The organism is Mycobacterium sp. 1245111.1, from assembly GCF_001673405.1.
Lineage (GTDB): Bacteria > Actinomycetota > Actinomycetes > Mycobacteriales > Mycobacteriaceae > Mycobacterium.
In genome coordinates this window covers 1-56,435 of sequence record NZ_LZLV01000143.1, presented here as the reverse complement: position 1 = coordinate 56,435, position 56,435 = coordinate 1, and the positions used below count along the sequence as shown (strand labels likewise).

The 56,435-nt window shown below is 65.6% G+C and carries 56 protein-coding genes and 1 pseudogene (1 of these 57 running past the window's edge); 27 read left to right on the top strand and 30 right to left on the bottom strand.

The features are described from left to right. The 11 genes in view from nuoE to A5658_RS22930 are tightly spaced (at most 20 nt apart) and all read left to right on the top strand, a layout consistent with a single transcriptional unit that may run on beyond the window. Positions 1–109: the final stretch of an NADH-quinone oxidoreductase subunit NuoE gene (gene nuoE / locus A5658_RS22980; protein ID WP_067340598.1), read on the top strand. 662 nt of this gene lie to the left of the window's left edge; only the last 109 of its 771 coding nucleotides appear in the window; its start codon lies beyond the left edge, outside the window; it ends in the stop codon at positions 107–109. Then, positions 109–1,434, top strand: a complete 1,326-nt coding sequence (gene nuoF / locus A5658_RS22975) for an NADH-quinone oxidoreductase subunit NuoF (RefSeq protein WP_067340595.1) — start codon at positions 109–111, stop codon at positions 1,432–1,434. Before nuoE ends, nuoF begins: the two co-directional genes overlap by 1 nt. Beyond that, positions 1,431–3,830 carry an NADH-quinone oxidoreductase subunit G gene (locus tag A5658_RS22970; protein WP_067340591.1) on the top strand — a complete coding sequence of 800 codons (2,400 nt, stop codon included), beginning with the start codon at positions 1,431–1,433 and terminating at the stop codon, positions 3,828–3,830. The genes nuoF and A5658_RS22970 overlap by 4 nt, the downstream gene beginning before the upstream one ends. Beyond that, entirely contained in the window at positions 3,827–5,086 is a 1,260-nt protein-coding gene (gene nuoH, locus A5658_RS22965) for an NADH-quinone oxidoreductase subunit NuoH (protein WP_067340588.1), read from the top strand. The genes A5658_RS22970 and nuoH overlap by 4 nt, the downstream gene beginning before the upstream one ends. Continuing rightward, positions 5,079–5,624 (top strand): NADH-quinone oxidoreductase subunit NuoI, encoded by a 546-nt coding sequence (gene nuoI, locus A5658_RS22960; protein WP_067340584.1) that lies wholly within the window; start codon positions 5,079–5,081, stop codon positions 5,622–5,624. Before nuoH ends, nuoI begins: the two co-directional genes overlap by 8 nt. Then, complete coding sequence (locus tag A5658_RS22955; RefSeq protein WP_067340582.1) at positions 5,621–6,427, top strand: NADH-quinone oxidoreductase subunit J; 807 nt, start codon at positions 5,621–5,623, stop codon at positions 6,425–6,427. Before nuoI ends, A5658_RS22955 begins: the two co-directional genes overlap by 4 nt. Next, positions 6,424–6,723 (top strand): NADH-quinone oxidoreductase subunit NuoK, encoded by a 300-nt coding sequence (gene nuoK / locus A5658_RS22950; RefSeq protein ID WP_067340579.1) that lies wholly within the window; start codon positions 6,424–6,426, stop codon positions 6,721–6,723. The genes A5658_RS22955 and nuoK overlap by 4 nt, the downstream gene beginning before the upstream one ends. Positions 6,724–6,727: 4 nt before the next feature. After that, positions 6,728–8,611: an NADH-quinone oxidoreductase subunit L gene (gene nuoL, locus A5658_RS22945; RefSeq protein WP_067340576.1), complete on the top strand. Its 1,884-nt coding sequence runs from the start codon at positions 6,728–6,730 to the stop codon at positions 8,609–8,611. Beyond that, complete coding sequence (locus A5658_RS22940) at positions 8,608–10,188, top strand: NADH-quinone oxidoreductase subunit M (protein ID WP_067340761.1); 1,581 nt, start codon at positions 8,608–8,610, stop codon at positions 10,186–10,188. Before nuoL ends, A5658_RS22940 begins: the two co-directional genes overlap by 4 nt. Positions 10,189–10,208: 20 nt before the next feature. Continuing rightward, positions 10,209–11,798, top strand: coding sequence for an NADH-quinone oxidoreductase subunit NuoN (gene nuoN, locus A5658_RS22935; RefSeq protein WP_156751617.1), 1,590 nt, complete (start codon positions 10,209–10,211; stop codon positions 11,796–11,798). Next, the gene (locus A5658_RS22930; protein ID WP_067340568.1) at positions 11,795–12,586 is read left to right on the top strand and encodes an enoyl-CoA hydratase; all 792 of its coding nucleotides are present in this window, start codon (positions 11,795–11,797) and stop codon (positions 12,584–12,586) included. Before nuoN ends, A5658_RS22930 begins: the two co-directional genes overlap by 4 nt. On the opposite strand, the gene A5658_RS22925 is transcribed toward A5658_RS22930, so the two are convergent. The 8 genes from A5658_RS22925 to A5658_RS22890 all read right to left on the bottom strand — a co-directional run bounded on the left by A5658_RS22925 (position 12,583) and on the right by A5658_RS22890 (position 18,215). Further along, positions 12,583–12,834 carry a three-helix bundle dimerization domain-containing protein gene (locus A5658_RS22925; protein WP_197503193.1) on the bottom strand — a complete coding sequence of 84 codons (252 nt, stop codon included), beginning with the start codon at positions 12,832–12,834 and terminating at the stop codon, positions 12,583–12,585. The two genes, A5658_RS22930 and A5658_RS22925, sit on opposite strands and share 4 nt — an antisense overlap. Positions 12,835–12,904: 70 nt before the next feature. Next, positions 12,905–13,360, bottom strand: coding sequence for a hypothetical protein (locus A5658_RS22920; RefSeq protein WP_067340562.1), 456 nt, complete (start codon positions 13,358–13,360; stop codon positions 12,905–12,907). Continuing rightward, positions 13,357–14,604 carry a DUF58 domain-containing protein gene (locus A5658_RS22915; RefSeq protein ID WP_067340559.1) on the bottom strand — a complete coding sequence of 416 codons (1,248 nt, stop codon included), beginning with the start codon at positions 14,602–14,604 and terminating at the stop codon, positions 13,357–13,359. The genes A5658_RS22920 and A5658_RS22915 overlap by 4 nt, the downstream gene beginning before the upstream one ends. After that, a complete protein-coding gene (locus tag A5658_RS22910; RefSeq protein WP_067340556.1) occupies positions 14,597–15,559 on the bottom strand; it encodes a MoxR family ATPase in 963 nt (320 codons plus the stop codon). The genes A5658_RS22915 and A5658_RS22910 overlap by 8 nt, the downstream gene beginning before the upstream one ends. 19 nt (positions 15,560–15,578) lie before the next feature. Beyond that, entirely contained in the window at positions 15,579–16,061 is a 483-nt protein-coding gene (locus tag A5658_RS22905; RefSeq protein ID WP_067340552.1) for a hypothetical protein, read from the bottom strand. Beyond that, positions 16,058–17,008, bottom strand: a complete 951-nt coding sequence (locus A5658_RS22900) for a DUF4129 domain-containing protein (RefSeq protein ID WP_231997418.1) — start codon at positions 17,006–17,008, stop codon at positions 16,058–16,060. The genes A5658_RS22905 and A5658_RS22900 overlap by 4 nt, the downstream gene beginning before the upstream one ends. A gap of 66 nt (positions 17,009–17,074) precedes the next feature. Continuing rightward, positions 17,075–17,527 (bottom strand): SRPBCC family protein, encoded by a 453-nt coding sequence (locus A5658_RS22895; RefSeq protein WP_067340548.1) that lies wholly within the window; start codon positions 17,525–17,527, stop codon positions 17,075–17,077. A 16-nt stretch (positions 17,528–17,543) separates the two neighbouring features. Beyond that, entirely contained in the window at positions 17,544–18,215 is a 672-nt protein-coding gene (locus A5658_RS22890; protein WP_067340545.1) for a pyridoxamine 5'-phosphate oxidase family protein, read from the bottom strand. A gap of 38 nt (positions 18,216–18,253) precedes the next feature. Here A5658_RS22890 and A5658_RS22885 point away from each other — a divergent pair, with 38 nt between their 5' ends. The 3 genes from A5658_RS22885 to A5658_RS22875 all read left to right on the top strand — a co-directional run bounded on the left by A5658_RS22885 (position 18,254) and on the right by A5658_RS22875 (position 21,737). After that, positions 18,254–19,555, top strand: a complete 1,302-nt coding sequence (locus A5658_RS22885) for an aminotransferase class I/II-fold pyridoxal phosphate-dependent enzyme (protein ID WP_067340542.1) — start codon at positions 18,254–18,256, stop codon at positions 19,553–19,555. Positions 19,556–19,577: 22 nt separating this feature from the next. After that, positions 19,578–20,288 (top strand): VOC family protein, encoded by a 711-nt coding sequence (locus A5658_RS22880; RefSeq protein ID WP_156751612.1) that lies wholly within the window; start codon positions 19,578–19,580, stop codon positions 20,286–20,288. Positions 20,289–20,387: 99 nt separating this feature from the next. After that, positions 20,388–21,737 (top strand): HNH endonuclease signature motif containing protein, encoded by a 1,350-nt coding sequence (locus A5658_RS22875; protein WP_067340536.1) that lies wholly within the window; start codon positions 20,388–20,390, stop codon positions 21,735–21,737. Here the strand turns inward: A5658_RS22875 and A5658_RS22870 are convergent. Both A5658_RS22870 and A5658_RS22865 read right to left on the bottom strand, forming a co-directional pair. Continuing rightward, positions 21,734–22,603 (bottom strand): SDR family NAD(P)-dependent oxidoreductase, encoded by an 870-nt coding sequence (locus A5658_RS22870; RefSeq protein ID WP_067340533.1) that lies wholly within the window; start codon positions 22,601–22,603, stop codon positions 21,734–21,736. The two genes, A5658_RS22875 and A5658_RS22870, sit on opposite strands and share 4 nt — an antisense overlap. Beyond that, entirely contained in the window at positions 22,600–23,220 is a 621-nt protein-coding gene (locus A5658_RS22865) for a TetR/AcrR family transcriptional regulator (RefSeq protein ID WP_067340530.1), read from the bottom strand. Before A5658_RS22865 ends, A5658_RS22870 begins: the two co-directional genes overlap by 4 nt. 46 nt (positions 23,221–23,266) lie before the next feature. Between A5658_RS22865 and A5658_RS22860 the strand changes: the two genes are divergently transcribed. Beyond that, entirely contained in the window at positions 23,267–24,400 is a 1,134-nt protein-coding gene (locus A5658_RS22860; protein WP_067340525.1) for a phosphotransferase family protein, read from the top strand. A 2-nt stretch (positions 24,401–24,402) separates the two neighbouring features. Then, a complete protein-coding gene (locus A5658_RS22855; protein ID WP_067340521.1) occupies positions 24,403–25,527 on the top strand; it encodes a hypothetical protein in 1,125 nt (374 codons plus the stop codon). On the opposite strand, the gene A5658_RS22850 is transcribed toward A5658_RS22855, so the two are convergent. Then, positions 25,524–26,522 (bottom strand): TIGR03617 family F420-dependent LLM class oxidoreductase, encoded by a 999-nt coding sequence (locus A5658_RS22850; RefSeq protein WP_067340518.1) that lies wholly within the window; start codon positions 26,520–26,522, stop codon positions 25,524–25,526. The two genes, A5658_RS22855 and A5658_RS22850, sit on opposite strands and share 4 nt — an antisense overlap. Positions 26,523–26,621: 99 nt before the next feature. On the opposite strand from A5658_RS22850, the gene A5658_RS22845 reads away from it, so the two are divergent. Next, complete coding sequence (locus A5658_RS22845; protein ID WP_067340514.1) at positions 26,622–27,968, top strand: flavin monoamine oxidase family protein; 1,347 nt, start codon at positions 26,622–26,624, stop codon at positions 27,966–27,968. Here A5658_RS22845 and A5658_RS22840 read toward each other — a convergent pair whose 3' ends face one another. Next, positions 27,969–28,919 (bottom strand): alpha/beta fold hydrolase, encoded by a 951-nt coding sequence (locus A5658_RS22840; RefSeq protein WP_067340511.1) that lies wholly within the window; start codon positions 28,917–28,919, stop codon positions 27,969–27,971. Between the two features lie 282 nt (positions 28,920–29,201). Between A5658_RS22840 and aceA the strand changes: the two genes are divergently transcribed. After that, positions 29,202–31,514, top strand: a complete 2,313-nt coding sequence (gene aceA / locus A5658_RS22835) for an isocitrate lyase ICL2 (protein WP_067340508.1) — start codon at positions 29,202–29,204, stop codon at positions 31,512–31,514. On the opposite strand, the gene A5658_RS22830 is transcribed toward aceA, so the two are convergent. The 3 genes from A5658_RS22830 to A5658_RS22820 form a co-directional block, all read right to left on the bottom strand. Then, positions 31,511–32,914 (bottom strand): acyl-CoA desaturase, encoded by a 1,404-nt coding sequence (locus tag A5658_RS22830; protein WP_067340505.1) that lies wholly within the window; start codon positions 32,912–32,914, stop codon positions 31,511–31,513. The two genes, aceA and A5658_RS22830, sit on opposite strands and share 4 nt — an antisense overlap. A 15-nt stretch (positions 32,915–32,929) precedes the next feature. Next, the gene (locus A5658_RS22825; protein WP_067340501.1) at positions 32,930–34,027 is read right to left on the bottom strand and encodes a ferredoxin reductase; all 1,098 of its coding nucleotides are present in this window, start codon (positions 34,025–34,027) and stop codon (positions 32,930–32,932) included. Positions 34,028–34,296: 269 nt separating this feature from the next. Then, positions 34,297–35,199: an NAD(P)-dependent oxidoreductase gene (locus A5658_RS22820; protein ID WP_067340498.1), complete on the bottom strand. Its 903-nt coding sequence runs from the start codon at positions 35,197–35,199 to the stop codon at positions 34,297–34,299. Positions 35,200–35,335: 136 nt separating this feature from the next. On the opposite strand from A5658_RS22820, the gene A5658_RS22815 reads away from it, so the two are divergent. Then, complete coding sequence (locus tag A5658_RS22815) at positions 35,336–36,094, top strand: SDR family NAD(P)-dependent oxidoreductase (RefSeq protein ID WP_067340496.1); 759 nt, start codon at positions 35,336–35,338, stop codon at positions 36,092–36,094. On the opposite strand, the gene A5658_RS22810 is transcribed toward A5658_RS22815, so the two are convergent. Further along, positions 36,091–37,827: an acyl-CoA dehydrogenase family protein gene (locus A5658_RS22810; protein WP_067340492.1), complete on the bottom strand. Its 1,737-nt coding sequence runs from the start codon at positions 37,825–37,827 to the stop codon at positions 36,091–36,093. The genes A5658_RS22815 and A5658_RS22810 overlap by 4 nt on opposite strands. Before the next feature lie 101 nt (positions 37,828–37,928). On the opposite strand from A5658_RS22810, the gene A5658_RS22805 reads away from it, so the two are divergent. Both A5658_RS22805 and A5658_RS22800 read left to right on the top strand, forming a co-directional pair. After that, positions 37,929–38,477 carry a hypothetical protein gene (locus A5658_RS22805; RefSeq protein ID WP_067340489.1) on the top strand — a complete coding sequence of 183 codons (549 nt, stop codon included), beginning with the start codon at positions 37,929–37,931 and terminating at the stop codon, positions 38,475–38,477. Positions 38,478–38,667: 190 nt separating this feature from the next. Beyond that, a complete protein-coding gene (locus A5658_RS22800) occupies positions 38,668–39,222 on the top strand; it encodes a TetR/AcrR family transcriptional regulator (protein WP_067340759.1) in 555 nt (184 codons plus the stop codon). On the opposite strand, the gene A5658_RS22795 is transcribed toward A5658_RS22800, so the two are convergent. Further along, positions 39,219–40,421 (bottom strand): cytochrome P450, encoded by a 1,203-nt coding sequence (locus tag A5658_RS22795; RefSeq protein WP_067340486.1) that lies wholly within the window; start codon positions 40,419–40,421, stop codon positions 39,219–39,221. The two genes, A5658_RS22800 and A5658_RS22795, sit on opposite strands and share 4 nt — an antisense overlap. Positions 40,422–40,626: 205 nt before the next feature. On the opposite strand from A5658_RS22795, the gene A5658_RS22790 reads away from it, so the two are divergent. The 5 genes from A5658_RS22790 to glnA all read left to right on the top strand — a co-directional run bounded on the left by A5658_RS22790 (position 40,627) and on the right by glnA (position 44,367). After that, positions 40,627–41,022 carry a hypothetical protein gene (locus A5658_RS22790; protein ID WP_067340482.1) on the top strand — a complete coding sequence of 132 codons (396 nt, stop codon included), beginning with the start codon at positions 40,627–40,629 and terminating at the stop codon, positions 41,020–41,022. 69 nt (positions 41,023–41,091) lie between these two features. Beyond that, positions 41,092–41,796 carry a glycoside hydrolase gene (locus tag A5658_RS22785; protein ID WP_082993381.1) on the top strand — a complete coding sequence of 235 codons (705 nt, stop codon included), beginning with the start codon at positions 41,092–41,094 and terminating at the stop codon, positions 41,794–41,796. Positions 41,797–41,861: 65 nt separating this feature from the next. Then, entirely contained in the window at positions 41,862–42,116 is a 255-nt protein-coding gene (locus A5658_RS22780) for a hypothetical protein (RefSeq protein WP_067340476.1), read from the top strand. A gap of 18 nt (positions 42,117–42,134) precedes the next feature. After that, positions 42,135–42,878, top strand: coding sequence for a glucose 1-dehydrogenase (locus tag A5658_RS22775; RefSeq protein WP_067340473.1), 744 nt, complete (start codon positions 42,135–42,137; stop codon positions 42,876–42,878). A 52-nt stretch (positions 42,879–42,930) separates the two neighbouring features. Continuing rightward, complete coding sequence (glnA, locus tag A5658_RS22770; RefSeq protein ID WP_067340470.1) at positions 42,931–44,367, top strand: type I glutamate--ammonia ligase; 1,437 nt, start codon at positions 42,931–42,933, stop codon at positions 44,365–44,367. On the opposite strand, the gene A5658_RS22765 is transcribed toward glnA, so the two are convergent. The 3 genes from A5658_RS22765 to A5658_RS22755 form a co-directional block, all read right to left on the bottom strand. Continuing rightward, a complete protein-coding gene (locus A5658_RS22765) occupies positions 44,355–44,792 on the bottom strand; it encodes a DUF732 domain-containing protein (protein ID WP_067340467.1) in 438 nt (145 codons plus the stop codon). The two genes, glnA and A5658_RS22765, sit on opposite strands and share 13 nt — an antisense overlap. A 50-nt stretch (positions 44,793–44,842) precedes the next feature. Beyond that, positions 44,843–46,621, bottom strand: a complete 1,779-nt coding sequence (locus tag A5658_RS22760; RefSeq protein ID WP_067340464.1) for an NAD-binding protein — start codon at positions 46,619–46,621, stop codon at positions 44,843–44,845. A gap of 103 nt (positions 46,622–46,724) precedes the next feature. After that, positions 46,725–47,033, bottom strand: coding sequence for a hypothetical protein (locus A5658_RS22755; RefSeq protein WP_156751611.1), 309 nt, complete (start codon positions 47,031–47,033; stop codon positions 46,725–46,727). Positions 47,034–47,201: 168 nt separating this feature from the next. Here A5658_RS22755 and A5658_RS22750 point away from each other — a divergent pair, with 168 nt between their 5' ends. Further along, positions 47,202–48,581, top strand: a complete 1,380-nt coding sequence (locus A5658_RS22750; protein ID WP_067340757.1) for a cell wall metabolism sensor histidine kinase WalK — start codon at positions 47,202–47,204, stop codon at positions 48,579–48,581. On the opposite strand, the gene A5658_RS29005 is transcribed toward A5658_RS22750, so the two are convergent. The 10 genes and pseudogenes from A5658_RS29005 to A5658_RS22705 all read right to left on the bottom strand — a co-directional run bounded on the left by A5658_RS29005 (position 48,563) and on the right by A5658_RS22705 (position 56,414). Further along, positions 48,563–48,748 carry a helix-turn-helix domain-containing protein gene (locus A5658_RS29005; protein ID WP_231997420.1) on the bottom strand — a complete coding sequence of 62 codons (186 nt, stop codon included), beginning with the start codon at positions 48,746–48,748 and terminating at the stop codon, positions 48,563–48,565. The two genes, A5658_RS22750 and A5658_RS29005, sit on opposite strands and share 19 nt — an antisense overlap. A 120-nt stretch (positions 48,749–48,868) precedes the next feature. Continuing rightward, a pseudogene (locus A5658_RS22745) lies at positions 48,869–49,528 on the bottom strand (response regulator transcription factor); the annotation flags it as partial. Then, on the bottom strand, positions 49,525–50,316 hold the full coding sequence (locus A5658_RS22740; RefSeq protein ID WP_067340456.1) for a hypothetical protein: 792 nt from the start codon (positions 50,314–50,316) through the stop codon (positions 49,525–49,527). The pseudogene A5658_RS22745 and the gene A5658_RS22740, both read right to left, overlap by 4 nt. A gap of 101 nt (positions 50,317–50,417) precedes the next feature. Then, entirely contained in the window at positions 50,418–50,639 is a 222-nt protein-coding gene (locus A5658_RS22735; RefSeq protein ID WP_156751610.1) for a hypothetical protein, read from the bottom strand. Continuing rightward, complete coding sequence (gene mug, locus A5658_RS22730; RefSeq protein WP_067340753.1) at positions 50,636–51,202, bottom strand: G/U mismatch-specific DNA glycosylase; 567 nt, start codon at positions 51,200–51,202, stop codon at positions 50,636–50,638. The genes A5658_RS22735 and mug overlap by 4 nt, the downstream gene beginning before the upstream one ends. 49 nt (positions 51,203–51,251) lie before the next feature. After that, positions 51,252–52,079 carry an isocitrate lyase/phosphoenolpyruvate mutase family protein gene (locus tag A5658_RS22725; protein WP_067340448.1) on the bottom strand — a complete coding sequence of 276 codons (828 nt, stop codon included), beginning with the start codon at positions 52,077–52,079 and terminating at the stop codon, positions 51,252–51,254. Positions 52,080–52,101: 22 nt separating this feature from the next. After that, positions 52,102–52,905 carry a crotonase/enoyl-CoA hydratase family protein gene (locus A5658_RS22720; RefSeq protein ID WP_067340748.1) on the bottom strand — a complete coding sequence of 268 codons (804 nt, stop codon included), beginning with the start codon at positions 52,903–52,905 and terminating at the stop codon, positions 52,102–52,104. Between the two features lie 72 nt (positions 52,906–52,977). Then, positions 52,978–53,475 (bottom strand): hypothetical protein, encoded by a 498-nt coding sequence (locus A5658_RS22715; protein WP_082993371.1) that lies wholly within the window; start codon positions 53,473–53,475, stop codon positions 52,978–52,980. Between the two features lie 50 nt (positions 53,476–53,525). Next, positions 53,526–55,103: an MCE family protein gene (locus A5658_RS22710; protein WP_067340445.1), complete on the bottom strand. Its 1,578-nt coding sequence runs from the start codon at positions 55,101–55,103 to the stop codon at positions 53,526–53,528. Next, positions 55,104–56,414 carry an MCE family protein gene (locus A5658_RS22705; RefSeq protein WP_369830559.1) on the bottom strand — a complete coding sequence of 437 codons (1,311 nt, stop codon included), beginning with the start codon at positions 56,412–56,414 and terminating at the stop codon, positions 55,104–55,106. It lies immediately after the preceding gene. Positions 56,415–56,435: the final 21 nt, after the last annotated feature.

The window sequence follows — 56,435 nt, the reverse complement described above, 5'->3', positions numbered from 1 at the left end:
TCCGCGGCCCGACGAGGGCCAGGGTGGTGCCGGCGCGGCGACGCTGGCCGGCCTTCAGGTGGCCAAGGAGCACAACATGACCGCACCGCCCGCAGGGGAGGCCACGTAATGGGGTCATCGACACCGCTGGCGCCGGTGCTGAGCCGATTCTGGGACGACCCCGAATCGTGGACGCTGGAAACCTATCGGCGCAACGACGGCTACAAGGCGCTGGACAAGGCCTTGAAAATGGAGCCCGACGCCGTCATCTCGGCCGTCAAGGACTCCGGGCTGCGTGGTCGCGGCGGAGCAGGCTTCTCGACCGGGACCAAGTGGTCATTCATCCCGCAGGGCGACAGCGGCGCCGCCGCCAAACCGCACTACCTGGTGGTCAACGCCGACGAGTCGGAACCCGGTACGTGCAAAGACATCCCGCTGATGCTGGCCACCCCGCACGTACTCGTCGAGGGCGTCATCATCGCGTCCTACGCGATCCGGGCAAGTCACGCCTTCATCTACGTCCGCGGTGAGGTGCTGCCCGTGCTCCGGCGCCTGCAGAACGCCGTCGCCGAGGCGTACGCCAACGGCTACCTGGGCCATAACATCGCCGGGTCGGGCTACGACCTGGAACTGGTGGTCCATGCCGGTGCCGGTGCCTACATCTGCGGCGAGGAAACCGCGCTGCTGGACTCGCTGGAAGGCCGTCGCGGCCAGCCGCGTCTGCGTCCGCCGTTCCCCGCGGTCGCCGGCCTGTACGGGTGCCCGACGGTGATCAACAACGTCGAGACCATCGCCAGCGTCCCGTCGATCGTACTCAACGGTGTGGACTGGTTCCGCTCCATGGGCAGTGAGAAATCGCCTGGCTACACGCTGTATTCGCTGTCGGGCCATGTCACCAAACCCGGTCAGTACGAGGCGCCGCTCGGCATCACACTGCGTGAGCTGCTCGACTACGCCGGCGGCGTGCGGGCCGGACACAAACTGAAGTTCTGGACGCCCGGCGGATCGTCGACACCGCTGCTCACCGACGAACACCTCGACGTGCCACTGGATTACGAGGGCGTCGGATCGGTCGGGTCGATGCTGGGCACCAAGGCGCTCGAGATCTTCGACGAGACCACCTGCGTGGTACGTGCGGTCAGCCGCTGGACCGACTTCTACAAGCACGAGTCGTGTGGCAAGTGCACGCCGTGCCGCGAGGGCACGTTCTGGTTGGGCCAGATCTACCACCGTCTGGAAAACGGTCAAGGCACCCCCGCAGACCTCGACAAGCTCGAGGACATCGCCGATGCGATTCTCGGAAAGTCGTTCTGCGCCTTGGGTGATGGTGCGGCGAGCCCGGTCGCATCGTCGATCAAATTCTTCCGCGACGAATACGTCGCACACATCGAGGGCGGCGGCTGTCCGTTCGACCCCAAGCTGTCCATGCTCGAGGCAGACGGAGTGAAAGCGTGACCCAAACTGCTGACACCGGAGAAAAGGTCACCGAGCCTGAATTGGTGACGCTGACCATCGACGGCACCGAAGTCAGTGTTCCCAAGGGAACTTTGGTGATCAGGGCCGCCGAGCTGATCGGTGTGCAGATCCCCCGGTTCTGCGACCACCCGCTGCTGGACCCGGTCGGCGCGTGCCGCCAGTGCATCGTCGAAATCGAGGGACAGCGTAAGCCGATGGCGTCGTGCACGATTCCGGTCGCCGACGACATGGTGGTGCGCACGCAGTTCAGCTCCGAGGTGGCCGACAAGGCGCAGCACGGCGTGATGGAGCTGCTGCTGATCAACCATCCGCTGGACTGCCCGATGTGCGACAAGGGCGGCGAATGCCCGCTGCAGAACCAGGCCATGTCCAACGGCCGCCCGGATTCTCGGTTCGAGGACGTCAAGCGCACCTTCACCAAACCGATCAACATCTCCTCGCAGGTGCTGCTGGACCGCGAGCGTTGCATTCTGTGCGCGCGCTGCACCCGGTTCTCCGACCAAATTGCCGGCGACCCGTTCATCGAAATGCTCGAACGCGGCGCGCTGCAGCAGGTCGGCATCTATGCCGAGGAGCCGTTCGAATCTTATTTCTCCGGCAACACCGTGCAGATCTGCCCGGTCGGCGCGCTCACCGGCACCGCTTACCGTTTCCGTGCCCGGCCCTTCGACTTGGTCTCCAGCCCCAGCGTGTGCGAGCACTGCGCATCGGGATGCGCGCAGCGCACCGACCACCGCCGCGGCAAGGTGCTGCGCCGACTCGCTGGCGACGAGCCCGAGGTCAACGAAGAGTGGAACTGCGACAAGGGCCGCTGGGCGTTTACCTACGCCACCCAAGGCGACCGGATCACCACTCCCCTGGTCCGCGGTGCCGACGGCGCGCTGGAGCCCGCCTCATGGCCGCATGCGGTCGCCGCGGCGCTCGAAGGGCTCACCACTGCGGCCGGTGGCGCCGGTGTGCTGCCCGGCGGCCGGTTGACCGTCGAAGACGCCTATGCGTACTCCAAGTTCGCGCGAATTGTGTTGGGCACCAACGACATCGACTTCCGCGCCCGTCCGCATTCGGACGAGGAGACGGAATTCCTAGCGGCGCGGGTCGCGGGCAAGCTGCTCACCACCAGCTACTCCGACCTGGAGTCGGCGCCCGCGGTGCTGCTCGTCGGCTTCGAGCCCGAAGAAGAATCGCCGATCGTGTACCTGCGGTTGCGCAAGGCGGCCCGCAAGCACGGACTGCCGGTGCACGCGATTGCGCCGTTCGCGAGCAACGGTTTACAGAAGATGGACGGCACGCTGATCGAGACCGCACCGGGCGACGAGGCCGCCGCGTTGGACGCACTGGCCGGCGGCGAACTCGCCGGGCTGCTGTCGAAACCGGGCGCCGTGATCATCGTCGGCGAACGGCTCGCGAGCGTGCCCGGTGGGTTATCCGCGGCGACCCGGCTCGCCGACAGCACCGGTGCGCGACTGGCGTGGGTGCCTCGCCGCGCCGGTGAGCGCGGCGCGATCGAGGCCGGCGCGCTGCCGGGCCTGCTGCCCGGCGGCCGGCCGCTGAGCGACGAGACCGCGCGATCGCAGGTCGCCGCTGGCTGGAACGTCGCCGAACTGCCATCGGCCGCAGGGCGTAGTGCGGAGGCCATCCTGGCCGCCGCCAAGGACGGCAGCCTGGGCGCACTGTTGGTCGGCGGCATCGACCCCTACGACTTCGCCGACCCCGACGCGGTGCTGGCCGCGCTGGACGCCGCGGGCTTCATCGTGAGCCTGGAACTGCGGCACAGCGCCGTCACCGAGCGGGCCGACGTGGTCTTCCCGATCGCGCCGGCCGCCGAGAAAGCCGGAACCTACGTCAACTGGGAAGGCCGTCAGCGCAGCTTCTCGAATGCGCTGCCGCCGACCGCGACCCCGGATTGCCGCGTGCTGGACACCCTGGCCGACGAGTTGGGCATCGACCTCGGATTCCCCACGGTCGCAGCCGGTTTGGCCGAACTCAACGGATTGGGCACCTGGGACGGCACGCCTGCAGCGGCACCGAGCGTCGCGGCGGCCGCGGCCCCCAAGCCGGGTGCCGGAGAGGCCATCCTGGCGGCCTGGCGGATGCTGCTCGACGACGGACAGCTGCAGGACGGCGAGCCGCATCTGGCCGGTACCGCCCGCACCCCCGTCGTGCGGTTGTCGGCAGCGACGGCGAGCGGGCTCGGGGCCGCCGACGGCGACAACGTCAGTGTCAGCACCGCGCACGGCTCAATCACCCTGCCGCTGATGATCACCGAGATGCCCGACCACGTGGCATGGCTACCGCTGAACTCACCCGGCTCGGCGGTGCACCGGCAACTGGGCGTCACGCTTGGCGCCGTCGTCAAGATTGGAGCGGCGAAGTGATCGGCTTCGGACACGACACCTGGTGGCTGATCCTGGCCAAAGCGCTTCTGGTCTTCGTGTTCCTGGTCCTGACGGTGCTTGTCGCGATCCTCGCCGAACGCAAGATCCTGGGCCGCATGCAGATGCGTTGGGGACCCAACCGGGTCGGCCCGCGCGGCTACCTGCAAAGCCTGGCCGACGGCATCAAGCTGGCGCTCAAGGAGCCGCTGATCCCATTCGGCGTCGAAAAGCCCATTTTCCTTCTGGCGCCGGCCATCTCGACGATCCCCGCGATCACCGCGTTTGCGTTCATCCCATTCGGGCCGCAGGTTTCGGTGTTCGGCCACTGGACCCCGCTGCAGGTGACCGATCTGCCGGTGGCGGTGCTGTTCATCCTGGCCCTGTCGTCGATCGGGGTGTACGGGATCGTGCTCGCCGGATGGTCCTCGGGCTCGACCTACCCGCTGCTGGGAGGGGTGCGCTCCACCGCGCAGGTGATCTCCTACGAGGTCGCGATGGGACTGTCGTTCGCGACGGTATTCCTTTACGCCGGAACGATGTCCACCTCGCAGATCGTCACGGCCCAGAACCGGGTTTGGTACATCTTCCTGCTGCTGCCGTCGTTCTGCACCTACCTGGTGTCGATGGTCGGAGAAACCAACCGCGCCCCGTTCGACCTGCCCGAGGCCGAAGGCGAACTGGTGGCCGGTTTCCACACCGAGTACTCGTCGCTGAGCTTCGCGATGTTCTTCCTTGCCGAGTACATCAACATGACCACGGTGTCGGCGCTGGCCGCGACGTTGTTCCTGGGCGGCTGGCACGCACCGTGGCCGCTGACCATGGTGTGGGCCGGCGCCAATAGTGGCTTCTGGCCGGTGCTGTGGTTTACCGCCAAGGTGTGGGTGTTCCTGTTCATCTACATCTGGCTGCGCGGTGTACTCCCCCGACTGCGCTACGACCAGTTCATGGCCCTTGGCTGGAAGATCCTCATCCCTGTGTCGCTGGTCTGGGCGTTGATCGCCGCCGGTATCCGCACGCTGCGCGACCAGGGTTATGCGCACTGGACGACGGTGCTGGTCGTCGCCAGCCTTGTCGTGACAGCCGTGTTGCTGTATCTGCTGCAACGACCGTTCAGCAACAGAACGCTTCGCAGGAAGCGTCGCCGCACAGAGTCGGAGCTGAGGTCCGCATACGCGGCCCTCGAACCGGCGTTCCCTACGCCGCCGATGCCCGGCAAAGCTCTGGCGCCGGCGACCAAGGAGACAGCCAATGGCTAAGTTCCTCAGTTCCCTCGCCGGTTTCGGCGTCACGTTCGGCGCGATGTTCAAGCGCCCGATCACCGAGAGCTATCCGGAAAACCCCGGCCCGGTCAAGCCGCGGTATCACGGCCGCCACCAGCTCAACCGCTACGCCGACGGGCTGGAGAAGTGCATCGGCTGCGAACTGTGCGCATGGTCGTGTCCCGCCGACGCGATCTACGTCGAAGGCGCCGACAACACCGACGAAGCCCGCTATTCGCCGGGTGAACGCTACGGCCGCGTCTACCAGATCAACTACCTGCGCTGCATCGGATGCGGGCTGTGCGTCGAGGCCTGTCCGACCCGCGCGCTGACGATGACGAACGAGTACGAGATGGCCGACGACAACCGGGCCGACTTGATCTACGAAAAGCAGAACCTGCTCGCGCCGTTGCTGGACGGCATGACCCCGGCCCCGCACCCCCGGGCCGAGGGCGCCACCGACGCCGACTACTACCGTGGCAACATCACCGCGAACGGCCTTCGGCGCCTACCGATTTCGGATGTCTCCAAGTGATCACTCATCTGGCCGCTGACGCCATCGCCCGCACGTCCACCGGCGAGGCGGTGACGTTCTGGATTCTCGCCGCCCTCGCGCTGGTCGGCGCCCTGGGCGTGGTGATGTCCGCCAACGCGGTCTACTGCGCGATGTCGCTGGCGATGACGATGATCGTACTGGCGGTGTTCTACATGATCCAGGACGCGCTGTTCCTCGGCGTCGTACAGATCGTGGTCTACACGGGCGCCGTGATGATGCTGTTCCTCTTCGTGCTGATGCTGATCGGCGTCGATTCGGCGGAATCGTTGGTGGAAACCCTTCGCGGACAACGGATTGCCGCCGTGGCGGCCGGACTGGGCCTGGGTATCGTGCTGATCGCCGGCATCGGCAACGTCGCCACCAACCGCTTCCTGCCAAACGGCAACTCCATTGACATTGCTCCCGAAGGCAACGTCCAGGGACTCGCGACGCTGATCTTCTCCCAATACTTGTGGGCATTCGAACTGACCAGCGCGCTGCTGATCACCGCGGCGATCGGTGCGATGATCCTGGCCCACCGCGAGCGCTTCGAGCGCCGCAAGACCCAGCGCGAGATGTCCATCGAGCGATTCCAGCCCGGCGGACACCCGACCCCGCTGCCCGGCCCCGGTGTCTTCGCGCGGCACAACGCGGTGGACACTCCCGCGCGACTGCCCGACGGATCACCCTCCCGGTTGTCGGTGCCCGCGGTCCTGGAACCGCGGCCGGTCAAGGAGAAGGACATGCCAGCCATCCACGGTTCCAACGGTTCTGGCTCCAATGGGGCCGGGGGTGTGTCATGAACCCGATGAATTACCTGTATCTGTCCGCGCTGCTGTTCACCATCGGCGCTGCCGGTGTTCTGTTGCGGCGCAACGCGATTGTCATGTTCATGTGTGTCGAGTTGATGCTGAACGCGGTCAATCTGGCCTTCGTCACGTTCGCCCGGCTGCATGGTCATCTCGACGGCCAGATGGTGGCCTTCTTCACGATGGTCGTCGCCGCCTGCGAAGTGGTGGTCGGGCTGGCCATCATCATGACGATTTTCCGTGCCCGCAAATCGGCTTCGGTCGACGACGCCAACCTGCTCAAAGGCTGACGGTATGACACATCTGACCTGGCTGCTCGTCGCGTTGCCCGCGGCCGGCGCCGCAATATTGCTGCTCGGCGGCCGGCGCACCGACGCGTGGGGGCACTGGCTGGGCTGCCTGACCGCGGTGGCCTCGTTCGGTGTCGGTGTCGCTCTGCTGACCGACATGCTCGGTCGGCACGGGGATGCCCGCACGATCACCCAGCACTTGTTCAGCTGGATTCCCGTCGGCACCTTGCAGGTCGACTTCGGACTGCAAATCGACCAGCTGTCAATCTGTTTCGTGCTGCTGATCACCGGTGTCGGATCGCTGATCCACATCTACTCGGTGGCCTACATGGCCGAAGATCCCGACCGCCGACGGTTTTTCGCCTACCTGAACCTGTTTCTCGCAGCGATGCTGTTGCTGGTGGTGGCCGACAACTTCGTGGCCCTCTACGCCGGCTGGGAAGGCGTCGGTCTGGCGTCCTACCTGCTGATCGGGTTCTGGTACCAGAAGCCGACCGCGGCCACCGCGGCCAAGAAGGCCTTCGTGATGAACCGGGTCGGCGATGCCGGGTTGGCGCTGGCGATCTTCGTGATCTTCGCCAACTTCGGCTCGCTGTCCTACCCGCAAGTGTTCGGCCAGGCCCCGGGCGCCAGCCCAAGCGCGTTGACCTGGATCGGCTTACTGCTACTGGCCGGAGCGTGCGCCAAGTCCGCTCAGGTTCCGCTGCAGGCCTGGCTCGGTGACGCGATGGAGGGTCCCACCCCGGTCTCGGCGCTGATCCACGCCGCCACCATGGTGACCGCGGGTGTGTACCTGATCGTGCGGTGCAACCCGCTCTACAGCCTGTCCCCCGACGCCCGTCTCGGCGTGATCATCGTCGGCGCGGTGACGCTGCTCTTCGGGGCATTCATCGGCTGCGCGAAGGACGACATCAAGCGCGCGCTCGCGGCGTCCACGATGAGCCAGATCGGTTACATGGTGCTGGCCGCGGGTCTGGGTCCGGCCGGCTACGTGTTCGCGATCATGCACCTGCTCACCCACGGCTTCTTCAAGGCCGGTCTGTTCCTCGGCTCGGGCTCGATCATCCACGCGATGCACGAAGAGCAGGACATGCGCCGCTACGGCGCACTGCGCACCGTGCTGCCGATCACCTTCGCCACCTTCGGCTTTGGCTACCTCGCCATCATCGGCGTGTGGCCGTTCGCGGGCTACTTCTCCAAGGACGCGATCATCGAAGCCGCCCTGGGTGCCGGCGGCGTCCGCGGTTACGTGTTGGGTGGGGCCGCCTTGCTGGGCGCCGGCATCACGGCGTTCTACATGACCCGGGTGATGCTGATGACGTTCTTCGGCGAAAAGCGTTGGGCCGACGACGCGCATCCGCACGAGGCGCCCGCGTTGATGACCTGGCCGATGATCCTGCTGGCCGTCGGCTCGGTGTTCTCCGGCGGCTTGTTCGCCTTCGGCGGCAGGCTGCAGCACTGGCTCGAGCCGGTGACCACCTTCGAGGAAAGCTCACACGTGTTGCCGACATGGACGTTTAACGTGGTCACCCTCGGCACCGTCTTGGTGGGAGTCGGCGTCGCCGTCCTGCTCTACGGCCTGCGCGCAGTGCCTGCGACCGCGCCCGCGAAGGTGTCCGTGCTGACCACCGCCGCCCGCCGGGACCTCTACGGCGATGCCTTCAACGAGGAAGTGTTCATGCGACCGGGCGCCCAGTTCACCCACGCGCTGGTCGAATTCGACGATCAGGGCGTGGACGGCTCGGTCAACGGGCTGGCCAACCTGGTGGGTCGCACGTCGGAATGGCTGCGTGGCTTCCAGACCGGATTCGCCCGCAATTACGCGTTGTCGATGTTGGCCGGAGCGGCGCTTGTCGCCGCCGCGATCCTGGCGGTGCAAACGTGGTGACTTCAAACGTCCCTTGGCTTTCGATCCTGTGGCTGCTGCCACTGGTCGGGGCCGTCGTGATCATCCTGGTGCCGCCGGGCGGCCGGCAGCTCGCCAAGTGGCTCGGCGTCGCCGTCTCGGTGGCGGTGCTGGCGCTGTCGATCGCGCTCGCGGTGGCCTTCAAGGCCGGCGGCCCGACCTACCAGTTCACCGAATCTCACCCGTGGATACCGGCTTTCGGCGCCGGCTATACCATCGGCGTCGACGGCATCGCGCTGATGCTGGTCCTCGTGACCACGATCCTGGTGCCGGTCCTGCTGGTGGCCGGCTGGAACGACGGTGGCGAGCGATCCCGCGGCACACAGGCCTATGTGGCTCTGACCTTGACCATCGAATCGATGGTGCTCATCTCGGTCGTCTCACTGGACGTGCTGCTTTTCTACGTGTTCTTCGAGGCGATGCTCATCCCGATGTATTTCCTCATCGGCGGATTCGGCGGTGGCGCCCACCGGTCACGCGCCGCGGTGAAGTTCTTGCTGTACAACCTGTTCGGCGGGCTGATCATGCTCGCCGCGGTGATCGGCTTATACGTGGTGACCGCCGAAAACGGCTCGGGCACATTCGATTTCCGTCAGATCGTCGCTGCCGTCACGTCAGGTACCTTGGGCGCTTCGTCTGGCGTGATGAAGGCGCTGTTCCTGGGATTCATGTTCGCGTTCGCCATCAAGGCACCGCTGTGGCCGTTCCACCGCTGGCTGCCCGACGCCGCGGTGGAATCGACACCGGCGACCGCGGTGCTGATCACCGCGGTGATGGACAAGGTCGGCACGTTCGGCATGCTGCGCTACTGCCTACAGTTGTTCCCTGACGCGTCAACGTATTTCCGGCCTGCCATCGTCGCGCTCGCGGTGATCGGCGTCGTCTATGGCGCCATCGTCGCGATCGGACAGACCGACATCATGCGGCTGATCGCCTACACGTCGATCTCGCACTTCGGCTTCATCATTCTCGGCATCTTCGTGATGACGACCCAGGGTCAGAGCGGTTCGACGCTGTACATGCTCAACCACGGCATCTCCACCGCCGCGGTCTTCCTGATCGCCGGATTCCTGATCTCGCGCCGCGGCACACGTTCGATAGCCGCCTACGGCGGCGTCCAGAAGGTGGCCCCGGTGCTGGCCGGCACGTTCCTGGTGGCGGGGTTGGCCACGGTGTCGCTGCCCGGCCTGGCACCCTTCATCAGCGAATTCCTGGTGCTGCTGGGCGCATACAACCGTTACTGGTTGGCGGCGGCAGTCGGCGTCACCGCGCTGGTGCTCTCGTCGATCTACATCCTCTGGCTCTACCAGCGGGTGATGACCGGCCCCGTCACACCGGGCAACGAACGGATCCGCGACCTGCTACCACGGGAAATCCTGGTCGTCGCACCTCTGATCGCGCTGCTGCTGGTGTTGGGGATCTACCCCAAGCCGGTGCTCGACATCATCAACCCCGCGGTGGACAGCACCATGGCAACCATCGGTGCGCATGACCCCGCGCCGATCGTGCGGCCGGGCACGACGCACGTGCCCGGAATGGCGGAAGGACCGCGCCGATGACGTCACTGCTTGCTGCTTCTATGCCGACGCCCAGTGTCGAATACGGTGTGCTCTCACCGATTTTCATCGTCTTCGGTGTCGCGGTGGTGGGCGTTCTGGTGGAAGCATTCCTGCCCCGACGGGCCCGCTACGGCGCCCAGGTGCTGCTCTCGCTCGGCGGATTGATCGCGGCCATCGCCGCGGTCATCGTCGTCGGGCGGCGACTCGATCCTCCGGGCCGCTACGCAGTGATGCACGCGTTGGCCATCGACGGACCGACCCTGCTGCTGCAGGGCACTATCCTCCTGGTCGCGGTGCTGGCCGTGTTCTTCTTCGCCGAACGCCAGAAGGGCGATAATGCGGCCGCCGGACCCGGTGCCGCGACGGCTACCGCTCACCAGCCGGCCGGATTGGATTCTTTTACACCGCAAGCGTCCGCGGTTCCGGACAGCGCGGCCGAGCACGAGGCGAAACGGGCCGGCGCGAGCCAAACCGAGGTCTTCCCGCTGACGATGCTGGCGGTCGGCGGCATGCTGGTGTTTCCGGCCGCCAACGACCTGCTGACGATGTTCGTCGCGCTCGAGGTCCTGTCGCTGCCGCTCTACCTGCTCTGCGGGCTGGCCAGGCACCGTCGCCTGCTGTCCCAGGAAGCGGCGGTCAAATACTTTCTGCTGGGCGCATTTTCGTCGGCGTTCTTCCTGTATGGCGTGGCTCTGCTGTACGGCGCGACCGACAACCTGACACTGCCCGGCATCGCGAAAGCACTGGCAGCCAACCACAGCCACTCGATGGCGTTGACCGGGGTCGCGCTGTTGTCGGTCGGTCTGTTGTTCAAGGTCGGCGCGGTGCCATTCCACTCCTGGATTCCCGACGTCTATCAGGGCGCACCGACCCCGATCACCGGGTTCATGGCCGCCGCAACGAAAGTCGCGGCCTTCGGTGCACTGCTGCGCGTCGTCTATGTCGCGCTGCCACCGCTGCACGACCAGTGGCGCCCCATTCTGTGGGCCATCTCGATTCTGACCATCGCGGTCGGCACCGTCACCGCGGTGACGCAGACCGACGTGAAGCGGATGCTCGCGTACTCCTCGATCGCGCACGTGGGCTTCCTTCTCACCGGCGTGATCGCCGACAACCCGCCGGGGCTGGCGGCCACGATGTTCTACCTCGTCGCCTACAGCTTCAGCACCGTGGGTGCGTTCGCGGTGGTCAGCCTGATCCGCGACGCGCGCGGCGAGGAAGACGCCACCACGGCGCACTGGGCGGGACTCGGTCAGCGTTATCCCGTTGTCGGCCTGCTCTTTTCGATGTTCCTCCTGGCCTTCGCCGGGATTCCGCTGACCAGTGGTTTCATCAGCAAGTTCGCGGTGTTCTCGGCGGCGGCCAAGGGCGGCGCGGTGCCGTTGGTGATCGTCGGTGTGATCGGTAGCGCGGTGGCCGCCTACTTCTACGTGCGGGTGATCGTGCTGATGTTCTTCACCGAGCCGCACGCCGAGCCGGTGCACGTCGTGATGCCCAGCTTCTGGAGCAAGGCCGCGATCGCGGTCTGCGCGGCGATCACCATCGGCTTGGGCATCTTCCCGCAGCCACTGCTCGACCTCGCCCGGCAGGCCGCACAGTTCCTGACATGACCTCGACGCTGGTTCTCAGCGACGACACCGGAGCGGTCCGGGTGCTGACCATGAACCGGCCAGCAAAGCGAAATGCGTTGAGCCCCGGCCTGATCGAGACGCTGTATGCCGCGCTTCGCGAGGCTGACGACGACCCGTCGGTGCGGGCAGTGGTCCTCACCGGCGCCGACCCGGCGTTCTGCGCCGGCGTGGATCTCAAAGAGGCCCAGCGCCTCGGTTCGGTCTACTTCGAACAATTTCAGAACCAGAGTTGTATCCGGCAGACCGGCGAGATGCGCACGCCGATCGTCGGCGCCATCAACGGCGCGGTATTCACCGGCGGACTCGAAATGGCTTTGGGCTGCGACTTTCTGATCGCCTCCGAGCGCGCGGTCTTCGCCGACACGCACGCTCGCGTCGGGATCCTGCCGGGCGGCGGGATGACGGCGCGACTCCCCCACGTAGTCGGGGCCGCGATGGCCCGCCGGCTGTCGATGACGGGCGAAGTGGTCGACGCGGCGCGTGCCGAGCGCATCGGGCTGGTCACGGAGGTCGTCCCCCACGAGCGGTTGATGGCCAGATCGATCGAGCTGGCCACGCAGATCGCCGAAGTGCCGGCGCCAATCATGGCCGGGCTCAAGGAGATCTACGTGACCGGTGCGGCGCCGGTCATCGACCCGGCGCTGGCCGCCGAGCGGACCATCGCCGGCGCACAGACGCCGGATCGCGACGGCCTAACGGACCGCTACCTGGAGATCAGCGAACGCAATCGCCGCCAGATCCAGCCTCAGCCGGACGCGCGAAACTAGACGGCCGCCGCGTTCAGGTCGTCGAGCGCGACCGCCGCGAGGTCCGGCCGCAGCACGCTCAATTCCTCGAGTTCCTCGTCCGCACGACGCTGCACCAGCAGCGGAATGAAATCCCTGACCCGACTGCTCTGGAACTGCGAATACGCGTGTCGCACGACAGTAGCCACGTGATCAATAGGGAGAGCCGTGTACTTCTCGGCGAGGCGACGTTCTACGTCGTCGATCCGCGCCCGCTCTTCTTGCGGCATCCGCATATTGTTGCCCTCAACTGACCACCGGTCAACATTTTCCGTTCACCCTGCGTCTAGAGTGTGACGGCTAACGCTGGCCGCGCTCGTCGCCCAGGAAAGGCCGCGTGGCCAGCAGATAGATCGCGAAAATCGCCAGCGGCGCCAGCAGCGGCAACCACGGCAGTTGCAGCGGGAAGGCCGTGGCCACCAGGCCGGCGAGCGTGAATCCCAGCGCGGCAACCAGCGACGCCCCGCTTACCGAGTCGAGGCCGACGTCGCTCGCGGCGGCGTGCCGCAACATCAGATAGACGGCCGCCGACAAGCCCGCCACAGCGGCGACCACGCCCGTCGGACTGGTCGCCGCGATCACCAACACGGCCAGCAGTACGGCGAGTGTCGCCAGCGGACGAAGCACCACCGCGGCCGCGACCACGAGCACGGCTGCCAACGCGACAACCCGGGCCGGGCCGTGCGTTCCGATACCGACGGCGGCCACCATCAGCAGCCCGCAGGCCGTCGACAGCAGATGCGCCGCGCCTTTCATGACCAGCGTCCCGCCAGCCGCCGACGGCGGTCGGGCACCGCATGCATCGACTGATCGAGGGTCCGATCCGGCCGCCATGCCACGACGTCGACGCCGACGGTGCCGATGTCGCGGTACATCGCCGACCGCTGCAGCGCCCACATCCTGTTCACCAGTGGGTCTTGGGCGGAGTCGAACGGCGCGCCTTGCAACACGTCGACCGCCACCACAACGTGGCCACGTCGGCGTAAGTCGATCAGCGCCAAGGCGAATTCGGTGTCGAGCAGCGTGGAGAACCCGACGACGATCGCGCCCGATGGCACTGCCGCCCGTGGTGCCAATGTACCTGTGGTGCTTTCGAATTCATCGCCTGCGCTGAGCACGGCGTCGAGGACCCGATAGAACTGGCGCTGCCCGATGTCGGCGCCAAGCCAGCGGGGGCTGCGCCCGCCGAGCGCGACGATGCCGGCGCGGTCACCGCTGCGCAGCGCGGTCTGCACCACCTGAGCCGCACCGCGCACGATGCGCTCGGTGGCCTCGGTCGCCGGGCCGGCGGGCTGCGGGTAGCCGTCGATCAGGACGACGACGTCCGCGGAACGGTCGGTGAGCCGCTGGGTCACGTGCAGCCGTCCGCGGCGTGCGCTCACCGGCCAGTTGACCGTCCGCAGCTGGTCGCCCGGGACGTAGGTGCGGATGTCGGCGTATTCGACTCCGCGGCCGATGTGGCGGGTCAGGTGGGTGCCGAGCCGATCGAGCAACTCGGTCGGCGGGAGTGTGGTCGGTTGGGGCGGTGTCGTCGGAAACACCGTCACCTCCGCCGCATCCACGGCTCCGGCGCCCGCCAGCAGCCCGCCGTGGGCCAGGACGTCGACCGAAGCCCGCACCGGATACCGACCCCAGCGGTCGGCGGTCGCGGTCACCGTCAGGCCCTCGCCGGGCACCACGTCCAGGCGCATGCCGTCGACCGCTGACGCTGTGAGTTCAATTGCGGTACCGAATGTTTCAGTGCTGGCGCGCAGATTCAGCTGCGCCTGCTCGCGCTCGAAGCAGCGTTGCGAACCGGGCTCGGCATGCACCCAGACTTTCGGCAGTGGCCGTTGCCAGCTGACCGAACACAACACACCGAGCAGTGGAGCCGCGAAGGCGACCAGTTGCCAGCACGATCTGATTAAAGCGACGGCCAGTGTGAGCGCAGCGCAGGTTGCCATCGCGCGCGTCAACGACGATGCGCGCCAACGCAACTGAACTTCTCGCGTCTCAACCATCACTGTGCGCTCGGGGCACCGGCAACCGCCGCAGCAGTTCCTCGATGATGTCCGAGCCTTGAATTTTTCGCACCCACATCTCCGGGCGCAGGGTGATCCGATGGGCCACGGCCGGCGGGGCGAGCGCCTTGATGTCCTCGGGAATCACGTAGTCACGGCCCAGTAGCAGCGCGCGGGCCCGTGCGAGCTGCACCAGGTCGAGTTCGGCGCGGGGGCTGGCGCCGACGGCCACCTGGGGGTGATGGCGGGTCGCGGCGGCCAGTGACACCACGTAGTTCAGCACATCCTCGTGCACGCTGACCTGCTCGACGGACTCACGCATGGCCAGCAGATCATGTTGGTCCACAACCTGATTGACCGTGGGCTCGGCCGATCCTCGATCCAGGCGGCGGCGCAGCATCGACACCTCGTCGCGTTCCGAAAGGTAGCGCAATTCGAGCCGCACCGCGAACCGGTCCAGCTGCGCCTCGGGCAGTGGATAGGTGCCCTCGTACTCGATCGGGTTGTCGGTGGCCAACACGATGAACGGCTGGGGCAGCGCGTGTGTGACTCCGTCGATGCTGACCTGACCCTCGGCCATCGCCTCCAGCAGCGCCGCTTGGGTCTTGGGCGGAGTGCGGTTGATCTCGTCGGCCAGCAGCAGGTTCGTGAAGATCGGACCGGGCCGGAAATCGAAGTGGCCTGACTGCATGTCGTAGACCGTCGAGCCGAGCAGGTCCGCCGGCAGCAGGTCCGGGGTGAACTGCACGCGGGTGAAATCCAGCCCGAGTGTGGCGGCGAACGATCGGGCGATCAGCGTTTTCCCGAGCCCGGGTAGATCTTCGATCAGCACATGCCCGCGAGCAAGCACGGTCGTCAGGATGAGGGTGAGCGCCGCGCGCTTGCCCACCACGGCGCGTTCGATCTCGTCGAGCACCGCGGTTGCCTGAGCCGTCGTCGTCGCAGCCGAGGTCATCTTCGGCGCCTACCCTCCGTCATACCTGCTCCAGTCGTTCCAGGATTTCCTCGAGCGTGGCCCGGCCCGGGCCGGGTTCACTCAGGCCGGTGTGTGAAACATTGTTGGGGTTCACCCATGCCCACAGCTCAGGGCCGAAAAGCGTTCGCCCCGTGGCGTCGAACGCCGCTGGATCCTTGGTTTGCTTGTGACCGGTTGCGATCGCGAACCGCCGCGCCAGCATCGGCCTCAGGTGCCTGTCCCAGTCCGCCCGCGTCGACTCCGACCGGTGAATCATCGTCTGTGTTCGGGACAACCAACTGCGCAGCGTCTCCTCGAGAGCGTTCGGCGTTTCGGGCGGCGGCGGATCGATGTCGCGCCCCAAGACTTGGCGCACATTCATCAGCGCGAAGAGAACTGCGGCGCCGGCGGTCCACAGCACCAAACGGCGATCATGCAGTGACAGGGCCGTCAGCTCCGCGCACACCACGACGGAAACACCTAGTGCAATAAGCCTTTTCATACCGCACTCCGCATGTCGGCGAGCACCATCTGCAGGACGTCAATCGCGCGGCTGCGATGCTCTTCGGTCATCACGTGCGGACTGAATCGCGCCTCCTCGAACAGGCTCACGAGTTCGGCTGCGTTGTCGACGTGCAGCACACGGTGTTCGACGGCACGGGCCAACACCTCTGTCGGAGTGTCGAAATCCTGCGGGACAGCACCGGGGAAATGGCGTAGCTCGCGTTCCATCGCCGCGTAGCACGCGATGATCGCCTGCCGCGGTTCCCGATTGAGATCTGCGATTTCGGCCAGACCGCTTTCGGCGGCCCGCACCAGGGTCGTGGCCGCTGCCGCGACCGGCGGCCCATCGGTAACTGGTTGTGCCACAGTGATTCTCGGTTCGACGATACGCCGTCGCCGGGCGACTATCACCCCCGCGACGACCATCACCAACAGGCTGACCGTGCTGGCGATCAGATAGCGCAACACGTCGCGATCAGGCTCACCGTCTTGCGAACCCGGCGGTTGCGGGGCGTTGCCTGCCGGCGTGGGGTTGCCCGATTGCGGTGCGGGCTGTGACGGACCGAGCTGATGCGGCCCGACGTGCTGCGCCAGCAGCCACAGCAACAGCACCCACACCGCCAGCACCGCGGACCCGATCAGGAGCACCCGCCAGGCCGGGCGACCATGGCCGCCCGACAGCCGGTCCGACAGCGGGCTGGCGCTGGTCGCCACCCGCCGCGGATCGCGCAGCCGGGCAATCAGCGCCGCACCGACGATCACCAGCGAGATGCTGAGCAGCGCTGCGATGTAAACCAGCGAGCCGCTGCTGTGTGGCGGTTGGTGCCTGTCGGCGTGCTCGACGCCCGGAAGGTACCCGCGCAGCGACGCGGCGATCGCGATCAACAGCACGATCACGGCGACTACGCGGCCAGTCGCCTTGTCAAAAATCGGGGCACTCGACAAGTGCCCATCGTGGCACGGAGTCGAGGTGCACGGCCAGCGATCGGCCCAGTTCAGTGGCGCCGAAGTTCACTCGCGCTCGGCGAACTCCGCAAGCCGGTCCAGTGATGCCCGAAGCTTGTCGCTGGTCGTCGCGCGGGCCCGCGGGAGCCGCTGTTCGTCGGTCAGGCGGCTCCAGTCGTAAGTGTGCGTCACGCGGGTGCGCGCCTCACCCAGTGGCTCGAGCTGCCAGCGCCACAGATGCCCCGGCGGTGGTTGGCCTTCCGCGGAAGGATTCCAAGCGATGCGACGGCCTTCTTCGAACTCCACGATGTGGTTCTCCCGAACGGCGCCATTGAGCAACGTCATTGTGAACACGTCACCAACCGCGCGAACACGTTGTCCGCCTTCGGCATTCGCCAGATTGTCATTGCCGTCCCACCTGGGCTGCTGAACGGGATCGGCGATCAGTTCGAAGATTCGATCTGCACTGGCGGCGATTTCGCGGGTGGCGCTCACCACCCGCGGCGTCTCGTCGGACATACGACCATCCAAGCATTCAGGTCCGGCGGTAGTTCACGAGGTATGACGGCAGCGGTATCGCATCGAGATCGTCGGCGCCGATGGGCGATCCCGGCTGGATGGTGAGCGGTACGACCCCGGCCCAATGCGGCAACGCCAAGTCGTCCTCGTCGTCGGCCGGCCCGCCGGTGCGGACCTTGGCAGACACCTCCACCAGGTCGAGCGCGAGCACCGCGGTCGCCGCGAGTTCGCGGGCGTGAGGAGGTCGGCTGTCGGCCGCTCGGCCTGACACCACATGGTCGACTACTGCCGCGAGCGCGCGGCGCTTCTCGTCGTCGTCCCGCACCAGGCGGGCGTTCCCGACGGCGACCACCGAGCGGAACTCCAGGGAGTGGTGCATCCACGAGCGCGCCAGGACCAGGCCGTCGACCAGCGTCGCCGTCACGCAGACGGGCAGGCCGTCCGACGACCCCGCGGCGGCGAGCATCGGGTGGCTGCCGGTCGATCCGTGCAGGTAGAGCGTCTCGCCCAGCCGCGCGTGAATCGTGGGCAGCACCACCGGGCCGCGCTCGCCGACAAAGCCGACGTGACAGATCAGCGCCTCGTCGAGGATGGCGTGCACGGTGGCGCGGTCGTAGCGAGCGCGTTCGCGGTACCGGGTGGGCACGGTCCGCGCTGTGGGAGCGTAGGCCTGATCAGTCGTCGTCATCGTTGCCTTCTGTTTTGCACTAGTACATAATAGCTAATGTGCCAGAACAATACACGATTCGCGGTAGCGGCGCCGAGGCAATTGCATCCGACGTCGAGGCGGCCATCTCTTCCGGCGCCCTGACACCGGGCGCCGAGCTGCCACCGATCCGCGAATTGGCCAGCCAACTCGGTGTCAATGCCAACACGGTGGCTGCCGCGTATCGCTTGTTGCGCGAGCGGGGGGCCGTCGAGACCGCGGGTCGCCGCGGCACCCGGGTGCGCGAGCGCCCGGCCACCACTCCCCGATCGCTACGCGGGATCGCCGTCCCGCCCGGTGTGCGTGACATGTCCACGGGCAACCCGGATCCGGCCCTGCTGCCGATCGCACGGCTCGGCCCGCCGGTGCTGTACGGCGATCCAGCACTGTCGCCCGCGCTGGCCGAGTACGCGCAGGTGTCGCTGGCAGCCGACGGTGTGCCGGCCGATCACATCGCGGTGACCGCGGGTGCCCTCGACGGCATCGAACGCGTTCTCTCCGCCCACCTGCGTCCCGGGGACCGCGTCGCCGTCGAAGACCCAGGCTGGGCTAACCTGCTGGATCTGCTTGCCGCGCTGGGTGTTTCAGCCGAACCGGTCAGAGTCGACGACGACGGGCCGCTGACCGCCGATGTGGCCCGGGCGTTGCGTCGCGGCGTGGGTGCGCTGGTGCTGACGACCCGTGCCCAAAACCCCACCGGTGCAGCGGTTTCGGCTGCCCGCGCCGCCGAGTTGCGCGTGTTGCTCGCCGAAAGCGACCTGCTGCTCATTGAGGACGACCATTGCGCGGGCATCGCCGGCGCACCACTGCACGCCCTGGCCGGCGTCACCCGGCACTGGGCGTTCGTCCGTTCGGCCGCCAAGGCCTACGGTCCCGATCTGCGACTGGCGCTGCTGGCCGGGGATCGACGCACGGTCGAACGGGTGCAGGGCCGGCTGCGCCTGGGCCCCGGTTGGATCAGCCACCTGCTGCAGGACCTCGCCGTCAGCCTGTGGCGCGACGAGGCCGCCGCCCGGAAGGTCCACGACGCCGAGATCGCGTACGCCCGCAATCGTGACGCGCTGGGCGCGGCGCTGGCCGATCGCGGGGTGACCTCGCACGGCAGGTCCGGACTCAACGTGTGGGTACCGGTGCCCGACGAAACCGTGGCGATCACAAGGCTATTGAACGCGGGCTGGGCCGCGGCGCCGGGAGCACGGTTCCGCATCGGCAGTCCGCCCGGCATGCGGATCACCATCTCGGGTCTTGACACCGACGAGATCGACGCGTTGGCGTCGGCGGTTGCCGAGGCCGTGCACGGGGTCGGTCGCGCCAGCGTGTGAGGATGGCCCAAAGGAGGCGGATATGCGGATGAGACTTCGCCAGGTGGCACTGGTGGCTCATGACCTTGCTCCGGTGGAGGCCAGCATCATCGAAGAACTCGGGGTCGAGTTGTGCTACCGCGACCCCGATGTCGCGGTGTTCGGGCTCAGAAACGCGCTCTTCCCGATCGGGGACAAGCTGCTCGAAGTCGTCTCCCCGATGCAAGATGGCACCACTGCGGGCCGGCAACTCAGCAAGCGCAACGGCGACGGCGGGTACATGGTGCTGGTCCAGGTCGACGATCTCGCGGCGATCGAGTCTCGCATCCAAAAGCATGGTGTACGAATCGTTTTCACCGCGGCGAGGCCGGGTATCACCGGCATTCATCTGCACCCCAAGGATGTCGGCGGCGCCATTCTGTCGATCGACCAATCCGACCGGTGGGATGACTGGGGCTGGGCTGGACCAGGCTGGCGCGATCATGTCGCAACCGGGGTGGTCACCGATTTGGTCGGTGTGGCGATGCAATCAGATCACCCGGCGAGGACGGCCGAGCGGTGGTCAGCAGTACTAGAGCGTGCGGTGATCGAAAGCGGCGACGAGTACCACGTCCAGCTCGACGAAGGTGTGCTGCGGTTCGTCCCACCCACCGATACTCGCGGCGAGGGCGTGTGTGCCGTCGACGTACGCGCGGCGGACGCGCGTACGCGCAGCACGACGCTGTGCGGGGTGACGATCAACTTCGTCGCCTGACCGCAGCGGAGTTATCCACAGTTGGCAGTTCGTGCACAGGCCGGGCTTCGGCTTGGGTTCTGATGCCGGAATTGTCGGGCCGATTCGTAGCCTCGAGTTATGGGCCCAGCGATCAGCGCCGACGCGGCACGGGAACGGATCACTTCCGCTCTCGATGCGATCGACGCTGCCCACGACCTGTTGCGCGATACGCCGTCGTGGTTGGTAGGCAACACGTTTCGCGTCGACGTCGCGGAGCGGTTGGAGACGCAGGAGCGGGCCAACCGGGGCCTGATGTACCGGATTTTCGCGGAGCTCGCCGACCCGCCAGATCAAACGGGATCCATAGCTCAGGTCCGATCGATGCTGTGGGAGCGACTGCGCATCACTCCGGGCGAGATCACCCGACGGTTCAGGCTGGCCGCGCGGATCCGGCCGCGCCGCTCACTGACCGGTCCCCCGCTGCCCGCCGAGTTGCCGGAGTTGGCAGCCGCCGTCGAAGCCGGGACCATCGGCGACGACCACATCCGGTCGGTGTGCCGAGCAATCGACCTGCTCCCCGCGTGCGTATCACCTGCCGACGTCGAAGCCGCGGAGCGCACGCTGGTCAAGCATGCAGGCCGAGTCGACGCGGGAATCGTGGCGAAACTGGGTCAGCGCATCGCCGACTACCTCAACCCTGACGGCCTGTTCAGCGAGGAGGACCGTGCCCGCCGCCGCGGGTTACACCTCGGCACCCAGGGGCCGGACGGAATGTCGCGGCTGTCGGGATGGCTCGACCCGGAGACCCGCGCCTACGTCGAAGCCGTCGAAGCCGCGGTGCGGCCCGGCCGTCACCAGCCGGACAACGAGTCCGGTTCACGTGACGCCCGCACCCCTGCCCAGCGTTGCCATGACGCGTTGAAGCTCGGCCTGGAAACTGCGATTGCGTCGGGCGATCTGGGCGTGCACCGCGGCCACCCCGTCACCGTGGTCGTGACGACGACCCTGGCCGAGCTCACCGACGCGGCCGGGGCCGCTCCCGCCAGAACCGGTGGCGGCTCCCGGCTACCGATGCGGGATCTGATCGCGATGGCCGCCAAGTCAATTCATTACCTGGTCGTTTTCGACGACCACACCGAGCGACCGCTATACCTGGGCCGCCAGAAACGCATCGCCACAGCCGATCAGCGGCTGATCTGCTACGCACGTGACCGCGGCTGCACCCGTCCGAACTGTCTCGAATCGGGCTACCGCTGCGAAGTGCATCATCCCGACGACTGGGCCCGCGGCGGCACCACCGATGCGGACAAGCTCTACTTTTTATGCGGGCACGATCACGGGATAGTCAGCCGCGGCGAAGCATGCACGGTCGTCACCGAAGAAGGCCGGTTGGGCTGGACCCACGGCACGGGGCCACCTGAGGTCAACCATGCCCACCATGACGAGCTCCTTCGCGGAGACCCAGACCCGCCGGCTAAGCCCGCCTAGGTTCCGAATGCCCGGAAGCTGCCGTCCAAGACCTGCAAGTGGCCGATCGTCCGCCCGGTCACCACCGTGGGATCCACCAACGTCAGCTCCGCCGCGGCCCGGGCGAACTCCTGCGCCGTCGACACCTCGTCGAACTCGCGGGCGTAATACGAAAGGCCCGGCGTCATAATCGCTTTGGACGGCGACAGGGCGTTGACCGCGATATTGTGCGGCGCCAGATCGTAAGCGGCACATGACGTCAAGTGCTCCAGAGCCGCCTTGGAACCGCCATATCCGGGCAAGACACCGCCACTGCGGTCGGGATACGGGCCATCCCCCGGCAGCCGTGAGGCAACGGAGCTGATGTTGATGATCGAGCCGAGACCCGCGGCCATCATGTCCGGGTAGACCAGTTGGATGAGCTCGTAGGCAGCGAACACCGCGATTTCGAAGTGCCGTCGATAGGCGCCGAGCGGCGTGCCGACCAGCGGCGGGAAATCCGCTTTGGCACCGGCTGAAGACGCTTTCGCCGGCTTGGGTCGCGCGTCGTCTCCCGGCTTCGGCGGGCGTCCCGGCGCCGTGAACGCAGCGTTGTTGATCAGAATCGTGATGGGGCCCAATGCATCTCGCGCATCGTCGACCAGCCTGGCAATGTCGTCGCGGTCGAGCAGGTCCGCCCGGATCGGCACGGCGCGGCCCCCGGCCGCCTCGATGTCCGCAACGGTTTCCCCGATGGTGCCGGGAAGTCTTTCGTCCCAGACACTTTCGGTCCGCCCGACCACCGCCACCGCGGCTCCATCGGCCGCCAGCGCCAGGGCGATCTCGCGGCCCAGCCCACGACTTGCACCGGTGACGATCGCGGCGCGGCCATCGAGTCGTCCGGTCACCGGCCCGACCCTACCTCTCGGGTGACACCGTGCACGAGGATCGCGGTCGTCTGGTCCACCCAGCCGTCGTCGAGCGGTTCGTCGGGGCTCAGCAGCATCCGCAACAACGTCGACCCGCCGATCAGCTCGATCAACCGATCCGGGTCGACATCGCGATGTACCTCACCGCGGTCGACCGCTTCGCTGAGTCGCGTCTGCACGGCGGTGAACAGCCCGGCGAACCGCGACATCACGCGGGCATTCAACTCCGGGTCGGCACTCATGTCGGCGACCAGCCCGGGCAGCGCGGCCCGAACCACCGGGGTGGTGAACACGTCGCGGGCGGCCGCGATCATCGCCCGTAGGTCAGCCGCCATGCCGCGGGTCGGACCGACCAACGCCGTCGGCGCCACCGGGAACGCCGCCTCGTGCACCAACTCGGCCTTGCTCGACCACCGCCGATACAGCGCCGTCTTCGTCGTCCCGGCCCGCTCGGCGACGGCGGCCAGGGTCAGGTTCGAATACCCAATTTGCACAAGCAGATCCGCGGTCGCGGTCAATATGGCAGCGTCGATGCGCGGGTCCCGGGGCCGTCCGGCGCCTGCGGCCTTGTCAACCGTGGATGGGTCTGCTTTCATAACGCTACCCATCGTATCGTAATTGCCTCAACGAAGGAGGCGCGCTGTGCCCAACGAACCTGTCCTCGATCAGGTCGACAAGCTCCAGCGGTCGAGCCGCGACGTCACCACGCTGCCGGCGGTGATGTCCCAGTGGTTGTCGACCATGCTGCCGGGCGGCGCTACGCCCCAGATCACCGTGGAGAGCGGTATCGACTCGACCGGCATGTCGTCGGAGACCATCATCCTGACCGCCCGCTGGCAGGAAGACGGTAAGCCGGTGAGCCAGAAACTGGTGGCCCGGGTGGCCCCATCGGCCGAAGACGTCCAGGTGTTCCCGACGTATCGGCTCGACCACCAATTCGACGTGATCCGCAAGGTCGGCGAGCTGACCGATGTGCCGGTACCGCGGGTGCGATGGTTGGAACCAACCGGCGAGGTGCTGGGGACGCCGTTCTTCCTGATGGACTACGTCGAGGGCGACGTGCCGCCGGATGTCATGCCGTACACCTTCGGCGGCAACTGGTTCGCCGACGCGCCCGTCGAACGCCAGCGCGAACTCCAGGACGCGACGGTCAAGGTTCTTACGAAGCTGCATTCAATTCCGAACGCCGAGAAGACGTTCGGCTTCCTTGCCGACGGGCAGCACGGCGATACCGCGCTGCGTCAGCACTTCAACTGGGTCCGGTCCTGGTACGACTTCGCGGTGCCCGACATCGGACCATCACCGCTGCTGGAGCGGACGTTCACGTGGCTGGAAGACAACTGGCCGGAGAAAGCCGACGCCGGTGAGCCGGTGTTGCTGTGGGGCGACGCGCGGGTGGGCAACGTGTTGTACCGCGACTTCCAGCCGGTGGCGGTGTTGGACTGGGAGATGGTGACACTGGGTCCGCGTGAGCTTGATGTCGCGTGGATGATCTTTGCGCACATGGTCTTTCAAGAGCTCGCCGGCTTGGCGACGCTGGAGGGCCTGCCCGCAGTGATGCGCGAAGAGGACGTCCGCGCAACCTATCAGCGACTGGCCGGCGTCGAAATCGGGGACCTGCACTGGTTCTACGTCTACTCCGGGGTGATGTGGGCCTGTGTGTTCATGCGCACCGGCGCACGCCGGGTGCACTTTGGCGAAACCGAGAAACCCGACGACGTCGAATCGCTGTTCTACCACTCGGGATTGATGCGACGCCTTATCGGAGAGGAGTGACAATGCCCCAATCACTAGGTCCGCTCGACGAGTTTCCGGTACACCAAGTCCCCCAGCCGATCGCGTGGCCGGGTTCCTCGGACCGCAACTTCTATGACCGCTCCTACTTCAACGCCCACGACCGCACCGGTGACATCTTTGTCATCAGCGGCATCGGCTATTACCCCAACCTCGGCGTGAAGGATGCATTTCTGCTCATCCGGCGCGGCGACACACAGACCGCGGTGCATCTGTCCGACGCCATCGACCAGGACCGGCTGAACCAGCACGTCAACGGCTACCGCGTCGAGGTCATCGATCCGCTGCACAAGCTCCGCATCACCCTCGACGAAACCGAGGGCATTGCAGCCGATCTCACCTGGGAGGGCCTGTTCGACGTTGTCCAGGAGCAGCCGCACCTGATGCGCTCCGGAAATCGGGTGACGCTGGACGCGCAGCGATTCGCCCAACTCGGCAGCTGGAGCGGACGAATCGTGGTGGACGGCAAGGAGATTCCCGTCGACCCCGCTACCTGGATCGGCAGTCGCGACCGGTCCTGGGGTATCCGGCCGATCGGGGAGCCCGAGCCGGCGGGCCGGCCCGCCGATCCGCCGTTCGAGGGCATGTGGTGGCTGTACGTGCCGATCGCCTTCAAGGACTTCGCGATCGTGTTGATCATCCAGGAGGCGCCCGACGGGTTCCGCTCGCTCAACGACTGCACCCGGGTGTGGCGTGACGGGCGCGTCGAACAACTGGGCTGGCCGCGGGTGAAGATTTACTACCGCTCGGGCACCCGCATCCCGACCGGCGCCACGATCGACGCGACCACCCCCGACGGCACACCCGTGCATTTCGACGTCGAGTCCAAACTGCCGGTGCCCATACACGTCGGCGGCGGATACGGCGGCGACTCGGATTGGCTGCACGGCATGTGGAAGGGCGAGAAGTTCACCGAACGGCTCACCTACGACATGAACGACCCGGCGATCATCGGCCGATCGGGATTCGGCGTCATCGACCACGTCGGACGCGCAGTATGCCGCGACGGCGATGGAGATCCGGTCGAGGGCTGGGGCCTCTACGAGCACGGCGCGCTGGGCCGCCACGACCCGTCCGGCTTCAAAGACTGGCTAACGGTTGCGCCCTAACGCAATTCGTCGATGATAGCCGCCAGGGTGTGCAACCCGATCGGCGCGGCCTGGTAGAGGCAGATGGTGTCGGCGACACCGCCGACCCGGTCCCGAACGTGCCGGGCGACGTCGGCGGGCGTACCACAGGCGGCGACGGTGTGCAGGATCTCGTCGTCGATCAGTCCGCCCATCTCCTCCCAGCGGCCCTGCTTGGACAGGGCGTTCAGTTCGGGCTGCAGGTCCTGCCAACCGTGGGCGGCCAGCACCGGCCGATACGCCGGCGTCGATCCGTAGAACGCCAGCAGCGCGCGTGTCCGCGCATGTGCCGCTTCGATTTCGGCGTCGCTGTCACCGGAGGAGACGATGATTTCGGGCAGCACGGTGAGGTCGTTCGCCGGCCGACCCGAGGCCGCCAGCCCCTCGCGCACGATCGGCATGGTGTGCTCGTGCAGGAAACGCTTGGAACCGAACGGCATCACCAGCAGACCGTCGGCGTGTTGTGCGACGGCGCGGGTCAGCCGAGGCCCGAGCGCGCCGACGTAAATCGGCGGCTGCCCAAAAGGATTCGGCCCCGGATTGAACGTCGGCGTCATCAAGGTGTGCCGGTAGAAGTCGCCGCGGAAATCCAGCCGCACCCCGGAATTCCAGGCCGCGAAGATCGCTCGCAGCGCCGCGACGAGCTCGGTCATCCGGGCCACCGGCTTGTCGAACTCGGCGCCGAAGCGCTTTTCGATCTGCGCCCGGACCTGGGTGCCCAGTCCGAGGATGAAACGGCCGGAGCTTAGCAGCTGATGGTCGTTGGCCTGGTGGGCCAGGTGAATCGGGTTGCGCGGGAACGCAATAGCCACGTTGGTCATCAGGTCGAGGCCGGGCACGGTTGCCGCCAGAGTCAACGGCGCGAACACATCGTGCGGCCCCTCAAACGTGGCGACCCCACTAGCTCCCGCGTCGCGAAGCTCCCGAGCGCGCTGCGCAGCGTCGGTGAGTCCGTGTAAAGCTGTGAAGACTTTCAGAGGCCGCCTTACGACGATGCGGGTGGTGAAACCACCCGCGGAGGAGTGAGGCCATCAAACTTTGAGACTACGCAGCGCCGATGGGGTTGACTGAAGGGCATGCCTGATACGACCTGGACCGCCGACGTCGTTGTGGTGGGGGCCGGTTTCGCCGGCCTTTCCGCAGCCCGGGAGCTGACCCGACGAGGACACGAGGTGGTGGTGCTCGAGGGCCGCGATCGGGTCGGCGGGCGCTCCTACACCGGCCAGATCGCCGGTGTCCCGGTGGACATGGGCGGCACCTTCGTCGGCCCGACGCAGGACGCGGTCCTGAAATTGGCCGCTGACCTCGGTATCACGACCGTTCCGACCTACGACGACGGTGCCAACCTGATCCGCTGGCGCGGCGCGGTGCGGTCGTACAGCGGCACCATTCCACGGTTGTCGCTGGGCGGTCTGCTCGATCTCGGCCGTGTGCGTTGGCAATTCGAGCGCATCGCCCGATCCGTTTCGCTGACCGAGCCGTGGACCGCCCGGCGCGCCGCCAAACTGGACGGCCAGTCGCTGGGCCAGTGGCTACGGTCGGTGCGGGCCGGTGCCACCACCCGGGACCTGCTGGCGATCATGGCCAGGGTGACCTGGGGCTGCGAACCCGACGACGTCTCGATGCTGCACGCCGCCCGCTACGCCCGCGCCGCCGGTGGGCTGGACCGGATGCTCGACGTCGAGAACGGCGCCCAGCAGGACCGGTTCGCGGCCGGGACGCAGCAGATCGCCGACGCCGCGGCGGCCGAACTCGGCGATCGGGTGGTGCTGCGCGCCGCTGTCCAACGCATCGACTGCCACGACATCGGAGTGACGGTCACCAGCGAAAAGGGCCGGGCCAAAGCGAAATTCGTCGTGGTCGCCGTGCCGCCCGAACATTGGAACGTCATCGAGTTCAACCCGGCACTGCCCACCGAACATCGGCAGCTCCCCGCGCATTGGCCGCAGGGCCGACTCAGCAAGGCGTATGTCGCCTACCCCACCCCGTTCTGGCGCGACAAGGGATTCTCCGGTGAATCGTTGTCCGATCAGGGACCGGTGTTCATCACGTTTGACGTCAGCCCCGATCCCGGCGGTCCCGGAATCCTGCTGGGCTTCGTCGACTCCCGCAGCTTCGACGCGCTGCCACCGGAAGCCCGCCGCGAGCGGGCGCTCGAATGCTTCGCGACGATCTTCGGCGACGAGGCACTCACGCCGATCGACTACGTCGACCATCGTTGGGGCGCAGAGGAATTCGCGCCGGGCGGCCCGACTGCCGCGGTACCGCCCGGTTCGTGGACCCGCTTCGGCCCGATGTTGCGCCGCCCGGTCGGACCGATCCACTGGGCAGGCACCGAGACCGCCGACGAATGGACCGGCTTCCTCGACGGCGCGGTGCGCTCGGGGCAGCGGGCCGCGGGCGAGGTCGCTAAGCGCCTATAGCTACAGCGCGCGCCTGAGCGTCACTGACTCGGCCAACGCGCGCAGCTCCCGGTTGACCTCGAGGGGCCGTTCCAGCATCGAGCAGTGACCGCCCGGCAGCTCGACGAGGCCGACCAGGTTCGGTGCCGCTGCGGCAATCCGCCGCGACTGAACCAGCGGCGTCAGACGGTCGCGCTGACTACCGATGACCAGCGTCGGCACCGTCAGACCGGTGAGGTCGATGTGGCGGCGGCCCATCGCCTCGACAAGAGCCTTGCCGCAGCCACCGCGACCGGCCGGCGCGGTGGCCGTGAACAACTCGAAGATCAGTGAGGCGACCGCGCGATCGGCGTCGGCACCTACCGCCAGCATCGAGATCATCTCGCGACTGGCCCGCTGCAACCCGGGCGGCATCGCGAACGAACCGAAGATGTTGATCAGCGCGCGTCCACCCAGAATCCGCACCGCGGCAAACGGTGCCGGCACCGGCACCAGTCGCACCTCACGCAGCAAGTCACCGGTCGTCGTATTGATCAGAGCCACCGCGTCCGCACGGGCCTCGACCTTGTGGCGGTAGTGATCGGACCAGGCGGCAATTGCCATACCGCCCATGGAATGCCCGGCGATGACGGCCCGCTCCCCGGGTGCCAGCGTGGCATCGAGCACCGCGTCGACATCGGCGGCCAGGTGGCTGAGGGTGTAACCACCGCGGCGCGGAGACCCACTGCGGCCGTGCCCCCGATGGTCGAACGCGATCACCCGGTAATGCTTTGCCAGGTCGGCGATCTGGTATGACCACGCCCGGATGGCGCAGGTGATGCCGTGTGCGAGAACGATCGGATAGCCGTCTTCGGGACCGAATACCTCGGTGTGCAGCCGAGTTCCATCCGCAGAGCGCACCTGCACAGCGCGGCTCGGCGGCAACGCCGCGGACAGGGAATGCGACGCGGCATCCGTTCGCGAAGAACTCATTGCGCCCCCCTCAATTGCACGGCAACGCCGCCGCGTCCGGAGAGCCTATCCGAGCGCACTACGCGATGTGTGTCGAAAAATGACCGTGGTGACATTTTTCCGGGATACCCAAACTTCGGTACCGCAAAAGCGGCCTGGGTTTAACCCCAGCTCGTCCGCGGTATGCCCGCTGCGACCGAGCGCAACAGAGATTCGATTTTGGGGACGTCGTCGTCCACAGCCGCCATAGACTCGGGCGATCAGGCAAATCGGGGACGCAGAAATTTCGAGAGCGGAGACAACATGAGCACGATCGAGGCGGATGCAGCGACGCAGAACCCGTCCGAACAGGAGTCGCAACGGGCGTTCGAGAGCGACGTAGCCGCGACGCAGGCCTATATGGACAGCCCACGCTTCGACGGAATCACCCGCCTCTACTCCGCGCGCCAAGTTGTCGAGCAGCGCGGCACCATCCCGTCGGACTACATCGTCGCCCGCGAAGCCGCCGAGGCCTTCTATCCGCGGCTGCGCGAACTGTTCGCCCAGAAAAAGAGCATCACCACGTTCGGCCCGTACTCGCCCGGTCAGGCCGTGACGATGAAGCGGATGGGCATCGAGGGCATCTACCTGGGCGGTTGGGCCACCTCGGCGAAAGGCTCGATCAGCGAAGATCCGGGCCCCGACCTGGCCAGCTATCCGCTCAGTCAGGTGCCCGACGAGGCGGCCGGCCTGGTTCGCGCCCTGTTGACTGCCGACCGCAACCAGCAGTACCTGCGCCTGCGGATGAGCGAGGAGCAGCGCGAACGGACGCCGGCTGTCGACTACCGGCCGTTCATCATCGCCGACGCCGACACCGGGCACGGCGGCGATCCGCACGTCCGCAACCTGGTCAAGCGCTTCGTCGAAGCAGGCGTGCCCGGGTATCACATCGAAGACCAGCGACCCGGCACCAAGAAATGTGGCCACCAGGGCGGCAAGGTCCTGGTGCCGTCCGACGAGCAGATCAAGCGCCTCAACACTGCCCGCTTCCAGCTGGACATCATGCGGGTGCCCGGCATCATCGTGGCCCGCACCGACGCGGAGGCCGCCAACCTGCTCGACAGCCGCGCCGATGAGCGTGACCAACCGTTCGTGCTCGGCACGACGAACCTCAAGATCCCGTCGTACAAGTCGTGCTTCCTGGCGATGGTTCGCCGCTTCTACGAGGCGGGTTTCACAGAACTCAACGGGCATCTGCTGTACGCCCTGCCCGAGGCTCAGTACGCGGCGGCCGACGCGTGGTTGCAGCGCAACGGCATCGTCGAGCTGATCACGAACGCGGCCGCATCGCCGGATCACGCGCAGGAGTCGATCGACGCGGTGTTCGACGAGATCGAGTCGAAATTCGTCGACGCCTGGCAGGTCGATGCGGGATTGATGACCTACGGCGAGGCCGTCGCGGAACTGCTCGAATTCAACGCAAACGACGGCGATGCCGGCGACATGAGCGCCGACGACTGGCGGAAGTTCGCGCAGCGCGCGCCGTTCTACACCGCTGAGCAGAAGGCAAAAGAACTTGGTGTCAACGTGTCCTGGGATTGCGAGTTGGCCAAGACGCCGGAAGGTTACTACCAGATTCGCGGCGGCATCCCCTATGCGATCGCCAAATCCCTTGCCGCAGCACCGTTTGCCGACCTGCTGTGGATGGAGACCAAGACGGCGGATCTGGTCGACGCCCGCGAGTTCGCCGACGCGATCCACGCCGAATTCCCCGACCAGATGCTCGCCTACAACCTGTCACCGTCGTTCAACTGGGACACCACCGGCATGAGCGACGACGAGATGCGGGCATTCCCAGAAGAACTCGGCAAGATGGGTTTTGTCTTCAACTTCATCACCTACGGCGGCCACCAGATCGACGGCGTGGCCTCCGAGGAGTTCGCCACCTCGTTGCGCCAGGAAGGCATGCTCGCGCTGGCTCGCCTGCAACGCAAGATGCGACTCGTCGAATCGCCTTACCGCACACCGCAAACCCTGGTCGGCGGGCCACGCAGCGACGCTGCGCTGGCCGCCTCGTCCGGTCGAACCGCGACCACCAAGGCGATGGGCGAGGGATCCACCCAGCATCAGCACCTCGTCCAGACCGAGGTGCCGAAGAAGCTGCTCGAGGAATGGCTCGCGCTATGGGGGGACCACTACAAGATCGGCGAAACGCTGTCGGTGCGGCTGCGCCCGCGGCGAGCGGGGTCAGACGTGCTCGACCTCGGCATCTACGGCGACAACGCCGACGAGCCGCTGGCCAATGTCGTCGTCGACCCGATCAAGGACCGGCACGGACGCAACATCCTCACGGTGCGCGACCAGAACACGTTCGCCGAGAAGATGCGCCAGAAGCGGCTGATGGACGTCATTCACCTGTGGCTCATCCACCGGTTCAAGCCCGAGATCGTGTACTACGTGACGCCGACCGAGGACAACATCTATCAGACCGAAAAGATGAAGTCCCACGGCATTTTCAGCAACGTGTACCAGGAAGTCGGCGAGATCATCGTCGCCGACGTCAACCAGCAGCGTATCGACGAGCTCCTCTCGCCTGATCGCGCGGCGCTGAAAAGGCTGATTGCCAAGCAGGATTAGTCGTCGCCGCGCGGGGGCGGTTGCACCTCGACACCGCCCTTCTCGTGCTCGGGACCGGCCGCCGGGTCTTCGGCCGGTAGCCGATCGCGGAATCTGCTCGCCTCACTGGCCTCGTGGCGAGGAGTGCCTCGCTCTTCGGAGTGGTAGGGGCCCGGCTTCGGCCGAGGCTTTCCGCCGGGGAATGCCAACCGAAATATGCTGCGGTGCACCATGAACCACTGCTTGGAGAACCGCCCGCTGTTGTACGGCAGCTGATACCGCTCACAGATGTCCTTGATCTTAGGTGCGATCTCGGAGTACCGGCTGGACGGCATGTCCGGATACAGGTGGTGCTCGACTTGGTAACCGAGGTTGCCGCTGATCACGTGGAAGAGCGGGCTGCCGTCAATGTTGGCCGCGCCGACCAGCTGGCGCAGGTACCATTCCGAGCGCGTCTCGCCCTCGACCTCTTCCTCGCTGAATGTGTAAGTCTGATCAGGAAAGTGTCCGCAGAAAATGATTGCGTGTGCCCATACGTTGCGGATGACGTTGGCGAGGGCGTTGGCACCCAGCGTGCGCAAGAACGTACTTTCCACTCCCGGCGCGACCCGGTCGAGGAAGTTCGCCGTCGCGCCCAGCCGTCCCCCGCTCGAGATCCTGCGTAGCCGTCGCCCGATGCGGGACTTCGCGGGCTGCTCGAGCCGCCCACCCAATGCCAATTGGGCCAGGGCAAATGCCCCGGCACTGATCACCGGCCAGCCGAGATAGTCCTTCTTGATCTGCGAACGCGCCTTGACGCCAATATCTTTCAGGTCCTTGCGAACCTCCGACCATGGCTTTTCACCGGCACGTATTGCCTCGATATCCATGTCGTGAACCGCCACGCCCCACTCGAACAGCAACGTGAGCAGCGCGTTGTAGAGCGGCTGACCGAGGTACCTCGGGTGCCATTCCTGGTTGGGATCGATCCGCATGATCTCGTAGCCGAGATCCTTGTCCTTGCCGCGAATGTTGGTGTAGGTGTGGTGGATATAGTTGTGTGAGTGCTTCCATGACTCGGCGCTCGACGCGGTGTCCCAGTCCCAGACCGATGAGTGAATTGCGGGATCGTTCATCCAATCCCACTGACCGTGCATGACGTTGTGGCCGATCTCCATGTTCTCCAGGATCTTGGCCATGCCCAGACATGCGGTGCCGAGGACCCACGCCGTCTTCGATCGCGAGCCCAACAGCAGGACGCGACCGGCGACCACGATCTGCCGCTGCACCGAGATGACTTTCTTGATGTACGCGCGGTCGCGGTCGCCGAGGTCGGCGAACACTTCGTCGTGAATCGCGTCCAGTTCTTTGCCCAGTTTTTCCCGCTCTTGTTCTCCGAGGTGGGCAAACGGGCTTTGTGGACGTTGCAGAGTTGAGGTCACTTTGATTCCTTCCGATCAGAGTTCGAGCTCGACGTCGCCTTCCGCCGTGTTGATGCAGATCCGCACTTCCTGCTCAGTGGGTTCGCTGATGTCGCCGGAACGCAAGTCGCGCAGCTTGCCCGATTTGAGGGTGCCTACGCAGGTGTGGCAAATGCCGATTCGGCACCCGAAATTGAGCTCGAGACCGGCCTTCTCGCCGGCTTCCAAAATTGACGTGCCACCGTCGCATTCGACCTTCTTGTCACTTTTGAGGAAGCTGACTTCGCCGCCTTCACCGTCGCCGGCGTCACCGCCGATCTTTGGCTGAAAGCGTTCGAAGTGCAGCCGGTCCGGGTCGCCGTTGTTCTCCCAATGCTCGATGAGCGCATCGAGCATTTCCTCCGGCCCCGAACAAAACGCTTCGCGTTCGCGCCAGTCCGGACACTCCTCGTCCAGGTCGCTGGGCTGAAGTCGGCCACGGTCCCCGGTAAGACGCACATCCAGCCGCATGTGCTCATGGCGGCTAGCCATGTCTTCAAGAACGGACAGAAACATCACCTGCTCGCGGGTACGAGCGGAATGGATATGCACCACGTCGCCGAGTTCCCCGCGATGGTCGAGGCTACGAAGCATGCTCATGATCGGCGTGATGCCGCTGCCGGCGCTGATGAACAGCATTTTGGCGGGCAACGGCTCGGGCAGGGTGAAGACCCCCTCGATCTCGCCGAGTCGCACGATCTCGCCAGGGCGAATCTGCTCGACCAGGTAAGGCGACACCACCCCGCTGTCCACCTTCTTGGGCGTCACGCTGATCAGACCGTCCTCAGGTACCGGGTCCGAGGTCAGCGAATACGCCCGCCAGTGGTACACGCCGTCGATGACTACGCCTAGGCGTACGTACTGGCCTGGCTTGTGACCTGGCCATTCGTATCCCGGCTTGATCAGGATGCTGGCGGCTTGTGAGCCCTGCGGCTCGATTCGTTCGACCTCGCCACGCAGCTCTTTGGTGGTCCACAGCGGGTTGATCATCTCGAGGTAATCGTCCGGCTCCAGCGGCTTGAACAGCAGCCGCACCGCACGCAGGAATAGCCGGCGTCCGCGCGGGACGCGCGGCTCAGCTCCGCGTTCGGCCATGTCGTAACAGTACACACTTGTGCACTAAAAGCAAGAAAAAATTGGAAATGCCCTGTTATACAACAGGATTCAAATAGAATATTTCAAATCTTAGGCATACAAACGTTCACGGCAGTCATTGCCAATTCGCCAAGAGCCAACCACACGCCTACCTGCGCGTGCCCGATCTTCGCGCCGGATAAACACGGTTCGCACGGATATGTGGGTCGGGGCTGCCATGAGCTACCGGTCACGACGGGCCGAGAGGATGGCACGCAGCCCGGCATAGTTCACGAACCCACTAACTCGGGATGAAACTTCGCCGCCATTCGACGAAGCCCGTCCTGCCAGTCGACGGTGCTGGCGCCGACCAGCTCGTGCATCCGTGATACATCGGTAGGGTTGCCGCGCAACGCTTGTGGGCTTTCTTCGAAGACGGGGTCCTTGCCGATCAGTGAACCGAGATAGCGGCACCAGTCCTGCAGGCTGACGGTCTGGTCGCCACACCAGTTGACTGTGATCGCCGGCACCGCTGCGGCCGCGAGCAGCTTCGGGATCGTCGCGATGATGTCTTGTTCGTGAATTGGGTTGTAGCTGGCTGGAACTCCGGCGGGCACCGGGATCGGGATGCCGGCCAGCATCATCTCCATGTGATAGAACGGCCATCCGCCGTTGTCGCCGTAGGGCACGTTCAATCGGGCGATGACAGTCGGAATGTCGAGAGCGCGCGCCATGGTCCGAGCGACGACTTCGCCGGCGATTTTGGAGATCGAGTAGGTCGGGAACAGCGGTTTGTGATTGTCGCCCAACGCGGCGCGTTCGGTGCGTGGCTCGTCATCCGGCGGGTCGTATACCGCGGCGGATGAGCAGTGCAAGAACGCTTTTGCGCTGCGGCAGTGAGCCATCAGCAGACCGACGGACTCGGCATTGGCGCCAAGGTCCGTGTCCCAGTCACCGCTTTTGGCGACCGCCAAATTGAGTACGTAGTCGAAATCGTCTGGTAAGTCAGCGAACTCACCGGCCGCCAGGTTGACCGTTTCGCACCGAATGCCAGCCCGCTCCAGATCCTCGCGAGCGGCCGCATTGGTGAAGCGGGCGATGCCCCACACCTCGTTGTCGGCTGCCAGCGCTTTGGCAATGGGAACGGCGACCTGCCCTGTCGGGCCGGTGATCAGGATTTTGGCATCACGCATGGGCCGATCGTATTGCCCGGTTTGGCGCACCGTCGGCGTTACCGCCGCAGAAATCTCGGCGCACCGGGAACAAGTATGTACACCGACCGGTTTACTAGAGTTGAACCAAGTTCTCCCACTTTTAGGAGCGAAACGCATGTCCACCGTCCTCGTCACCGGAGCCGGCCGCGGGATCGGCCGCGCCATCACCGAAGAGTTCATCCGGCGCGGCCACCGCGTCATCGGCACGGCCCGCAACACCGATTCACTCAAGGGTCTTGACCTCGCACAACGGCTGGCCCTCGACGTCACCGACGACGCCAGCGTGCGCGCGGCATTCGAGTCCGCCGGCGAGGTCGACATCGTCGTCATCAACCCCGCGGAGATCTTCTACTCCGCCGTTGAGGCGATCCCGCTGGGTGAGTTGCAGCGCCTCTTCGACCTCAACACCGTCGGCGCGCTTCGCGTCGCGCAAGCCGCGTTGCCGGGGATGCGTGCTCGCGGCGACGGCAAGCTGCTGTTCATGTCGAGTGTCGTCGGACGGGTCTCGCTGCCCAACGGAGCTGCGTACGCGGCGACCAAGTGGGCGCTCGAGGCGCTCGTCGAGGCCTTGGCGATCGAGGTGGCGCCGTTCGGCGTCCAGCCGGTGCTCCTCGAACCGGGCGCGGTGAGCTCGGGGGCACTCGACGACGTGACGGCCTTCACTCTTCCCGACGACCCCTACACCGGGGTGGCGGGCGACGACGACTTGCGTAGCGCGATGATCACACCCGAGCAGGCCGCGATCGAGATCGCCGACGCCGCGGAGAAACCACAACTGCCGCTGCGCATTCCGATCGGCGACCCGGCCCGTGCGGTGCTGGCAGCGCGCCACGCCGCGCCGGACGACGTCCCGTTCGCGCCGACGGCCGCCTAGGGCCGCATCTCGTAGGCGCCGTCGTAGGCCTTCACCTGCTCCCACACCCGGTCGAACCGGCGGGAGTCGGTGACGGGTCGGCGCACGACCGCCAGCGCCCAATCCTGTTGCGCTGGCTTGGCACTCGACTTTCCGTGTAGGGCAACCGCGTATTGGGAGAAGTCGCGGATCTGGACCTCGAAAATCTGGTCGACCAAGTCGGCGTCGAGCCCGATCAGGTCCGCTTGTTCGAGGATCAGTTGGCCGTAGACGACCAGCGCGAAGAGGTGGCCGACGACGAGCAGGAAGTCGAGGTCCTTCATCTGCTCGGGGTCCGGTGCGGCGGTCAGCAGCAACTCTTTGAGCGCACGCGCCTGCTCGTAGAACATCCCGACATTGGGGATCTTCGAGTGGCGCTCGTAAACCTTTGTCCAGTCGGCGAATTGCACCTTCGATGCACCGCGAGCCGGGCCCTGCGACCAGAAGAACACGTCGTCAGCCGGGTCGTTGCGGGTGCCGATCTCCGGATATTCGGCGGGGTTGAGCATGTAGTTCGGCATGAACTTCAGGATCTGTGCGACGTTGACGTGCACGGTGCCCTCGAGTCGCGGGAGCGCGCCGATCAGCCGGGCCACTTCGCAAAAGTAGGTGTTCTTCTCGAAACCCTTGGCGGCCAACACATCCCACAAAAGCGTGACCACGGTTTCGCCTTCGGAAGTCACCTTCGACTTGGTCACCGGGTTGAACAGCAGGTAGCGACGGTCATCGAGGCTGGCGCTGCGGAAGTAGTCGATCGCGCGGTCGCTGAACAGTTTCATCGCGATAATTCGCGCGTAAGCCTCGACGAAGCTGGCCCGCACATGTGGGAAGTCGGTGACCGGATTGCCGTATAGGATGCGGTTGTTGGCGTGGGTGATCGCCTCGTAGAAAGCGTGCTCGCACATGCCGATCGAGCCGGAGCACAAGTTGAACTTGCCCACGTTGACGGTGTTCAACGCGGCCGAGAAGGCTTCCGGGCCGGTGCAGAGGATGTCTTCTTCGTGCACCGGGTAGTCGTTGAGCCGGAAGTTGCTGACGAACATCTGACCGTGCACGACGTTGCCGATCAGTTCGTAGTTCTCGTGCGCGCTGTCGGCGACGAACCACACGTAGCCGTCGGCGCCGTCGATGTCGGTGCGGCGGGAGAACACCGACACCATGCCCGCGACGTTGCCGTTGCCGATGTAGTACTTCTCCCCCGACGCCCGGAAGACGGGCCCTTCTGGACCCTCGTCTCTATCTCTGGCCGGCGTCAGCAGCAGGTCGGTGTTGTAGATGTCGGCGCCGTGTTCGCGTTCGGACAGCGCGAACGCCATCACACCGCCGGCCTCGAGCTGCGCGGCGGCTTTCTCCTTGGCCTTGATGTTGTCGCTCTGCCAGATCGGCCCGAGGCCCAAAATCGTGACCTGCTCGGCGTACCAGTAGGACAGGCCGTAGAAGCCGAAGATCTCACTCAGCGCGGCGTTGCGGGAGGTGTCCCAGCGCTTGTTCGGGTCGCCGCCGCCGTACTCCGAGGGGGTGAGGAAGGTTGCGAAGATCTTTTCCTGCTTGATGAAGTCGAGGAAGTCCGATACCCAGGTCGCCTCGAGGTCGTCGCGCAGCAGCCTGACCTTGCCGCGGCCCTCGAACCAGTCGATCACCGCGCGTAGCTGGCGGCGCGTTTCCGGATCGAAGTGCGTCGGGTCATAGGTATTCGGATCGAAAAGCAGTCCCATGGCCGTCGAATCTAGCTTCGCCGATCTCGAGAAGCTAACGATTCGGTGATCGCCCGGCGTGGGTGCGGGATCTGTGCCGTCACCCGTGGTGTCGTCGGCGTATGTCCTTTTACCTGCCTGGCACCCGGCGTATTGCCGCCGCCGCGGCGGCGTGCTGGACGCTGCTCGCGCTCGGCACACCGCTGGCGGCCGCCGATCCGACCACCGACGCTCTGGGCTTCGTCGACTCCCCCGCCCGATGCGCATCACCTAACACCGCGGTCGCGTTCGGCAGCACGGCGAACTCGCGCGTGGCGATCTGCAAGAGCCCGGCCGGCCAGTACGGCTACCACGGCGTGCGGATCAGCGACGGCGCCAAACTGGTCGCGGCGGCCACCCAGGCCTCCGACGGTAGCTTCGTCGCCAAGCAGGACGGCGTCACCTACACCGTGACGTCGAGCGCACTGGTGGTCAGCGACGCCAGCGGGGTGATCCGCCGCGAGCCGATGACCTCGTTCCACGGGCCGAAGACCGCGACGTCGGCCGGCGCGCCGCAGACCCCGGCCGCAACGCCCCAGGCACCCGCCGCTGCGCCGACCTCGACGGCGCCCAGCACGACGGCGCCGCTGCCCCCGCCGCTACCGGCCGAAGTCGGCGGCGGGAAGCATTAGCTAATTCGCTTGCGCGGCAGCCGAATCGACTGGCTCTTGACCGCCACGCACGCGAGGTGCCACGATGACACGTGATTATTGGGCGATCGCTCAAATGGTGCGGGCGCCTGAACATGCCAACAGTAGTGAGGCAACTCAGACCGTGACCGCATCCGCACGACCCAAGGCACGCGACACTACGACGCGCGACATGCTGATCGCCGCGACGAGTCAGGTCATGGTCGAGGAGGGTTACGCCGCGGCCACCTCACGCCGGGTCGCCGCGCAGGCGGGTGTCAAACCGGCGCTCGTGCATTACTACTTCCCCACCATGGACGATCTGTACTCGGCGGTCTTTCGCATCGGCGCGAAGACCTACCTGGATCGGCAACAGAAGGCGCTGGCCTCTGATCGGCCGCTGCACGCGTTCTGGGAGACGCTCACCGCACCCAAGGACACCCGGTTACTGCTGGAGTTCATGGGACTTGCCAACCACCGCAAGGAGATTCGCGCGGAGATCGCGGCGTGGACGGAACGCTGGCGCGAACAGCAGATCACCGCGCTGAATTTCGTTGTCCGCGAGCACGATCTGGACCCCGACGATTTCCCGCCGGCTGCTCTGGCGGTCATCATCGCCGCGATCGGGCGGACGCTGATCCTGGAGGAAGGCCTGGGCACCGCGGGCGGTCATGACGAGGCGGTCGCCTTGGTGAATCGTTTTCTGGACAAGTTCGAGATGCCGCGGCCGAAAGCACGTCGCAGCTAGGGCACGACGATCCGCAGCTTCTCCCAACCCCGAACCGTGGACGTCGACGCGAGCTGCGCTGTGCCGTAATCGATGTCCCATTCGGGCCAACGGTTGAGGATCTCATCCAGCGCGACGCGGCCCTCCAGCCTGGCGAGGTTGGCACCCAGGCAGTAGTGCACGCCTTTGCCGAAGGTGATGTGCGAGATGTTGTCGCGGTGGATGTTGAAGGCGTCGGGATCGGCGTAGCGGCGGGGGTCGCGGTTGGCGGCGCCGAACAACAGCAGCATCGCGCTACCGGCCGGGACGGTGGTGCCGTAGAGCTCGAAATCCTGTGCCATCCAACGTGCTACGTGCGGGCCCGTCGGCTCGAAGCGCAGCGTCTCGTCGACGGCCCGGTTCAGCAGCGACCGGTCCCGCTCGATCTCCCGGCGCTGGTCGGGATGCTCGGCGAGCACCTTGGCCAGCCAGCCGATCAGCCGGCCCGTCGTCTCGTTGCCGGCGCCCGCGACCACCTGGGTGTAGTGCAGCACCTCTTTGCGGGTCAGCTTCCGGTGCACGCCCTCCTCGTCGTCGAACTCGACGTTGAGCAGCGTGGTCATCAGGTCGTCGGACGGGTTCTTCGACCGCCACTCGACGTAGTCGGCGTAGATCCGGCCGTCGGCGATCGAGTCGGCATCGGCGACCTTCAGCGGCGCACCGGGCTTGGTGCGCAGGTTGGCGTCGTTGGCGTCGCGGACCGAGATCTGCTCCGATTCAGGGATTCCCAGCAGCATGCCGATCACCCGCATCGGCATCATCGACGCGAGTTCGGCGATGATGTCGAATCCGCCCGACCCGACCAGCGGGTCCAGGCAGCCCGCGCAGTAGGCCCGAATCTGGTCTTCGATCTCGGCCATCCGGCGCGGGGTGAACACCCGTGACATCAGCCCGCGCAGGATCGTGTGCTCGGGCGGGTCCTGAAACATCATGACCCCGCGGGGCATGTCGAATTTCGACTTGACCAGTTCGAGGATGTCGCTGCGCCGGTTGGAGAAGACCTCCCAGTTCGACAGGCCCTTCTCGACGTCGGAATGCCTTGAGATGGCCCAGAAGTCGTACTGCTCGTTGTAGTAGAGCGGAGCCTCGTCACGCAACCGTGCATAGGTCGGGTACGGGTCGGTGTTGATGCCGACGTCGTAGGGGTCGTAGTAGACGTCCGTGTCGTTGGCGAGTGTCATCGATACTTCCTTTTTGTGCGATTTGGGCGATCGCCCAATACAGCTCGCACGCCATGTCTAGCAGCCCTGAACGGAGCCCGTCAAGGGCCGGTGACGCTGCGAATAGATGCACGCCAACGGGGTATGCGTGGCAAAGTGGCAGGACACCCTGCCGGCCCGATTAACCTGTAGTCAGGCGTCAGTCCAACGAAATGCGGGGCACACCATGAACACCATCGGGAAAGCTTCGGCAACCGCCGCCGCCGCGGTTGCTCTGCTGGCCGGAACGTGGAGCGACGGAATCGCGCGAGCCACCGACCCGAACTACTTCTACAACAGCGACAACACCATGCAGGTGAGTTACGGCGAAGGCGGCGGGGCCATCTTCGCGACGATCACCGACCTTCGGAACCCGCCGGGCGCGATCGAGGTCTGCCAGTACCACGCCGTGGGCGTCCAGGGCACCCCCGCGCTGCCCTACATCCGCCAGACGACGCTCACCGGGCCGAATCCCTCCCCGCCGATCACGATTATCTTCCAGCAACTCGGCGGACACTACGCCGTCGACGTGAGTTGCCAGGGCACCGGCAACTCGGCGGCCTTCTCGCCCGTCATTTACTGATCCAAGAACCGCCGACACGAGCTGTCGAAGTTGCCACACAACGTCTGACCAGCCGTTAAAGTGCTGCTGGTGAGCACGAGCCGGTCCACAAGCGGGCGGGGCCGCTGGTTGGCATTCGGGGCGACCATCGCCATTGCCGCCGGCATGTTCTATGCCCAGAGCACCGAGACGCCGTGTTGCGACCGGAAGCCGCCGACCGCGGCGCCCAGCGCCAGCCCGGTGGCACTTCAGCAACCGTCGCCCACTGCGCCGCCACCCCCGGCCCCGCCGCTGCGGCTGGCCAGCCCCGCCGAGTTGAAATCGTTGACCGCCGATGCGCCCACCACTGCTCAGAATTTCACGTTCGCCTTGCCGGTCGGCGTCGCGCCCGAGAATGGCCTGCAGGTCAAGACCATCTGGGCGGCGCGTGCCATCAGCTTGCTGTTTCCGCAGATCACCACCATCGGCGGGTACCGCCAGGACGCTTTGCGGTGGCACCCGAGCGGTTTGGCGATCGACGTGATGATCCCGAACCCACATTCGCCCGAGGGCATCGAGCTCGGCGACCAGATCGCGGGATATGCGCTCGCCAACGCCAAGCGGTGGGGCATCGACCACGTGATCTGGCGGCAGAAGATCTACCCCGGTGTCGGCAAGGCGAGCTGGACCGCGAACATGGGCAATGAAACCGCCAACCACTACGACCACGTGCACATCGCCACCAATGGCGGCGGTTACCCGACGGGACATGAGACCTACTCGATCGGCTCGATGACGCCGACGCCGCCGGCCTGATCGGACGCCGAGGCGCGATCGCGCGGGTCGGTAGACTGGCGCCACCCCGAGAACGATGGAGAAACATGACACGACCGGTATTGCGCGCCTTCCCTGTGGCCGCTTTCGGCATCCCGGTGGCGGCGATGATCCTGGCCGCGCCCTTGGCCCACGCCCAGACCGACATCGAGGACCACTGCAAGGCCCAAGGCGGTACGTACACCCAGAGCCAGGTGAGCGCCCACTTCGGGCAGGATGCGCAGTTGCAGGAAACCTGCACCATCGGCAACAAGAGCACGACCTGGACCAACGGGGTCCAAGGGCCGACCTACGGAGGCTGAGCCACCGGGACACCTTCGGTGGGACGAGTCGACGGGAAAGTCGCCCTGATCACGGGCGGAGCCCGCGGCATGGGCGCCGAACATGCGCGCCTGTTGCTCCGCGAAGGCGCCAAAGTCGTCATCGGCGATGTCCTCGACGACGAAGGCTCCTCTGTCGCAACAGAACTCGGTGACGACGCGCACTACCTGCATCTCGACGTCACGCAACCCGACCAGTGGGCGTCGGCGGTTGCCGAAACCTCACGCCGGTTCGGGCGCCTCAACGTCCTGGTGAACAACGCTGGCGTATCGGGCCGGAAAACGGTGCGCAAGTTCGAGCTCGACCGCTGGCGCCACACCCTGGACGTCAATTTGACCGGCACATTTCTGGGCACTCAGGCCGTGGTCGACGAGATGATCAAGGCCGGCGGGGGCTCGATCATCAACATCTCGTCGATCGAGGGGCTGCGCGGTGCACCCTTCGCGCATGCCTATGTCGCTTCGAAATGGGCGGTGCGTGGCCTGACCAAATCCACGGCTCTTGAGCTGGGGCGCTACAACATCAGGGTTAACTCGGTGCATCCAGGGCTGGTACGGACGCCCATGACCGCCCACTTTCCCGACGACATCGTCCGCTCCGCTCTCGGCCGGCCCGCCGAGCCGATCGAGGTGTCCAACTTCGTGCTGTTCCTGGCCAGCGACGAATCCTCGTATTCGACAGGCGCGGAGTTCGTGGTCGACGGCGGCGTCACCGCCGACACCCCCAGGAAAGACCTGCAATAGCCGCGGGAGCGCTCCGGATGCGAAACGCGGCCCGACGTGCGTGAATAATTCCGTGCCCGACAAGACTAGCGATGACATCTTCAAACTCGCGCGGGACGAACACATCGAGTACGTCGACGTCCGATTCTGCGACCTGCCGGGCACCATGCAGCACTTCACAATTCCGATCTATGCCTTCGACGAGAACGTGTTCGAGGAGGGGCTGGCGTTCGACGGCTCGTCGATTCGCGGATTCCAGTCGATCCACGAATCGGACATGCTGCTGCTCCCCGATCCCGAAACGGCGACCATCGATCCGTTCCGCACCGCGCGAACCCTGATCGTGAATTTCTCCGTGCACGACCCGTTCACGCTCGAGTTGTATTCGCGCGACCCGCGCAACGTCGCCCGCAAGGCGGAGAACTATCTGATCAGCTCGGGCATCGCAGACACGGCCTATTTCGGTCCGGAAGCCGAGTTCTACATCTTCGACTCGGTCAGCTTCGACTCACGGACCAACGAATCGTTCTATAAGGTCGACGCTGCGTCCGGGTGGTGGAACACCGGAGCGGAGAACGAGCCCGACGGCAGGCCCAACCGGGGCTACAAGGTAAGGCCGAAGGGCGGGTACTTTCCAGTGGCCCCAGCCGATCATTACGTCGACCTCCGCGACGTCATGCTGACCCACCTGACCAATGCGGGCTTTCATCTGGAGAAGGGCCACCACGAAGTCGGCAGCGGCGGACAAGCCGAAATCAACTACAAATTCAACACGCTGCTGCACGCCGCCGACGACCATCAAATGTTCAAGTACATCGTCAAGCAAACCGCTTGGCAGGCAGGCAAATCCGTCACGTTCATGCCCAAGCCGCTCTTTGGCGACAACGGCTCCGGGATGCACTCGCACCAGTCGCTGTGGAAGGACGGGGCACCGCTTTTCTACGACGAAGACGGGTACGCCGGCCTGTCCGACATCGCGCGACACTACATCGGCGGGCTGCTGTATCACGCGCCGTCGCTGCTGGCGTTCACCAACCCGACGGTCAACTCCTACAAGCGCCTGGTCCCTGGCTACGAGGCACCGATCAATCTGGTTTACAGCCAACGCAATCGCTCAGCCTGTGTGCGCATCCCGATCACCGGAAACAACCCGAAGGCCAAACGACTGGAGTTCCGCTGCCCCGACGCATCGGGCAACCCGTATCTGTCGTTCGCGGCCATGATGATGGCGGGCTTGGACGGCATCAAGAACAAGATCGAGCCGCCTCCCCCGATCGACAAGGATCTCTACGAGCTGCCGCCGGAAGAGGCCGCCGACATTCCCCAGGCCCCCACTCAGCTGTCGGCTGTGATCGATCGCCTGGAGGAAGACCACGAATACCTCACCGAGGGAGGCGTTTTCACGCCCGACCTGATCGCGACCTGGATCAGCTACAAGCGCGACTACGAGCTTGCACCCTACAACCTCCGGCCGACCCCGTATGAGTTCGCGTTGTACTACGACGTGTAGACCGGTGAGGTGTCACGCGTGCCCGCGAAGCCGACGTCGTCACTGACATACGGATCGGTCAGATGACTGGGGCAATAGACCTCCGCCGATACGGCGATGAATCTGATCGCGGTTCGATGAACCCGCGCGGCCTCTGAGCGGAGCGCCGGGTTTTCGTCGAATATCCCGTTCATCTCTTCGTCGACCACGCTGTAGACCGAGGCGCCACCGTTGAGTTCCTTACAGATTTGATGGGCTCGGGCGACCAGAGACGGCAAGTTATCGATGAGCGGAACCTGATCTTGTTCGAGCAGCGCCACGAACTGATCCTGCTGATCCTGCGGGCTTGGGTCGGCGCTTGCCGCGCCAGCGCAAAAGATTGCGGCGGTCAGCACCACCGAGGCGCTGACCAGCGCGCCTGCAACCCTGGTGATGCCGGTGTGCACGGCAGTTAATTCAACCCGAGCGACGACAGGACGTCGATAGGAACCGGCCGTCACTCGACCGGTTCGGGCGCCCACCTCGGCAGTCGCACCTCAGGCCGCCGCGTGGAGCGGGCCGCCGCAAGCGCCAGCGCGCTCTCGCCGTTGATCGCGGTCAGCGGTGGTGGCTGGCCCTTGCGAAGAGTCGCGATCAGTTCGCGATAGGGGCCGATCAGGTACACGGTGTCACCGGCACGCAACTGCGAATTGCGGCGGGGACGCAGGCTCACCGCCCCTTCCGGCCGCGTGATCGCGATAACGCGGGTTTGCGTCGACATGTCGACCATCCGCAGCCCGTCGAGTTCGCTGCCTTCGGCCACCAGCATCGCGCCGACCATGAAGGAACGCTGGCCGACCCAGAACGTACCCAACACCTGCAATCCCATCGCGGCACCGATGAACCACGGCGCCGCCAAATCGACGATGGAGCGGACGTTCTCGAAGCCGAACTGATCGTGGACCGCGGCGCTGAGTGCTCGGCCCTGCACCCGCAGCACGATCGGCACCTTGGTGTCGGATCCCAAAATCTCCAGCAGAACGATGCCGGCCCGGATGTTCTCCATGTCGTCCTGCGTCACCACCGCCACTCCACGAGCGTGATCGACTCGTGCCGATTCGAGCGTTTGGCGCATGGTCGAGTCACCGAAGATCACCGGCACGTCGAGTTCGGCCAGGGTCGGCAGGAACCGGTTGTTCTCGTCTTGCTCGATGACCACCACGTCGTATCCGGCGGCGGTCAGATCGCTGACGACCCGGATCCCCGTCGAGCCCATCCCGACCACCACGACGTGGTCGCGCATCCGGCGCGCGCGCCGCAGCCCGGCGGCGTGGATGAACCGGCGCGACAGCAGCAGGTCGGCGACCAGTGCCACGAGGATGGCGGTGACAGTCACGCCGCCGTACATCAGAGCGATCGCGAACAGCCGAAGCAGAGCGGATTGCTGCGCAAAACTGAAGTCACCGAAGCCGACGCTCGAAATCGTCTCGGAGGTGAAGTAGAAGGCATCGAGCCAGCTCATCCGAGGGTTCATGTAGAAGAAGCGGACGATGGCCGTCGAGCCGACCATCAGTACCAGCGATCCCACCAGCGCCGGCAGAAGCATCGGGTTGACGTCGTGCCGGACGGCGCGTACACCGTCGATGATGTGCCGCAGTCTGGAATGGCTCAGGCGCGTCGCGGTCGAGGGCGGAACGGTGATGCCGCGGGCTTCGAGTTCGTCTTTCACACCGATCATCGACGTCCAGTCGCCGGCGTAGACCCGTTGGTCGCGACCAGGACACGCCACCACCTCTCCGGGCGTCGGTGAGTTCTTGGCATGGACCACAGCGACGGGCGCCAGGTCGCCGAAGATCTCACGTAGGGTCCCCTCCGTGCGGACTTCGGAGCCCCACACGACGAATTCGATTCCGGCGGTGTCGAACTGGTGCGCGTTGCGCGAAAGAACTGCCTCGACGACCGAGGGCGCAGCGAGTTTCGCGACGTTCAGGATCGCACCAGGCCCGCTGACCGCGGCAACCGCGTCACCTAACACGTTGTCGCCGATACGGGCCACGACACGTACGTTGGGGCTGTATCTGCGTGCCAACAGCGCAATCTCGAGATTCACCGCATCATTGGGGCCCGCACACACGACGGCGCGCGCCCGGTGCACACCGGCCCCGAGTAGATCGGCGGCGGAGTTGATCCTGATGATCCGGGCACCCGCGCCCCGCAGCTCGTCGATGATGGTGTTGGCCAATGGATCGTCACCACAGACGATGATCTCGCGGTGGAACTGAAAGACCTCGCCCATGTTCCGGCTACCACCTACGTCGACACCTGCGGTTCAGGCTTTCTACGACTATCGGGCAAGAAGCGGAATGTTGCCACTGGGCAACAGGTTTGACCCGCGTTTGTCACCCAGACGAAATAACCGAGGTGATTGAGTCGGCCTCGGCGTCGATGATTTCCGGGAGGCAGGTCGGTGGGGTGAGGTCGATGACGTTGTCAGTTTGTCCCAGGCTGCTGATCAACAGCGCGTGGCAGTTGTCAGCCCCGTCCTGATGCCGCGCACGAAGATAATTGCCGGATATGCGGTAGTCGACGTGTGCCGGCGCCACGTAGAGGGCCGCATTCGCCATCCAGCCCATCTGGCAATCCTCGAGGATGATTGGCATGTCACCAGGTATCTCGGCAAGCACGCGACGCAATTGTTCGACATTCATCTGCTGCTCACGCTCCTCAAACACACTCCACAGCAATCGATTCCAAACTCGTAATCGGCGCTCGAGAGCAAGCCTAAATACCGGTCGTTGAGAAGCCGCTGAGAAGGCGTTCTGATCGGCGAAGCATCACGCAGAATGGCAGCTGTGAAGGTGTCGGCGTTGCGCCGAATGGGGCGTGCACGACTGCGGTCCCTCAGGAGCCTGGGCATCTCGGCTCGCTCAGCCGCGGTGTCCGGGATCGTGGTGTTGTTGGCGTTCGCGTTCGCCGGCACCGCGTTGGACGTCATTCTCTATCGGTCGCTGTTGGTCGACGTCGATGATGCCACTGCGGCACGAGTGCACAGCATCGTCGATGCCATCCAGTCCAACTCGGCCGACGAACTCCAACGGGAGTTGTCGACCACCAACCACCACGTCGTCGCTACCCAGTTGATCGCACCCGACGGGAAGGTCGTCGAGCGGGCGGGATTGGCGCCCGAGACACCGATCATTCCCGTCAGTGAATTCGGCCCCGAGTTACGCCGCGGAATACCCGACGATGCGGTTCCCACGGACGACATGCGCCTCAGCGGCCAAAAGGTGGCCACCCCATCCGGTGAGTACACCGTGATTGTCGGAGGGGGTAGCGAGGAGGTGGAGGCGACCGCCCGAACTGTCGCATTGTTACTGGCGTGCGGTGCACCGGTGATCGTCGCGGTGGCAGCAGCCGCGAACTACTGGCTGGTTCGGCGGTCCTTGCAGTCGGTGGACGCGATCCGCGGCCAGGTCGCTGAAATCTCGAGCTCCGACTTGGCCGAGAGGGTCCCGGTGCCCGCGAGTCGCGACCAGATCTCTGCGCTCGCGGTCACGATGAACGAAATGCTGTCGCGCCTGGAAGCCGGACACCGAGCACAGCAGCGCTTCGTCGGCGACGCCTCGCATGAATTGCGCAGCCCGTTGGCTACGATCATCTCCGGATTGGAAGTCGCGCAAGCGCATCCCGAGTTGCTCGACGCCGAACTCGCTGTCAACACCTTGCTTCCCGAGGCGCAGCGGATGAGCACGCTGATCCAGGATCTTCTTGTCCTGGCGCGGGCCGACGAGCAAAGCCTGGTGCTGCGCAGAGAACCGGTTCAGCTGGGAGACATCGCCGAAGTCGAGGCGAGTCGGGTGCGCCGTAACGCCGAATGCATAGTTACGGAACATATTTCACCGGCGCAGCTGACCGGTGACCCGGCGGCGTTATCCCGAGTGATTCGTAACCTGGTGGATAACGCTGTGCGCCATGCCAAATCGCGCGTGGAGATTGAAACCGGTAGCCGCGAAGGGATCGCCACGATTTCGGTGAGCGACGACGGCCCGGGCATCGCGCCGGGCGAACGAAGCCGGGTCTTCGAACGGTTCGTTCGGTTGGATTCCGATCGCTCCCGCACCAGCGGGGGTAGCGGACTGGGTTTGGCGATTGTCGCCGAGCTGGTTGCCGCTCATAGTGGTACGGTCTCGATCCTCGACCGGCCCGGTGGCGGGACCACGGTGGCGGTGAAGCTTCCTCAGCACAGCATCCGGTAGCCGAGACCGCGGATGGTCTCAATGGTGTTGGTGCCGAAGGGAACGTCGATCTTGCGCCGGACGTAGCCGACGTACACCTCGACCACATTGTCCGGACCTTCGTAATCGGCACCCCATACGTTGCGGAGGATCTCGGCTCTGGTGACGACGGCGCCTTTGTGATGCATGAAATACTCCAGCACCCCATACTCGCGCGGCGTCAACTCAATTGGGGTCGAATCGCGCCGGACGGTCTGCCGGACCGGATCGATCGACAAGGAGCCGGCCGCCAGCACCGTCGGTTGTTGCAGCCGGTACCCGACACCGCGAATCGTCTCAATCGTGTTGGTGCCAAAGGGAACATCGATCTTGCGCCGCAGATACCCGACGTATACCTCGACCACGTTGTCCGGACCTTCGTAGTGGGCGTCCCACACGTTGCTGAGGATCTGAGCCTTGGTGACGACCGCGTCCTTATTGCGCATGAAGAATTCGAGCACCCCATATTCGCGCGGTGTCAACTCGATCGGGGTCGAGCCGCGCTGGACCGTGTGCCGGGTGGGATCTAGTGATAACGAGCCGACCGTCAGCACCACCGGCCGCTCGGGTGCGCCGCGACGGACCAGCGCCCGTAGTCGGGCCACCAGTACCCGGAACGAAAATGGTTTGGTCAGGTAGTCGTCTGCGCCGAGGTCGAAGGCGTCGATCTCGTCGTACTCGCCGTCCTTGGCGGTCAGCATGAGCACCGGCGTCCACACTCCGCGCGCGCGCATCCGGCGCAGCACCTCGTAACCGCTGTAACCGGGCAGCATGATGTCGAGAATCACCACGTCGAAGCTGTTCTCGGTGGCTTCGTGAAGGCCTTCGTCGCCCGTGTCGGCGGTGACGACGACGAAGCCCTCGGCCTTGAGTCCCATGGCCAGGGTGGCCGACAACCGCGTCTCGTCTTCGACGAGCAAAACCCTCATGTCGGCACGCTACGCGCTCGATGTTTTGCCTGGCCAGGATGACGGCCCGGGCGTTGCGGCAGCACGACGAGCAGAGCGACCATGATGCCGGCGATGACGAGCGAGGCCAGCGGCCGGCTGAGCGCCAAGCCACCGTCGGCAACCGGCTTGTCGATGAAGTCCCCGACCGTTGCCCCGAGCGGGCGGGTCAGGATGAAGGCGACCCAGAACAAGGCGACCCGCGAGATCCCCGTCCACCAATACAGCGCAACGACCACGCCCAGGGCAGCCAGGAAGATCAAGGCGCCCCGTTCGTAGCCGAATCCGCGCGTATCGGCCAGCCAATCGCCCAGCGCGGTGCCCAGGGTCTGCGACAGCGTGATCGTCACCCAGTAGAACGCCTCGATCTTCGGCGTCGACACGGTGCTCACCGCTACGGTCCCCTCCGACCATCGCCACAGGCCCAGGGCGACCAACAAGGAACTCAGAAGAAGAAGCGATCCGCCCGCGTACCCGATCCCCAGCGATCGGTCAGCAAAATCGGCCAACGTGGTGCCGAACGTCGTCGAGGCGACGATCGTCGCCCAGTAGAGCATCGCGTGAAACCGCGTAGCGAGAGTCTGCAGGACGACCAACGCCAGCAGCGCGAATCCGAACAGGGCGACACCAGCGGCGTAGCCCCAGTTCAGCGTCATCGTGACGGTGTCCCCGCCGGTCTCGCCGAGCGTCGTCGCCAGGATTTTGATGATCCAGAAGCCCAGAGTGACGGCAGGTACCTTGGCCAACGCGGAAGGGGTGGAACCGTCCATCGCGCAGTGATCCTCAGTCGGTAACGAACTGTCGGCACTATGAATACGGCAGCTCCGCTGAGAAATCGCTGAGATCGTTTAGCGGTGGGGGCGACGTCCCGTCACTTGATACCCAGCTGATTACATTCCAGGACGAACAGTTCGGTGGGCGGATCCGTTCCGTGCCGGTGCAGTTCCTGGCCCTCGCTGGTCGAATAGAAGTGGTCCTGCTGCACTTTGACACACCGCTGGAGCTTGTTTTGCCCGGAGTTGTACCAGTACCAGAGTAGGCCCAGGACGAGCACGGTCGTGGCAACGACCGGTAGGAAGATTCGTCTTCTCATGTCGGGGAGATCCTACGGCCTACGGCCGCACGGCAGAATCGCCCGTCCGGCGTGGACGCCGAAAGGGCTTGATGCAACTCGCTATACGCATCGACCAGCTGTTCGGTCGAGAAGCCGATATTCAAGCCACTGGGGTTGGGCAGCACCCACGCCCGCGTTCCGGCGAAGCCCGGCGGATACGGCCCCCAGGCAACGTCGGAGGTTCCGAGCATGCACGCCAATGCCCGCTTGCCGAGAAACGCGATCGCACGCGGCGCGTAGGCGCGCATCTTCGACTCGAATTCGGGCTGCGCGCTTCGGAATTCGACGGGTGAGACCTCGCTGGCCGATTTCGTCGGACGCCGGACGACCGCGGTCAGACCGCAGCCATAATCCAACAACCGGCGCTGGTCGGCAGGCTGTAGGCGAACATCGGTGAAGCCCGCGAGATGCAGGACCGGCCAGAAACGGTTGTTGCGATGTGAGAAGTGGTAGCCGTCTTTGACGGCGCTGGCGGCGTAATTCAGTCCGCAGAAGACGACATCGAGACCTTCGGTCAAGATGTCCGGTTCAAACTGCGCCACGCAATCCACAACAGGTGGCGGCGATGAAGTATTTCCACGGATCGTCGGGTCAGCCGCGAGGGCCCTGGTCGAGTAGCGAACTCATCTCGGCGAAGGACATTCCCGAGGTCACCGCCGCGATGTCACCGGCGGCCAGGGCGGTCGCCGCCTCCTGTAGAGCGGCCACGGCGTGCGTGTAAAGCGCGGAGCCGGTACTGATGCGCTTGACTCCCGCTGCGGACAGGTCGGCCACGGTCGGTCTCTCCGACATGGACCTCACCAGGAGGTTAACCGGTTTCGGGGCAACGGCTTTCACGATCGCTTCGACCGCGGGCATGTCGGGCGGATACGGGGCGTAGAGAACATCGGCGCCCGCCTCCGCGAACGCCGTCAGGCGTCGGATCGTGTCATCTAGATCGTTGCGGCCATAGAGGAAGTTGTCCGTGCGACCGGTCAGCACGATGCGGCCCTTACTCGCCTTGGCCGCCGCCGCGACCCGTGCGACGGCCTCGTCGAAGTCGCGGATCGGGTTGTCGGGGTCGCCGGACGTGTCCTCGATTCCGATGCCGGCCAACCCCGCATCGATGGCCGCGTTGACGGTGGCGGCGACGTCATCGGGCGTTTCTCCGTAGCCGTCCTCGAAATCGCCGTTCACCGGCAAGCCGGCGACCTCGATCAGCAGCCTGGCGTGCGCGAGATGCTCGTCGGCACTCACCGCGTGCCGCCCGTCATGGCGGCCCAACGTTGCCGCCAGCGCGGCCGAGGAGGTCGCCAGCGCGGCGAAGCCCGCGCGCTTGAAGATCAACGCCGACAACCCATCCCACGGGTTGGGCATCACGAAGGCCTCCGATTGCTGGTGCAGCGCCAGAAACTGCTCGTAGTGCTGAGCCTGGGTCATCGAAGCTCCTAGTCGGGATCGACTACTCGGGGTCGACGAAAACCGGTGGCTCGCCCGACATTCCGGCCACGACGGCGGCGAGCTGGTTGGGCTTGCCGATTAGCCCGGTCTGCAGCTCGGATTCGCGTTTGAGGGCGGCGGCGGTGTCGTCGCTGGCCCACGTCTCGTCGTAGAGGCGCTTGGCGGCCCGCACGGCGTCGGGAGACTTCTGCGCGATCTCCTCGGCGAGTGCGAGCGCCGACGCGAGCGGATCGTCGCTGTTTCGCGTGACCAATCCGAACGCCAAAGCCTCAGCGCCAGAGACGATTCGGCCGCTGAACGTCAGCTCCTTCGCGACGTCGATGGGGACAAGTCGGGGCAGCGTCTGCGTAATGCCCATGTCGGGAACGAGGCCCCACCTGACCTCCATGATCGACAGCTTCGCGTCCGGGGCCGCGATTCTGATGTCGGTCCCCAGCGCGATCTGCAGGCCGCCGCCGAAGCAGTTCCCGTGAATCGCGGCGATCACCGGCGCCGGCACCAGCGACCAGTCGTAGGCGACGCGCTGCGCGAAGTTGGCCAGCCGGTCGCCGTCGCGCTCGAGCAGCACGCCGGTGCTACCCTGACCGGACATGAAGCTCGCGATATCCAGGCCCGAGCAGAAGCTCTTCCCCTCGCCGTGCAGTACGACCGCGCGCACCGACACGTCGCCGGCTAGCTGCGCGGCCGCGTTCGTCAGGCCTTCGAACATCGCCTGGTCGAGCGCATTGTGCTTGTCGGTTCGCACCATCGTCACCGTCGCGACACCGGTGGCGCCGATCTTCACCTGGACTCTGTCGTCGGCCATGGTCGCGAACTTACCGCAGAGCATGAAAACGGCCCCCGGAGTGATCTGTTCGACGGCGTGCGCGCACCGCGGTCAGCCCGTTTTGGTTAATTTGAACGGGATCTCGATGACTAGGGGCATGTTGATGCCACATCCGCCGCTGGGGCCGACCGTCCTGTCCATGCCGGTGAAGGTCGCTATCGACGTAAAGCTCGGAGCACCTGACAGCTGGGGCGAAAAGTAGTACAGCTGGTCGCCGGGGGCGTCACCGCCGTCACGGCAATGCTCCCAGTGATCGAGATGGCGCCGCACGTACCACATCCCTGCGGCTTCGCACTTCACCGTGGCGCTCCAGCCTTGGCTGCTGTGCAGCGTGCCCGCACAGTCCGGAAAGTTATCGGTGCACGATGTGCTGACCGTCCACGTGCTGGCGAGTGGAGTCTCGTCATGGAACACGTCGTTGGTCTTGGCCCACACTCCGTCGGAGACCGCATTGAACGTTCCGTTCAGCGGTGGATCACAGAACGACGCACCGGCGCGCGGGGTCGTTACCCACGTCGCGGTCGCCGCGGCAGTGGCCGCAATTGCCACCGTTAGCCCACGTCGAGATATCGCGCGGTAGAGCCGAAATACCCTGTCTTTCACGTGTTTTGCCGCAACAGCATGTCTTTCCACGTTTTCACCACCGTTCCCGCTGCCAGGTCGGATCGCCGATATGTGTGGCCGTCCGGTGTCAGATATTTGCCACTGCCCGGGTCGTATTGAGCGAAGGCGAACGAGGGCTGGCGACCCGAATCGCCGGGCCGGAACTCGCTCGGCGCCGCGGGCGTGCTGGCGCCGGTAGCCGACGGTGGCGGCGGGCCGGGAGGGGCAGGGCGCTCGGGCGGTGCCGGCGCCCCGGGGGCCGGTGGGCCTGGCGGCGTCCCTTCGCGAGGGCCGAAGATGTGGCCGTCGGATGTCGCGCGATCATCGGGCGGCACGCCTTGCGCGAGCAGATTGGGGTCGAGGGGATAGGGGCCGTAGACGTGTTCCCGCATGGCAAGGGGCTCGTAGGGTCGGTCGCTGTCGCAGATTTCTACGGTCGGTGCTCGTTTGCCGGGCTTGGCCATACACGGATAGTTGCGGGCTCCGCGAACGGCTAGCGGGGAGTCTTGAGGCAGCTTGCAATACAGGTTTTTCGGTGTGTCCACGATGCTGGTATCCGCAGGCGATCGCCACTGATTAGGTGGAAGGTATCCGACGGTGCAGGCGGGCGGGTCGCCGATGTTGAGCGAGAAATCGCCTTGCCCGACACCGGTCGGATTATGGTCACCGGCTTCCGACAGCAGATTTGCCATAAACGGCGGGAACAGCACCAGTACCTGTTCGATGTCGGGGCGGTAGGTGACCAATACCTGGCCCAGCGAAGTCAGGTTCCCCAGCAGCACCGGCAGGGTGGGTTTGAGCTGTTCGAGCAGTCGAGAAGCCTCTTCGAGAGCACCGGGTCCGGTTCGCAGCACCGTTCGCAGCGCAGGGTCGTCGCTAACGAGTTGCCCCGTGACGCCGGCCAGGCTGTGCGCCCAGGTGTGCAGAGCGGCGGTGCTGTCGGCCAGTGCGTCCACGATGGGCGCACTGTCGCGAACCAGGTCGCGGCCGCGGTCTGCCACCCCGGCGAAGTCGGCGGACAGCTTCGCCGACGAATCCGCCAACGAACTCAGGTTGTAGCCAGCGCCGTTGAATGCCCGAAACGATTCATCCAGCAATTGGCCGAGCTTTTCCTTCGGGATGCTGTCAATCAGCGCGCTCGTCTGATTCAGCAGGGGTCCGACGTCCTGCGGGATGGTGGTGTCGGCCGCGGCGATGACCGAACCGTTGTGCAGGTAGGGCGGCGCGTCTTTGCGTGGCAACAGGTCGACGTACTGTTCACCGATCGCGGAGATACTGCGGACGTCGGCGTGCAGGTCGGCGGGGATTCTCGGCGAAGTACCAAGCGAGAGTGTGGCTTTGGCGCCGGTGTGGGTCAGGCGCACCGCGGTTACCTTGCCGACTTGTACGCCGCGGTAGGTGACATTCGAGAAGCGGTACAGGCCGCCGGTATCGGGTAGGTCGACGGTAACCGTGATGCGGCCGACTCCCAGCAACATGGGTGCTTTCAGGTACGTAAAGACCATCACGGTCAGACCGACGATCGAGGCGATGGTGAATAGGACCAACTGAATCCGCACGAGTCGGGTGAGCATCTAACGGCCACCTTCGTCCATGGGTGGAAATACCTCCGCCGTGGCCCCCGCACCAGCGGCCTCGGGTGGTTGCGAGGGCTGGGGCACTACCCAGGCTGGGGGCTGACTGAGCGGAAGGGGCACCGCCGGTATGGGCGGGCTGGTTTGCACCGGCCCGCCCGGCGTGAGCATCATCGGACCCGCCGGCGGCGGAGGCGGCGGGACTGTCGCCCCACTGGCAGGGACCGGCTGCACAGCGGCGTGAGGTGGGTTGTTGCTGTAGTACCAGTCGTAACCCGGGTCTCCCGGCGCCGGCACAAGCTGTGCGCCTTCGACGCCCCACCGGGTGCCTAAGAAGGCGGTCTTCCTCAGCCTGGGCACGGTGATGTCGCCGATGGCGAACAGGTTCATGTAGTCGCCTTTGAGGCCACGATCGATCAGGTTTTGGCCATACGGGAAGACTGTCGCAAAAACGAGGGCGTCGTCGATTCCTGGCCCAACATCTGCCAGAGCCTTCATCGTGGGCTGCAGGTTCTGCAGATCTCTGACCAGATCGGCCTTGGTGTGGTGGACCACCGCGGCGGTCGTTTCGGCGAATACTCGCAGCTTCTTCAGTGCAGTGACGATGGTCGGCTTTTCGGCGATGAGCACGTCGAGCGCCGGGGGTAGTTTGCGTAGCGCCTCCGTGATGACGTCGCGCTGGTCGGTCAACGTGGCGGTGAGCCGGCTGAACTGCTGGATGGACGTCACGATGTTGACGCGTTGGTCGTTGAGTACCTTGACGAATCGGTCGAGACGGGTGATCAGGTCGCGCACCGCGTCCTGGCGTCCCGCTAGCGCGGTGTTGAAGTTATGGATGATGTCGCCCGCCTGACCTAACCCCCCGACGTTGACGACCGCCGAAAGGGAGGCGAGAGTCTGCTCTGTCGACGCGTAGGTTGATGACTTGCTCAGTGGGATGGTGGCGCCGGTCTGCAGCGGTGCGGTCGGTGGCTGATCGGCGGGCGAATCCAATTCGAGATGCATCGAACCCAACAGGCTGGTTTGCCCGACAGTGGCTACCGCGTTGGCGGGTATGACGGTGCCGGGTTTGACGCGGATCTCGACGTCGGCGTGCCAGTTCTGAAATCGCATCTCGCCGACGCTGCCGACGATGACATCGTGAAGCATGACTGGCGAATTGGATTCCAGGGTGTCGACATTGGCGATTTCGACGTGGTAGACGTCGGCGTTCGAGCCGTTGGCGACAGCGCCGGGCAGCCGAAGCGAATTCAAGCCGTGAAATGAGCAGCCGGCGAGCACCGGTATCGCCATGATTGCCACACTGACCAGGCTGCGCGCCCGTCGCCCGGG

What these genes read in the sequence shown, in the direction of transcription:
- nuoI (WP_067340584.1), top strand. Translation starts at nt 5,079, where the DNA reads ATGGCTAAGTTCCTCAGTTCCCTCGCCGGTTTCGGCGTCACGTTCGGC.
- A5658_RS22760 (WP_067340464.1), bottom strand. Translation starts at nt 46,621, where the DNA reads ATGGGCGAGGTCTTTCAGTTCCACCGCGAGATCATCGTCTGTGGTGAC.
- A5658_RS22815 (WP_067340496.1), top strand. Translation starts at nt 35,336, where the DNA reads ATGTCCACCGTCCTCGTCACCGGAGCCGGCCGCGGGATCGGCCGCGCC.
- A5658_RS22710 (WP_067340445.1), bottom strand. Translation starts at nt 55,103, where the DNA reads ATGCTCACCCGACTCGTGCGGATTCAGTTGGTCCTATTCACCATCGCC.
- A5658_RS22780 (WP_067340476.1), top strand. Translation starts at nt 41,862, where the DNA reads ATGACACGACCGGTATTGCGCGCCTTCCCTGTGGCCGCTTTCGGCATC.
- A5658_RS22820 (WP_067340498.1), bottom strand. Translation starts at nt 35,199, where the DNA reads ATGCGTGATGCCAAAATCCTGATCACCGGCCCGACAGGGCAGGTCGCC.
- A5658_RS29005 (WP_231997420.1), bottom strand. Translation starts at nt 48,748, where the DNA reads ATGCATCACAAAGGCGCCGTCGTCACCAGAGCCGAGATCCTCCGCAAC.
- A5658_RS22825 (WP_067340501.1), bottom strand. Translation starts at nt 34,027, where the DNA reads ATGGCCGAACGCGGAGCTGAGCCGCGCGTCCCGCGCGGACGCCGGCTA.
- A5658_RS22740 (WP_067340456.1), bottom strand. Translation starts at nt 50,316, where the DNA reads ATGGACGGTTCCACCCCTTCCGCGTTGGCCAAGGTACCTGCCGTCACT.
- A5658_RS22880 (WP_156751612.1), top strand. Translation starts at nt 19,578, where the DNA reads ATGCGGATGAGACTTCGCCAGGTGGCACTGGTGGCTCATGACCTTGCT.
- A5658_RS22845 (WP_067340514.1), top strand. Translation starts at nt 26,622, where the DNA reads ATGCCTGATACGACCTGGACCGCCGACGTCGTTGTGGTGGGGGCCGGT.
- A5658_RS22915 (WP_067340559.1), bottom strand. Translation starts at nt 14,604, where the DNA reads ATGGTTGAGACGCGAGAAGTTCAGTTGCGTTGGCGCGCATCGTCGTTG.
- aceA (WP_067340508.1), top strand. Translation starts at nt 29,202, where the DNA reads ATGAGCACGATCGAGGCGGATGCAGCGACGCAGAACCCGTCCGAACAG.
- nuoK (WP_067340579.1), top strand. Translation starts at nt 6,424, where the DNA reads ATGAACCCGATGAATTACCTGTATCTGTCCGCGCTGCTGTTCACCATC.
- A5658_RS22795 (WP_067340486.1), bottom strand. Translation starts at nt 40,421, where the DNA reads ATGACACTCGCCAACGACACGGACGTCTACTACGACCCCTACGACGTC.
- A5658_RS22720 (WP_067340748.1), bottom strand. Translation starts at nt 52,905, where the DNA reads ATGGCCGACGACAGAGTCCAGGTGAAGATCGGCGCCACCGGTGTCGCG.
- A5658_RS22865 (WP_067340530.1), bottom strand. Translation starts at nt 23,220, where the DNA reads ATGAAAGCAGACCCATCCACGGTTGACAAGGCCGCAGGCGCCGGACGG.
- A5658_RS22805 (WP_067340489.1), top strand. Translation starts at nt 37,929, where the DNA reads ATGTCCTTTTACCTGCCTGGCACCCGGCGTATTGCCGCCGCCGCGGCG.
- A5658_RS22735 (WP_156751610.1), bottom strand. Translation starts at nt 50,639, where the DNA reads ATGAGAAGACGAATCTTCCTACCGGTCGTTGCCACGACCGTGCTCGTC.
- A5658_RS22750 (WP_067340757.1), top strand. Translation starts at nt 47,202, where the DNA reads ATGGGGCGTGCACGACTGCGGTCCCTCAGGAGCCTGGGCATCTCGGCT.
- A5658_RS22725 (WP_067340448.1), bottom strand. Translation starts at nt 52,079, where the DNA reads ATGACCCAGGCTCAGCACTACGAGCAGTTTCTGGCGCTGCACCAGCAA.
- nuoF (WP_067340595.1), top strand. Translation starts at nt 109, where the DNA reads ATGGGGTCATCGACACCGCTGGCGCCGGTGCTGAGCCGATTCTGGGAC.
- A5658_RS22810 (WP_067340492.1), bottom strand. Translation starts at nt 37,827, where the DNA reads ATGGGACTGCTTTTCGATCCGAATACCTATGACCCGACGCACTTCGAT.
- A5658_RS22840 (WP_067340511.1), bottom strand. Translation starts at nt 28,919, where the DNA reads ATGAGTTCTTCGCGAACGGATGCCGCGTCGCATTCCCTGTCCGCGGCG.
- A5658_RS22930 (WP_067340568.1), top strand. Translation starts at nt 11,795, where the DNA reads ATGACCTCGACGCTGGTTCTCAGCGACGACACCGGAGCGGTCCGGGTG.
- nuoL (WP_067340576.1), top strand. Translation starts at nt 6,728, where the DNA reads ATGACACATCTGACCTGGCTGCTCGTCGCGTTGCCCGCGGCCGGCGCC.
- A5658_RS22875 (WP_067340536.1), top strand. Translation starts at nt 20,388, where the DNA reads ATGGGCCCAGCGATCAGCGCCGACGCGGCACGGGAACGGATCACTTCC.
- A5658_RS22925 (WP_197503193.1), bottom strand. Translation starts at nt 12,834, where the DNA reads ATGCCGCAAGAAGAGCGGGCGCGGATCGACGACGTAGAACGTCGCCTC.
- A5658_RS22755 (WP_156751611.1), bottom strand. Translation starts at nt 47,033, where the DNA reads ATGAATGTCGAACAATTGCGTCGCGTGCTTGCCGAGATACCTGGTGAC.
- A5658_RS22895 (WP_067340548.1), bottom strand. Translation starts at nt 17,527, where the DNA reads ATGTCCGACGAGACGCCGCGGGTGGTGAGCGCCACCCGCGAAATCGCC.
- A5658_RS22920 (WP_067340562.1), bottom strand. Translation starts at nt 13,360, where the DNA reads ATGAAAGGCGCGGCGCATCTGCTGTCGACGGCCTGCGGGCTGCTGATG.
- nuoN (WP_156751617.1), top strand. Translation starts at nt 10,209, where the DNA reads ATGCCGACGCCCAGTGTCGAATACGGTGTGCTCTCACCGATTTTCATC.
- A5658_RS22910 (WP_067340556.1), bottom strand. Translation starts at nt 15,559, where the DNA reads ATGACCTCGGCTGCGACGACGACGGCTCAGGCAACCGCGGTGCTCGAC.
- A5658_RS22855 (WP_067340521.1), top strand. Translation starts at nt 24,403, where the DNA reads ATGCCCCAATCACTAGGTCCGCTCGACGAGTTTCCGGTACACCAAGTC.
- A5658_RS22790 (WP_067340482.1), top strand. Translation starts at nt 40,627, where the DNA reads ATGAACACCATCGGGAAAGCTTCGGCAACCGCCGCCGCCGCGGTTGCT.
- A5658_RS22905 (WP_067340552.1), bottom strand. Translation starts at nt 16,061, where the DNA reads ATGAAAAGGCTTATTGCACTAGGTGTTTCCGTCGTGGTGTGCGCGGAG.
- A5658_RS22800 (WP_067340759.1), top strand. Translation starts at nt 38,668, where the DNA reads ATGCTGATCGCCGCGACGAGTCAGGTCATGGTCGAGGAGGGTTACGCC.
- A5658_RS22890 (WP_067340545.1), bottom strand. Translation starts at nt 18,215, where the DNA reads ATGACGACGACTGATCAGGCCTACGCTCCCACAGCGCGGACCGTGCCC.